The sequence below is a fragment of the Porphyromonas sp. genome (assembly GCF_030529325.1).
Taxonomy (GTDB): Bacteria; Bacteroidota; Bacteroidia; order Bacteroidales; family Porphyromonadaceae; genus Porphyromonas_A.
This window is the reverse complement of record NZ_JAUMXC010000010.1, coordinates 1-52,201: the sequence shown is the minus strand read 5'-3', so window position 1 is coordinate 52,201 and position 52,201 is coordinate 1. Positions and strand designations below refer to the sequence as shown.

Sequence of the window (52,201 nt, the reverse complement as noted above, 5' to 3'; positions counted from 1 at the left end):
ATTAAACAAGATATAAAGATGCAAGAATATCTCAGCTTATTTGTCAAGTCCATCTTTGTAGACAACATGGTCTTTGCATACTATCTCGGTATGTGTTCGTACCTTGCTGTCTCCAAGAATGTCAAGACCTCTCTTGGCCTTGGTATAGCAGTTACTTTCGTCCTTGTCTGCACAGTGCCTATCAACTACCTGCTCGAGAACTATGTGCTCAAAGAAGGCGCGCTCTCTTGGTTGGGTGAGGGATACGAAGATATCAATCTCGGCTTCCTCGGTCTTATTATCTTCATTGCTGTCATCGCATCATTTGTTCAGCTTGTAGAGATGATTGTCGAGCGATTCAGCCCGTCACTGTATGCCTCTCTCGGTATCTTCTTGCCACTTATTGCGGTGAACTGTGCGATCCTCGGTGGGTCACTCTTCATGCAACAGCGCAATTTTGAGAACGTCGGTATGGCGACCACTTATGCATTCGGATCGGGTATCGGGTGGTTGCTTGCCATCATCGGTATGGCAGCTATACGTGAAAAGATAGCATACTCCGATGTCCCCAAGCCACTCAGAGGTCTCGGTATCACGTTCATCATCACAGGCTTGGCAGGTATTGCCTTCATGTGTTTCTCCGGACTTACGATCTAAGTCGCTCTGATTTCTCTAACTGATAACACAATACATATCATAATGATTTTTCTAGCAATATCAACCACAACGATCGTGGCGAGTGTACTTGTCTTCCTTGTGATTACGCTCGTATTGGTACTTGCCCTTCTCTTTGCGAAGTCAAAGCTCGTACTTTCAGGAAATGTCAAGTTGACGGTCAACGGAGAGAGAGAGTATGAGACACCTATGGGAGGCACGCTCCTCAATACACTTCAGAGCCAAGGGATCTTCCTTTCTTCAGCATGTGGTGGTTCCGGATCATGCGGACAGTGCCGATGCCGTGTCACCGAAGGTGGAGGAGAGATACTACCTACCGAAAAGCCATTCTTCTCTCGCAAAGAGATGAAAGCACACTGGCGCCTCTCATGCCAGACCAAGGTCAAGAACGACATGCAGGTCGTTGTGCCCGAAGAAGTCTTCGGAGTCAAGGAATGGGAGTGTACCGTCGTTTCCAATAAGAACGTCGCTTCTTTCATCAAGGAGTTTGTCGTTAAGTTGCCCGAGGGCGAAGTCCTCGACTTCAAGGCAGGTAGCTACGCACAGATCTCTATTCCGAAATACGACATCAAGTTCTCAGATATGGATATCGAGGATAGGTTTAAGCCCGAGTGGGACAAATTTAAGCTATGGCCTCTGACCTGTAAGAATACCGAAGAGACCGTACGTGCTTACTCTATGGCGAACTACCCTGCCGAGGGTAACATCATCACCCTCAACGTACGTATCGCCACACCTCCGTTCGACCGCTCGACCGGTACATGGCAGGCAGGTATCAGCCCCGGTATCTCATCATCATACATCTTCAGCCTCAAGCCCGGCGACAAGGTGACGATGTCAGGACCTTATGGAGACTTCCACATCCAAGATACAGACGCAGAGATGTTGTACATCGGTGGTGGAGCAGGTATGGCACCTCTCCGTGCACAGATACTTCACCTCTTCCGTACCCTTGAGACAGGTCGTAAGGTATCTTACTGGTACGGTGCACGTTCGAAGAACGAAATCTTCTATGAAGAAGACTTCCGCGAGCTCGAAGAGAAGTTCCCGAACTTCAAGTTCCACATCGCTCTCTCCGAACCACGCCCAGAGGATAACTGGACAGGCTACACAGGCTTTATCCACGAAGTCATCCGCGACAACTACCTCGCAGCACACGAAGCTCCCGAAGATATCGAATACTATATGTGCGGTCCCGGTCCTATGGCCAACGCCGTCAAGATTATGCTCGACAACCTCGGAGTTCCACGCGAACAGCTATACTTCGACGACTTCGGGTAATCCCCGTCGTCATTCCATAAAAGAACAGGCTCAATATCTGCTGGGTATTGAGCCTGTTCTTTTTGTTTTTGTGATTTTTATTTGGATGTTATCTTTTCTAAAAAATCATCCAATGCTTTTTTGAATTCTTCTGTTTGATATTCTATCTCTTTGGATTTTAATTTGATCAGCCCTTTCTCTGTTCCCATTTTTAGTAGTTTGACATGATCCATTCTTTTACTATGCAGGAGATAGGCTATTTCAAGAATGTGACTATCGCTCATTTTGACACCACAATAGATTGCTTTTATACACTCCGGACTTAGTCGTATGAGTTTGTCACCTCCCAGAGATATGAAAAAGCGAAATTCTTCTTCATGTTTCCAGTCTTTTGATTTTGTGTAGTATTTGTGAATGATGCCTTTCTCGTCTTTGTTGTAAAATAAAAATGGCGTAATATCATCTTTTTTTAAGTTATAATCTACTTTTCTCCATTTAATTCGTTTGATATAAATGTTCTTGATAAAGTTTAACGTCAGTTCGATATAAGAAAGAGATGTAATATATTGATTATTATAATGTTTAGTTTTTTGCGTGAGTTTTTTTTAGGTGCTTACATTGCCCTCAGATGTTTTTTCACTTGTGTCTGAACCCCAAAGACTTAGATGTTGGCTCTTCTTTGCGATTATCCTATTGAAATAGAATATATAAATAGATTGAATTACAGACACTTACTTATTTTACAGCATATTTTCTTAGATCGAACTGGCGTAGTTTAATGTATTCTTCTTGGGTTTACCATTTGAAAAATGGTACTTTCTTTACTTCTCCTATGTCTTTTTCATTGAAGAGGGCTTCTGCTAACCCTTGCTTATTAGAGTCTTCGCACCTTTCACTTGGATGCTTATGATATTTCTTTGTATTATAAAGATGATCTAGTGTGTAATAATCTAATGTTTTGATGAATCCTATTGTCAAATCGTGAATGATAAGCTTCGGATCATATTCAATACAGAATCCTTCAAGTTTGGTATAATAACTCCACATCAGCATATTATCATGTTTCGAGGTCGTACAGAGAATGCCAATTTTCTTTAGTTGCTTATCGTAAACTTCATTCGTTATTTCTTCATCTTCATTGAGAAGTTTATCCGAAACTTCTTTAACCTCTTCCTCTTGATAGCCTAATTCAATAAGTTTATGTTTAAGCCATTTGCCTTTTGAGACCGAATTCTCCTTTTTCTTATCTAATACAGCTCTTGCATTGTTTTTTATCTCTAATTGACAGTCGAACGGATCATTGAACCTTTTTGGACTTGAAAGAAAAACTTGACCAGAAAGACGACTTTCATTATACTTAGGGTCATATTTGTAGTACTTAAACAGGCGCTCGAGGATATCAGATGAGGCTATTTTTCAGTAGAATCTTGTTCCATAGTTTTGAAGGTTTGAAAATTAAAGATTTGTTTGCGTCATTTTGGTTCGAATATAATAAAATCTTACCACCTTTCCCTTTGATACTTGTAAAATATAAACCCTTTTGGCTTATTCAGATTTTGATTTCGATAAATACGTTTCCTATGGAGAATAAGTGGGCAGGCTTTGTATTATTTTCACTTTCATTAAACTTGAGGTGAGTGGGTTTTGAGACGGCGGAGGATGTGGTGGCGCGGTTGGGAGTCATTCAGGGGAAGGACTATAATGCGTTTAAGTGGGCTGTGAGGATTCATCTTAGAGGGTAAGCGGTGCTTTCTCTCATTCAGGGAGCTTTTGATGAGTACACCATATGCTTATAAGGATTGTGGAAAGGTTAATTTCATCACATAGTCGGTTTGGTGCTCTTGTATGATTTCAAAGCCGAGGTCTGTGTAGAGTTTAACGGCGTAGTTGTCTTTTTGCACGCTTAGCGATGCTTGTTTGTAGCCATATTCTTTGAGTAGGGTGATCATCTCTGTCATCAGTCTTTTGCCAATACCCTGACTACGAAACTCCTTGTACAGAGAGATCGAGAATTCGGGTGTTTCTTCATCTATGTTGCCATGACCTTTGATGGGACCGGACAGTATCCTGATCCAAACCGCACCGATAACCTTTCCTTCCATATCGGCAACCAAACAGTGGTCTCCAACTTTACTTCCGAAGTTTTCTATATAAACTTTAACTTCCGGAATCTCAATGATACTTCTCGGAAGTGTAGGGCTTCCCTCGGGGAGGAAAATTGCCTCGTAGAGAAAATCATCGAGGAGATGAATTTCGTCTTTTTTGAGGCTTCGGATGATGATGTTATTCATATATTTTTTTGTTCTGTGTTTGGAGCCGTCAAGCGGATTGCGGTAAAGATAAAGAAATTTCCTGATTGCCTGATGTTTTGAGGATCTGTTAGGGGAGTGCCTTGATCTTCTCAAAAAAAGGTTGTCTAACTTGATGAATCAAGGTAGGCATGTTGTTTCGTCAAGTTAGACACCTTAATTTGTCAAGTTAGACTTCTTAATTTATCGGCTTTGTTTCTGCTCTTTGTGTCTTTAGGTTTTGGCGGGCGAGTATGAGTCTGTAAGAGGCACTTTTTCTACCGGTGAAAAAGTTTTTCTGACAACTCCCTTTGTGGATATGGGAGTTCTTCAATGAGTTGAGCGGAGGGGAGATCGGGTAAACTGATGATTGAATTATCGGTGAGGGGATAAGTGGTTGATGTGTATTGATATATGCGGAATGTGTGTGGTTTTTGGGATGACAAATGGTATTCGATCTACGGATCTTAGGGCTTCTGAAAGTCGTGAGGGGGACGTGGCTTTTTTCGCTCGCTTGGCTTGATTTTGGGGGCTTTTCGTGCTTGATGCCGGGATGTGCATCTATGGGGGGATTTGGATATTACGAATATTATTCATACCTTTGCACTACAATTGAGATCGCGGAGTGGAGCAGTGGTAGCTCGTTGGGCTCATAACCCAAAGGTCGTAAGTTCGAATCTTGCCTCCGCAACTAAGAAGGAAAGGGGAATAACCAATCGGTTGTTCCCCTTTTCTATTTTGATAAGTGTCAGGATCTATACGGGTTTGCGTTTTGATTTCAGTTGAAGTAGAAAAAGAAAAATGCTACTGCAACCCATTCCCTTTTGACTCCTGTCGCTTTGCCGATTTGGGTGTTTTGTCTGTTGCGTACGGTGCCGTCCGATTCGACTTTGCCGATCTGTGAGTTGTTGCGATCATAGACCGTACCGTCGGATCTGATCTTTCCCACTTGCGAACCACTTCTGTCTCTCACTGTCCCGTCGGAGTCGATCTTTCCAATCTGTGAGTTGTTACGGTCACGTATGGTCCCGTCCGAATTGATCTTTCCGATCCGGGCATTGCTGCGGTTGTGTATTGTCCCATCGGTGGCGATTGAGCCGACCTGTTTGCCATCGCTCAGTTTGATCTCTTGAGCATAGAGTGTGGTGGCGCAAAAAAGAGCGCAGATAAGTAACATCAGGTGTCTCATAGTCATCTCAATGTGTTTTGGGTAAGTACAATGAGGGGCATATCCCTCCTCAATGAGACAAATATAATAATAATCGAGGCATATCAAACATTATCAAGGACTTGTTGGTTTTATGCATAAATAAATCAATAAAAGCGTAGATATATACTATAATGAAATTTGTTTCCTGGAACGTCAATGGGTTGAGAGCCTGCTTCGGCAAGGGCTTTCCTGACATTATGAAAGAGATAGATGCGGACTTCTTCTGTCTGCAAGAGACGAAGATGCAAGCCGGACAGCTCGATGCCGAAATAGAGGGCTATAAGTCGTACTGGTGCTATGCCGAGAAAAAAGGTTACTCGGGTACTGCTATTTACAGCAAGCATGAGCCATTGTCTATTGCCTATGGTATAGGTATGGAGGAGCATGATCGTGAGGGTCGTGTGATCACTCTTGAGATGCCGGACTTTTATCTTGTCACCTGCTATACGCCCAATGCTCAGGAGGAGCTCAAGCGTCTCGACTATCGTATGTCGTGGGAGGATGCTTTTCGTGCTTATCTGCTTGATCTTGATAGTTGTAAGCCTGTCATCGTATGCGGTGATCTGAATGTGGCACACAAGGAGATCGATCTCAAAAATCCTAAGACCAATCGTCGTAACCCGGGCTTCACGGACGAAGAGCGTGGGAAGTTCCAAAACCTTTTGGATGCAGGTTTTACCGATACATTCAGGTTTTTCTACCCTGATTTGGAGGGGGCTTATTCGTGGTGGTCTTATCGTTTTAAGTCTCGTGAAAAGAACACAGGCTGGCGGATAGACTACTTCCTCACGTCAGACAGATTGCAGTCTCGTCTGGAATCTGCCAAGATACACTCGGATATCTATGGCTCAGACCATTGTCCGGTGGAACTTATCTTGAAGGCTCAGTGATACAAAGAAAAAAAACAAAAAGAGGGACTCCGATGAGTTCCTCCTTTTTGTTTTTTGATACTACTGATTGTATCTCGCGCTGAGCTGATTGTGTATGAGCCTCTTGTTGTAGTCCATCACGATGGCGGGGAGGTGTCGTGATGTTATCTTTGGGGAGGAAATCGAGTCATTGGCAGGTAAGAGGACAGTTTTGATCGACTCTGCCGTTAGTTTGTTCGATTCGCTCTCAAAAGTATAGATGCTGTCTTTGGTGATCAGGTGATCTTCGCCCCATGAGATCACAGCATACGACATAGAGGTGGGATCAAATATATTGTGTCCATAAGAGATGATCTCATCTTCTACCCCGAGCAGGTAGAGTAGGGAGGGGTAGATGTCGGCTTGTTGGACGATCTTGTGGGTATATATATCCTCTTTGGGCAGGGGCTTGCCGGGGATATACCACAGCTGTGGTATAGCGAAGTTGCCGGGAAGATTGTCGTACACCGGGCTTGCCGACTGAGAGGTGTGATCGGCTGTGATGATGAAGATGGTCTTGTCAAACCAAGGCTCCTTCCGAGAGCGCTCAAAGAAGTCTTTCAGAGCATCATCGGAGTACGCTATCATCGTCTGTAGAGGGACATCACCCTTGGGGTACTTTCCTTCGTCCTCCTTGGGGAGCTTGAATGGTTCGTGGCTCGAAAGGGTGAATATAGTGCCTAACCATGGCTGCGAGAAACGACTGATTTGTTCGGGCAAAAATGGTAAGAACTTTTGGTCCCATATACCCCAAGCGTTGTCGTAGTCATCATCGTTGTTGTACTCTGTCATGCCTATATAGCCCGTATAGCCCATGTGCTTGGAGAAAGCATCAAAGCCCATTGAGCCATTTGGTGCACCGTGCATGAAGTAGGCATCTTTGTAGCCATGGCGACGGAGACAAGTGCCAAGACCGTCAATCTCGTTGCCGGAGTAGTTGCTTGTCACAAAGTTGATCCCGAGTGCCGGTACACTGGCGATGATGGATGGCATGGCATCGATCGACTTGCGACCGTTGGCAAAGGCATACTGCCATGAGACTGTCGCAGGATCGTTGATCAGTGTGTCAAAAAATGGGGTGTAGCCTTTTCCATCTTCCTGCATCGCTCCGATGTGCTCTTTTGCAAAGCTCTCGAGGATGAGTATCATGACGTTGAAGTCTTTGTAAGCCCCAAAGAGGGAGTCTGTTTCGCTCAGAGGTTGGGCTTTATAGTGTGCAGAGAAGAGGCGTTCGGCTTCTTCTTTTGGGATGTATTCGATCTCTTTGAGGACTTTTTTGTCCGCTGTTCGGATCATGCAGAACGGAGTGTTGAGCACAAGATCTCTATCTTTTACCTGCTCTACATAGGCTTGGGCATTGAATGGGGATAGCGGACGGATGCTGTGGATGAGTCCTCCGCGGATGCTTACGACAGTGGTGAAGACAGTAATCAACAGGATTATAATCGATGAAATCACCCTCCAAGCGACCGGCAATTTTTTTCTCGATGTATATTTGATGCGTGGATAAGCCCATATCAATGTTATGACCATGGCTATGGCGATGATGGTAAGCACAGGGTTCGTCCATGCCAAGCGGAGGACAAGGAGCACGGGATTATCTTCTCCAAACTCTTGAAAGACCGTGGAGGTCATCCTCTTGCGTACAAAGGGGAAATAGCCGGAGTCTCCGACATTGAGGATGATACCAGCAATATTGGGGATGAGAAATACCCACTTCATCGCCGGATAGGAGGCTCTGTGGGTACGGACTTTGACGGAAAAGAATCCAAGCACGACAAACAGCAACATATATATGCTGTTGAGATAGCCCATCGCTGCAAGATCAAATCTCTGTCCTCCGAGCCAGGCCGTCCAGAGCTCACCTGCCGACAGATGTTTGTAATATACATGGTTGTGGACGAAAAAGACCAACCTTCCGATGTTGAACATCAACCACGATAAAAATAGATGGTAGAAGAATACCAAGTATCTGTACCTCGTCTCTAATGCTTTCATATTTATAAAACTGCACAATAAACCTTAACAGTGTACAAAGGTAATGATTTTGGTATATATCTAATCGAGCGGACTTTAGATGTCATTACTATATCATCTTTGAAAAGAAGAACTGTCGGGATATGGGATTTTTCGATAACTTTGGGTCATCTAACCAATATCAAAAAGTTATGCGACAATTCTCATACACATATAACAATATAAAGACATGGGCTTTTGCTCTTGTGTTTATCTCGTTTTTTGCAGGGTGTTCGTCGGTGCCTTTGACGGGACGTAATCGAATCAATCTCGTGTCAGACAATGTTGTCTTGGAGACCAGTTTCAGACAGTACAACGATTTTATGCGCAAAGCCCCTATCTCTGACAATGCTCGCCAAACAGATAGAGTGAGGAGGATCGGCGTCAATATCGCTCGTGCTACGGAGTCTTACCTGAGATCCATAGGCATGGCAAGCGAAGTCGATAAGTTCAAGTGGGAGTTCAACCTTGTGAAATCCAACGAGGTCAATGCTTTCTGTATGCCTGGTGGGAAGATCGTTGTCTATGAGGGGTTGTTGAAGTATGCTGCAACCGATGATGAGCTGGCAACCGTAATGTCTCACGAGGTGGCGCATGCCCTCGCAAAGCACGCCAATGAGCGTATGAGCCAACAGATGATGAAGATGTATGGCGCTCAGGTTCTCAGCGTTGCTCTCTATGACAAGTCGTATGCTACCCGTCAGATAGCTTCTCTCGTGTATGGTCTTGGTAGCGATATCCTTGTAATGTTGCCTTATAGTCGTACCCATGAGTACGAAGCGGATCGGATAGGATTGTATCTCATGACTATTGCAGGATATGATCCTGCCAGCGCTGTGACCTTCTGGCAAAAGATGTCTGCAGGCAAAGGAGGAGACAAGGGGACGGATATGTTCAGTACTCACCCTTCGGATGCCGCGCGTATCAAGGCTATAAAAGAAGAGCTCCCAAAGATCAATGCAGCTCTCCAAGGGCAGCGTAGCGAGGTGTTCCCCCAACCCAAAGCTGCCAAGCGTCTTGAGACTCAGGAGACAAAGGCCAAAGGTGCTTCTCGAGGAAAGATCAAGACACACTACTGATAAGGTCCTTAGCCTGTTATTTGATTGATCAGGGGCTATAGGCTATACATAAGGGAATAGGATATATGACATCTTGAATGTGAGTCACGATATCGGATTTGGTCCGATGTTATGACTCATATTTATTTCTTTGTGGTGTTAGTGAAGTTTAAGGGATATCTCCTGACTTTACATTTTATGATATATTATATTTGTCTCATGATCTCACAATATATGACACTATGGTACTTTACGAATCTGTAAGAGAACTTCTCATTGTGATGCAATCCGGCACGGTCCGATCTGTAGCTGTTCAGGGAGTAAACCTTGGGGCGATCAGTGACAGTGTCCTCGCTGTGAAGTGGCAAGACTGTCTTTTTCTTGGGTGTGAAATGCCCGGAGAACTGGTTTGTTATTTGCAGGCAGACAATTATATTTTCCCTCGTTTGGACATGCCGTTCAGAACCTATCCCAACACTTTGTATTCGGGAGAGAGTCTCTATGATGGGTATGTCTGCGGTGATCCGGATTCGTATGATGCTTGCTATGACAAGCGTGTTTATGAGTATTATGTGCAGTCTCTGAAGACTTTGTCGATAAAGGACTCTTTGGCTCAGGCTCTTCATGATCACTCGATCACGGAAAATCTCAATGATTTCCTCAGTCCTTATCCCGTCCATAGACTTGTTGCAATCATGGGCGGGCACGGCCTCGGCCGGACAGACGCAATGTATCGACAAGTTGTATTGCTGTCCAAATCCCTCACCGAGCTTGGGTATCTCATGCTTTCCGGAGGAGGTCCCGGAGCTATGGAAGCCACACACCTCGGAGCATGGCTTGCAGGGAGGGCGGAGTCTGATGTTGACAAGGCTCTCGATGTCCTCAAGGCTGCACCTTTGTTCAAGGATGCCGGATGGCTTGATACAGCCTTGGAGGTCATACGCCGTTTGCCATGCGCAGATTATCGTAGCCTCGGTATCCCTACTTGGCATTACGGGCACGAATTGGCAACTCCTTTTGCGACAGATATTGCCAAATATTTTGCCAACAGTATCCGAGAGGAAGGTCTGCTTGCCTTGGCAAAGGGTGGTGTCATCTTTTCGCCGGGCAGTGCGGGCACGATGCAGGAGATCTTTCAGGATCTGGCTCAAAACCACTATGTGAGTTATGAGATGTCAAGTCCGATGATATTTTTGGGCAAACGCTATTGGAGCGAGGAGCGTCCTATTTATCCCCTTCTTGTCGATATGGTCGAAGCCGGCAAACTCAATCATATCATCTTATCCATCACAGATGACAATGCCGATGTCATCTCCTCCATTCGGGAATTTACAAAGGGGCAAGAATAACCACCCATCATCAGTCTTTCTTTCGACGGTTATAACTTCACCTCCGCGATTATTTTGGTGGAGGCGATTTTATATGACTTGAGTGAACTTTCCGGTTCCGAGCTTTACATTCCCTGTATCTATCCAACCCAATTGAATGGAAAAAGGTTAGAAAATCTTTTTCGTCAAGTTGTACACCTCGACTTTGAGATGTGGATATTTCCCTCTGTGTTTCTATGAGGGAGGCATGATTTATGGGAGTTTTTTCTGTTGGATTATTTGATTTTTATGTTTTGTAAATGATTTTTATGTGTGCTCATTGAGTTATCTTAATGAATATTTTATATTTCTAAAGGATTTAAAAAATATTTGTAAGATTAGATGTATTTGCTACTTTTGCGCCGTATAAATAATAGTTTTTTACCGTTAGGTGCGCACTATTATAGTAAATAGAAACCTTTGAGGGGAGGGAGCATACTCTGACGGGGTTGTTTGTGTGATTTAATCAATAATTAATATTAAGAATATAAAGTTGTGGTGGAGACAACTTAAGTATTGTATTCTACCCATCGTAAACAATAAGATTGAATTAGGCTTCACAATATTATCTAATAAGGTAAAATATTATGTCCGGGCATAGTGTTTTATGTGGGGAGATATCTGTTCGGGGGCAATCAATAGTTTCGGCGGGGAGGGACGGGAGTTTTTTCAGAATTTATTTTAAATAGTTTGTTTATTGCAAATGGTATAGGTCAGTATCTCATTTGTAGTAAACATGTTAGATGATATTTATTTTAAACTTTAATTATTTTACAACTTATGACCAAGAAGACATTTGTTAGTTTTTTGGCATTGTTGCTTGTATGTACTTTGTACTCTTGCAGCAATCTAAATTTTAATCTTCCTCCGGGTCTAAAGGGGGATGATGGTGATTCTACCTACGAAATTTGGAAAAAAGAAGTACAAGCAGGTAACGTCAACTGGCCTAGGAATAAGGTAGCGGTTGAGGATTTTCTCGTATATATCAAGGGTGAGAAAGGTGATCGTGGCGAGACAGGTAAGTCAGCATATGAGCTTTGGAAAGAACTCATCTCAAAAGGTAATGTGCCCAACCCTCACAACCCAAGTGAGATGTGGCCGATAGAGAGAAACAAGGAAACAGACTTCTGGGACTTTATCACCGGTCGTGATGGTCAGAGTCCTCATATCGGAAACAATGACAACTGGTGGATCGGCAACGTCGATACCGGTGTCCGTGCAAGAGGTAAAGATGGCAAGGACGGCAAAGATGGTCTTTCGGCTTATGAAATCTGGAAGACTGAGGTCCTCGAAGGTCGTATCGCTTGGGACAAGGATAGAGTCGAAGTCGAACATTTCTTCCAATTCCTAAAAGGAAAAGATGGTAAGGATGGTAAGGACGGTGTCACTCCTCACATCGGTGAAAATGGTAACTGGTGGATTGGAGACTTCGATACCAAAGTGCCTGCGCGCGGAGAAGATGGTCGAGATGGATATGAAGGTAAATCTGCATATGAACTCTGGAAAGCTGACCTAAAGGAAGGTAAGATCAAAGATCCTACGACCGGAGCACCTTGGCCAAAGGATGAAGATACTCAGGAAGACTTCTGGAGATTCCTCAAGGGTGCTAAGGGTGACAAAGGTAACGACGGTGTCGACGGTAAGTCTGCTTATGAAATATGGGTGGATATGGTCACTGCTCAACAGCTTGATGATCCTAAAAATCCTGGTACAAAGTGGCCTGCGACAGATACTACCAAGGTAGACTTCTATAAGTTCCTCATGGGTAAGGATGGAGCAAACGGTACAAACGGTACAAACGGTAAAGATGGTAAGACTGCTTACGAACTTTGGAAAGAAGACCTTGAAGCAAGCTTCAATACAGATCAGCCTCTAAAAGACCACCGCACCGGTGAGAAGTGGCCAAAGGATAAGAATAAACTTGAGGACTTCTGGGAATTCTTGCGTGGTAAGGATGGTAAGGACGGTGCTGATGGTAAGCCAGGCGAACCTGGTAAGCCCGGTGCAAAAGTTGAAATCATCCACGGTGTCCCCAACGTTATTGCTCAATATTCACAAGCTGAATATGGTGAGTATGTTCAAACAACCACAGGTGGTGTAACCTATCTTGTTTATGATGAGGCTGGAAATCTTGCTCCTGGAGCTACGGTGAAGGGCTTACCCGGACTTCCAAATCAGGAAACGGTGTACACTGCAAATGAAAAGGGCGAAGTCTTTGTCCCTAAGGCCGATCTTCCATGGATACATGACCTTCAGTCTCGTTGGGGATCTACTAAGGAGGTTGTTATTCCCGGTAAACCTGCTAAGGCTTCAGCATCAAATACTTATGTGCCTAATAAAATCAACTTGCGTCTTATTGTTGTAGGTCCAAATGATGCAACCAAGGACGAAGATAAGCCATACTTGACAGGAAATCATGTCCTCACATTCCGTATCCAAAGACAAATTGGACCTAATGATCCTTGGACAGATCTTCCAAGCTACCTCCCTGCTGTTACAGAGATTGATTTTGGTGCATATCCTACTACAAGCGAAGATCCTACCACTATCCAAACAACGCCAGAGCTAGTCTCTGCAAAGCGTGCAACAGATCATTTTAAGATCGAGCCTAAGCGTTACGTGATGGAAAATAAGTACCAGTTTATGAATGGTTATAACGCTTATTGGAACAAACAAACGAATTATTTTACTGTAAAGCAAAAGACTAAGTATTATGATGAGCTTGTACAGTGGAATGGTGTCTGTGAGATGGCTCCCTATCAAGCTTCTCCAATGATTAAGTGTCTTACATTACGTACGAAGCAAGAGACGCTCAATCAAGACGCAATTTTCTTTGTTAGGGCTACAGGACAGTTTGATTATGCTGATATTAATTACGATAAGATCTACAACAAGGAGCTCGCTGAAAGAAAACAAGGCGAAGTTGTGATTCTTGCTCCTGTACTCATGACTCAAGAGGCTGCAAAACAGTTGTTGCCCACATACATTAAGTTCGCTCGTCAGACAGCCGGAGGTACTCAGTTGGCGGAGAGCAATCTTAAGCCATCAGGCCCTGTTGGAAATACAGGTTATGAAGTGAATACGGTATACTTGGATTCTGAAGTTACTGTAAGATCTCTTTTGGTACACGTGTTCCCAGATAATATGGTCTATGGTCGAGTTAAAGCGAAAGCTGGTGACGCTAATTCATATCAGATAGAAAGAAGCAAGAACACTCTACGTGATCCTCAAGTTGCTTATCAAGATAAATAAATATAAAGTATAGAATATGATATACAATATTTCTAAATATATCCTCGGGATATCATTGGCCTTCTGTACGTCTCAAGCCCTGGCTCAGACAAACTATACGGAAGAGTCTCAGCAAGAAGAAAACAAGACTTACAAGAGAGCTTGGGAAATCGGTATCGGAGGCTCAGGTCTTCATATGACACGAGTGAGTGTCCTTGACTTCAAGAACAACACTGTCGATGGCGGTTATGGTATTGATGTCAATAAGAGAGATCTACTCTTTGGCGGTAATCTTTACATTGCGCGTCAGTTGGGTCGCTACTTCTATCTCGATCTTCAAGGTACAGTGGGTTATGCTCAGGATCCTATCAGAGGTGGTAAGGAAGATAGATTTGTCTATATGGGAGGTCTTGGTCTTCAATGGCGTCTCGGTGAGTACTTCAAGTCTAAGTACATCGATCCATTCTTCCGCGTCGGAGGTAACTACATGTACAAGACATTCAACCAGTTTTATAACGGTGTAGAACACTTCGACAAGACTACAATGAAGTGGCACTACGACCTTGATCACAACAAGAGTGGAGATGACTTGAAGCAGTTGTTCCCTGTTGCATTCGGTACAGGTGTGAACATGTGGATGTCTGACAGGGTAGGTCTCGGCCTTCAGGCAGACTTCCTCTATATGCCTCACAAAAATGTTGCGAATATCTGGCAAGGTACAGCAAGACTCATCTTTCGTTTGGGCGGAGAGTCCAAGAGACCAAAACCAATCTATCGTACAGTGGAAAAGGAAAAGGTGATCGAAAGAGAGAGAATCATCGAAAAGGTAGTTCCTGCTCCTATCGTAGAGTCTCCTGCAAATCTTTGTGAACTTTTCAACTATGTATTCTTCGAGTTTGACAAGTCCGATATTACCCCTGAATCGTTCCCTGTTGTGGATCAGATCGCGGATATCTTGAAGCAAGATATGACTCGTAAATACCTTATCATCGGTTATACCGACTCAAGAGGTTCGGAGACCTACAACATCGGTCTTTCTGAACGTCGTGCTAAGGCTCTTGTAGATGCTCTCCTTGAAAGAGGTATTCCACGTGATATGCTCAAGTCAAGAGGTGTCGGAAAGAAGATCTCTTATGTCGCTCCTGCTGCTCCTGACAATACACGTCGAGGAGACCGTAAGGTGACTATCGAGAGAGTTATCAATATGGACTACTGGGAGTATCTTAAGTAAATCTCCCCTTACATCCGGTGGCGAAAGCCACCGGATATATGAACTAATCGAAAATATTAATAATTGATGCTTATGACAAAAAGAGCACTATCATATATTTGGGTGCTGCTTGTTCTGTTGGCTTCGTCATGTGGAAACATGAATTTTGAACTGCCGTATGGTCCTAAGGGCCCTAAAGGCCGGTCTGCATACGAAGTATGGAAGAAGCAGGTCATGGACGGAGAAGTCACGTGGCCCAAAGATAAAGTCGAGATCAGTGACTATCTCATCTACATCAAGGGTCCAAAGGGAGATAAGGGTGAAGATGGTCTGTCGGCTTATGAACAGTGGAAGCTTATCATCTCGGACGGAAAGGCTCCAAACCCACACAACCCTTCAGAGATGTGGCCTCCAAGTAGAAATACAGAAGCTGACTTCTGGGACTATGTCACCGGTCGTGATGGAAAGACTCCTCGAATAGGTGAAAATGGTAACTGGTGGATCGGTAAGATCGACACCGGTGTCAATGCCCATGGTGTTGATGGCAAGGATGGCAAAAACGGAAGATCTTCTTACGAAGTTTGGAAGCAGAATGTCATCGATGGCAAGATACAGTGGGACAAGGATAGAGTTGAAGTTGAGCATTATTTCCAATACCTTAAGGGTAAGGATGGAAAGAATGGTAAAGATGGCTTGACTCCATTTATCGGTAAAAACGGCAACTGGTGGATCGGTACTATCGATACTGGTATCAAGGCTCAGGGTCCTGACGGAGATAATGGTAATTCCGGTCTGACAGCTTATGAGGTTTGGTATAGAGATCTTAAGGCTGGTAAGATCAAAATCTCTGCTGATGGTACCCCTTGGCCTAAAGATAAGGATACCATAGAGGATTTCTGGAGATATCTCAGAGGTCTCAAGGGTGACCAGGGTGTTGATGGTATCAATGGTAAGTCTGCTTATGAGATATGGAAAGAGCTCGTGGAGAATGGATTGGAGAATCCTAAAAATCCCGGCAATGAATGGCCTAAGGATAAGGTCAGCGAAGTGCATTTCTTTGAATACCTTACCGGTAAGGATGGTTCTAATGGTTCTAATGGCACTAATGGCACCAATGGTGTTGACGGTAAGTCTGCTTATCAGCTTTGGGCAGAAGAACTTGAGAGACGTGCAGACACTGATAATCCGCTGGTTGATCACAAGACTAATAAACCTTGGGATAAGAATAGGAACTCTATTGCAGACTTCTGGGAATATCTCAGAGGGGCTGATGGGGGTGATGGTACCGATGGTAAGCCTGGTGAGCCCGGCAAGCCCGGAGCAACCGTAATAGTCATAAAAGGTATACCGAACGTTATTGCAGAGTACTCTCAGAAAGAGTTTGGAGAGTATGTAAGTACTGTCGATGGTAGTGTGACCTATACTGTTTATGATGAGAAAGGCAATAAGGCGCCTGCAGGCTCCAGTGTGAAAGGTTTGCCGGGTCTGCCAGATACAGATGAATATACTTTTGTTACCAACGATAAGGGGCAATTCACTATACCACGTGAGAAGCTTCCGCTCATCAGAGAGGTTGAAAAGCGTTGGGGATATGTGAAGGAAGTCACCATCAACAATGTTACAAAGCAGTCTGCATCGAATACCTATGTGCCAAATCAGGTCAAGACTCGCATTGTCCTCCATACACCGACGACTCCTCAAGGTCCGGATGCTCACAGACTTACAGGATATCACGCTCTCTTCTTCAGGATAGAGAGACAACTTGATCCTGATGGTCCATGGCGAGATCTGCCAAACTATCTGCCCAATGTGGCTCAGATACCTGTTTCCGGATATCGTGTAGCTGATCATCTCGATCCAATCGGTACTATCAACATGGGTCGTAAGTTGTATAACTACAACGAAAAATCAGCATCTGAAAAACAAGACCGTCGTTTTGAACGTGTCTTCAGAGTCAAGATTGGTCGTTACATGATTGAAAATCTAATTGGAGCGAAGAGTGGATTTGAGAACTTCTGGGATGGACAAGTAAACTATGCTACAGTTGCTCAGGATGATACTTACTATGGTGTCCGCGCAATGTGGAAAGGTGTCTGCCAGATGGCTCCATTCCAACTCGGCCCTTATTTGAAGTGTATCACTTTGCACAAGTTCAACCCTGTGACCGGAATATTCTTGGCTGTAGAGGGTGAGTTGGATTACAGACATTTCAGACTCGATGAGATGTACCGGCAATGGATGACCACTCAGACTTATACTGGTAAGGATAATGAGGAAATGGTGCGTGTTTACTCAGAAAAGCTCACTGAAGCTGAAGCTCGAGCAAAGGTATACGGATATGTGAGTGCACACAAGGATACTCCTCAGGGCAACCAGCAGTCTTCAAGTAACGGAAAACTTTCCGGACCAACTCAGACACACTACTTCATCAATACCGTTTATCTTGATGGATATTTACGCTCTCGTACCAATCACTGGACATACCAGGGTGAATACTCTATTTGCTACATAAGGCGTAAGAACGGAACGGATGTTGCCTCAAATCAATTTGAAGCTGTTAAGACTTCTTCTTCACAAGGTCATCCTGATATCCTCGTGAAGTATGTCCCCTAAGTGATGTCGTAAAGATTATTTTCAGAACATAATCAATGTTTGATTTTTAAAGGCGAGACACAGACTAAAGGTCTGTGTCTCGCCTTTCTTTTTGTGCCTCTTATGCCGATATTTGATGAGATTTTATTTGATTAACAGACTCGGAATTAAGTTGGACAAATGCTAGCATAACCCCTATGGCACTATAAAATGAATGTGTTTATCCAGTTATATGGATATGTCTACCTTTGCGCATGGAGGGTTACACCTTTTGGTAGCTTTGGTGTCCGTGATCTTTTTTGAATATCCCGTTTGAGCATCAAATGTCCATAGACGAGTGAAGTAATCTGGTCTTGCTTTGCCTGGAGGCAGCTTGGGGCAGGTGTTTTTCAGTTGCGAGGAAGTGGGCATGAACATACATTCACGCCGACAGATACTTAGTGATAAGAGGACCGGTAGGTTTTAGACTTGTACTATTTGATGCGAGTCATCAGAAGAGGGAGAGTATAAGGTCTACGGCTTTGACCCAAACGAGGTAGCGGAAGAGCTTGCCTGCAAGCATAAAGGCTGCGACAGCCCATACATTGGCACGGAGAAGACCAAGAGCTACGGCAAAGAAGTCTCCTATACCGGGAAGGAAGACAAAGAACGCCATCCATGTTCCCTTTTTCTGTAGCCAGCTGGTGACTTTGTCAAGTTTTTCCTCCTTTAGTTTGAGGTACTTGATGATCCACTCTTTTTTGCCTAAAAGTCCAAGCCAGTAGCAGGTCATCCCACCCAACCAATTGCCAAGGGTGGCTGCAGCGATGCAAAGAGGGTAGCTTGCTCCGGTGAGGAGGACTCCCGAGAGAACGATCTCGGAACTGAAAGGGAGTATTGTTGCGGCAAGAAATGCTGCAATGAAGACTCCGATGTACCCGTATTCGATAAGTATTTCCATAGCTTGAAAGTTAGACTGTGATATAAATCATTGCTCCAAGGGCTGCCAGTGAGATTGCCGTCATCAGTATTTGCCATACTTTGTCTCGGATCGCTCTGTAAAAGACTTGGAGCATCACACATGTGAAGAAGATGGATATGCACATATAGAGACTGCCAAGATCTCCGGAGGTATAGAGTAGCTGGAGTAGAAATGTCAGCCATGCTTGCGTGAGATGTACGGCCGCAAAGAAGCGGTGTCGCTCAAGCGCCCTTGTATTGAAACTGTAATAGAATACGGATATCGCCGTAAGGAGCATCGCATAAGCGATATAAAATGGGAGATATTTGCCTGAGGTCGGCAACCCAAGGGTTACGATTTCGTTGATGCCTGTTCGAATCCACTCGTTGATACCCTCTGCAGTTGGGATCACTGTTAGTGCAAAGGAAAACCAAACGACACTGAAAACTCCTAAGAGTAGAGCTCCGAAGTGACGGAGATCCATGAGGCCCATTTGATTGAGCCTGAGGATATAAAATGATAAGAGTAGGAGAAATCCTATGTGATCGAGAGCAAGAATTGTGAGTAAAAAGCCGATATCGAAGACTTGGAAATAGCGACGTCTGTGGGTGTAGTTGTTGAGAAAGGTTTCGGTCAGAAAGATCCCGAGAATCAGTAAAAAGAAAGTACTCCCCATCCCTCCATTACTGAGTAGCAAGGGTGGGATAGAGAGTACTGCATACAGGGCTATGCCTGCAAATCCTGTGAGTTTGGAACCATAATAAAGTAATCCGTGGCGTCGGAGCAGAACAAGAAGCAGGATGAGCAACACGCCCGCAACAAATGGAGAACCGTCGATAAACGATACAACACCGTCCATGAAGGGGGATATCCTATCCAATAGAGAGACGGCTTGGCGGTTCATCCTGATACGGTGGTTTTGCTATGGTCAGAGCATATCCTGCCCGATATCTCTACGGTAGTAGATACCTTCGTATTTGATAGCGGATAGTCGTGCATAACTTTTGGCAAGTGCTTCTTCGAGGGTCTTCCCTATTGCTGAAGATGCAACCACACGCCCCCCGGATGTGTACTGTTTGCCTGCCTCATCACTCTTGGTTCCGGCGTGGAAGACGACAGAGTCCTCTGTATCCGCTCCTAAGCCCATGATTTCAAAGCCTTTCTGAAAGTCTTCGGGATACCCTCCGGACACGGCAACCACTGTTGCCACGTGGTTGTCCTTTTCACAAAGTTGTTGGGACTTTAGGTTGCCGTCTTTGAGGCTGAGCAGGGCCGGGACGAGGTCGCCCTTGATACGGAGCATGACTGCTTCGGTCTCAGGATCTCCCATGCGACAGTTGTACTCGATCACATAAGGATCACCTTGGCAATTGATGAGCCCGATAAAGACAAATCCCTTGTAGTCTATCCCCTCGCTTTCAATACCTTTGATAGTGGGGCGGACTATCCTTTCTTCGACTTTTGCCACAAAAGCTTCGTCGGCAAAAGGCACCGGAGACACAGCTCCCATACCACCGGTGTTCAATCCTGTGTCTCCTTCTCCGATACGCTTGTAATCCTTTGCCATCGGGAGAAGCTTGTAGTCATGTCCATCGGTAAGGACAAATAGCGAACATTCTATGCCTGATAGGAAAGTCTCTACCACGACGCGGTTGCCTGCGTTGCCAAACTTGCCACCGAGCATATCCTCCATAGCGGCACAGGCTTCCTCGTAGTTGTCGATGATAAGTACTCCCTTGCCTGCAGCGAGACCATCGGCTTTGAGCACGTATGGTGCTCTTTCTTCGTCTCTGAGATAAGACTTTGCCTTCTCAAGAGTTGCAGATGTGAACGTACGGTGCTTGGCTGTCGGGATCTTGTGTCGCATCATGAAGTCCTTGGCAAAGTCTTTGCTCCCTTCGAGCATTGCACCTGCTTTTGAAGGGCCAATGATGTGTAGTTGTTCAAACCCTTTTTGCTCCGATAGGTAGTCTGTGATCCCTTCTACAAGAGGTACTTCAGGACCGATGACAACCATATCGATGGTATGGTTGCGTATGACTTCTACCACAGCCGGAAAGTCGGATAGGGACACTTCTATATTTTCACATCCCGGAAGTCTGCCGGCATTGCCTGGTGCGATGTATGTCTTTGTTACAAGGGGGCTTTGGGAGATCTTCCATGCAAGAGCTTGTTCGCGCCCACCACTGCCGAGGATAAGTACATTCATATCTGTATGTCTATATTGGGATGAGTATTAAAGATGATCGGTAAAGTATCTTGTGATGGTCTTGTAGAGATGTACTCTCTCACGGCCTCTTACGTTGTGCTCATGACCCGGATAGACCATGTAGTCAGGCATCGAACCCTTGGTCACCGCAGATTTGACAAATAGGAGCGAGTGTTGCCACACCACCACAGGGTCGATGTCTCCGTGGATGAGCAGCAGGCGACCCTTTAGGTCTCCGGCTCTGTTGATAAGGTTTGATGCGGCGTAACCTTCGGGGTTGTTTTGAGGAGTTCCCATATAACGTTCGCCATACATGATCTCATAGAATGACCAATCCATCACAGGTCCCCCTGCGACACCGACTTTGAAGATGTCCGAGTGTGTAAGCATAAGGTTGGTAGTCATAAAGCCTCCGAAGCTCCAACCATGTACACCGATACGATCAGCATCGACATATGGTAGAGACTTGAGGTATTCTACACCCTTCATTTGGTCTTCCATCTCGAACTTGCCAAGATTACGGTGTGTCACAGACTCAAACTCCATGCCTCTGTGTGCCGAGCCTCTACTGTCAACTGTGAAGACGATGTAACCCTCCTGTGCCATATAGTTGTCCCAGTTTTGGTGTAGACCTCTCCAGCTGTCGATGACAAGCTGAGCATGTGGACCGGCATAGACATAGACGATCACGGGATATTTCTTTCCTGCCTCAAGTACACGGGGACGAGTCATCTTGTAGTATAGGTCTGTCTTTCCATCCGCAGCCTTGATGGTGCCGAGTTCCACCGTAGGCAAGTCATATGATGTGATCTCCCCTTTAGCTGTGTCTATCACACGGCTTTGAGGCTTTCCTGTTGTTGAGACAAGACGAAGTTCACCTACGGTATCGATATTTGAGAAGTTATCGAGAACCAAAGACTTGTCAGGCGAAATCATCGTTGAGTGATAACCCTTACCTGATGTCAAGCATTCGCGTTTGCCGTTGTTTATCGCTACTCTCCAAAGGGCCTGACCCATGTGATGCCCCTCGTTGGATACGTAGTAAACATACTTACCCTTTGCATCTGCGCCGATAAGGTCGATCACCTCCCAGTCTCCACCGGTCAGTTGTTTGATTTTTCTGCCCTTGGTATCCAAAAGGTAGATGTGGTTGTATCCGTCCAAGCGGTTGGCACGGACAAATAGTTTTGGATTGTTGGGGACAAATTGCAAAGGTTGTGAAGGCTCTACATACCTTGGGTGTTCCTCTGTCATCAGTACTGCAACCTTTTCTCCACTTGTGGGATCATAAGTTACAAGGCGACCCTTGCTTTGGCTTCTTTCTACTTCATCGATGTAAAACAGTTTTTCGTCCGGAGACCAAGCCCAGTTTGTGAAGTACGCATCTTTGGGGAGGTCGCTTTTGATGACTTGGGTTGTCTTCGTTGCAGTGTCATATATATGTACTGTCACACTTTCGCTCGCACGTCCCGCCATAGGATACTTGTAGTGGACAAGCTTAGCGATAGGAGCATTCATGTCCACGATAGGATATGCTTCTACATTTGTCCTGTCTATACGGTAATAAGCCAGATATCGTCCTGAAGGAGACCAAAGCGTACCTCTTTTTGTCCCAAACTCATTGCGGTGAGCTGCTGTACCATAGACAATGTCATCAGTCCCATCGGTGGTGAGGGCAAAGAGGTTACCTTCTGCATCAAGGATAGATATGTTTTTCCCATCGATGAGAGCTACACGCTTACCCGCTACGGATAGGTTTGTATCTCCGAACTTTTGGACGTCAAAAGCGTACTTCTGCACAGGTTTGCCGGTGCGAGTGTCGAGGATGTATAGCACCTTGTCGCTCATTGCTGTGAGTGCACCATTGTCTGCATTCATGCTGAGGTGTGGGAGTTTATCTGCCTCTTGACCGACATAAGACTTCCACTGTTCGAGAGTCAGGTAATCACGCTCTTTCCCTTGCTTATCTATCAAGAGATATACATCATCCTTTTTGTAGATGACTCCTAAATCTGTCACCGCCGATGCACTCAGCATCTTTGGCATCTTCTCAGCAAAACCTTTGCCTCCCGGGATGAAATCATCAAGGGTGAGGGCTTTCTTTTGCTGGGCAAATACTGATGTCAGTCCCATAGCACACATGAGTGCCATGGCTGTGAGGATACGTTTGGGCTTAAAGTTCATAATACAAATTCAGGTATATGTTGTTATGTTTGATTTATTGCTTGTTAGACAAATCCGGATTTTACTCCTCCGGTAGACGCTCTTTGTTGGAGCGAGGGATGAAGAGTACTGCTTTGTTGCTTTCCCGATTAGGTTTTCTATCGCCAAACCTGCGCTCTCCGAACTTCCGGTCACCGAAGTTGCGTTCACCAAATTTGCGTTCTCCGAAGTTCCTGCCGCCAAATTTACGCTCGCCAAATTTGTTAGCTCCTGCAGGTTTACGGTCTCCGAACTTACGTTCGCCAAAGCTGCGGTCATTCCCTCTTCTCTCATCTTTTGGGCGTTCACCGAACTTCCGTCTCTCTCCTTCGGCACGCTTAGGGCGTTCTTTACGGTTGCGATCATCACGACGATGCTCATGTTTGCGCTCTTTCCACTCGCCGGCACGTGCATAGTCTTCATTTTTCTCCACACGTTCTCGTACGAAGTCATTACGCTTTCCCTCAAAGAGTTCGTACCCTCTGAGTTCACATTCTATACTACCGTTGTAGAGTTGTTCTCTGAAAAAGTGTTTCAAGCCTATGGTATCAAAGCCCTCGATGTTGGAAGTGATCACCCAAGCCTTGTAGCCCGCAAACGCATGCTTGAGCATGGAGCCTATCGAACTGTATAGCTTCTCGAGTTCCGCAGGGCGCAGACGCTCTCCATAGGGAGGGTTGGTCATGAATAGTCCTGTCGGAGCAGGCTTGGTCTCTGCCGTATAGTCTTCGAGAGGCTTTACTGAGAGCTGGACATGCTTCTGTACTCCTGCGCGAGTGATGTTGGCACGAGCTATGGATATGGCTTTTGCGGATATATCGCTACCATAGATGGTGTGTTCAAAAGGCTTTTCCTCCCACTCATCCAATATGTTGCTGAGGAGCTCTGCATCGAAGTCATTCCATTTCTCAAAAGCATAAGACTCTCTGAATATCCCCGGTGGGATGTTGAGTGCTATGAGGGCAGCTTCGGTCAGTAGTGTGCCGCTACCGCACATGGGATCTACAAAGTCGCAAGAACCATTCCAACCCGTACGGAGCAACATCCCTGCTGCCAGGACTTCGCTGATAGGAGCATCGTTTTGTCCTACACGGTAACCCCTCTTGTGGAGGCTTTCTCCGCTCGAGTCTAGCGCAAGGGTGACTGTGGTATTGGCGATATGGATATGAAACCTCACATCAGGATCGGTCACCGATACGTTGGGACGACGCATCTCTCTATCTTGAAAATAGTCGGAGATGGCATCCTTGGCACGGTAAGCCACGAACTTACTGTGGGTAAACTTTTCAGAATAAACGACAGTGTCAAAGGCAAATGTCGTACGTGGTGTAAGATACTTGTCCCAAGCTATGTTGTCGTACAGATATTGGTATATTTCATCGGCGTTTGTCGCCTCAAATGTATCCATCGGCACCAACACCCTAAGGGCTGTGCGGAGGTGGATATTTGCCTTGTATAGCGTGCTCTTGTCTCCGACAAAGGCGACCATCCGTCGCCCGGGCTCTATATCTGTAGCCCCTATCGACTCCAACTCACTCTTCAGGATCTCCTCAAGACCATGCATGGTCTTGGCGATCATCTTAAACTTGGGATTCTCTTCCATTCAATATATCTAACCGAGTTTTGGTATGTGTGCTACAGTCAAAGCCACTCGTAGATCTTTGGCTGCAGTCATACAAATTTACAAAATTCCGATGATTGCCCAATCTTGTTTACTTTTTGTACATTTGTTTCAACTTGTCCTTCTTGCAAGGGTGGAGGGCGAAGAAAATATTAATAATTACCGGTATGAATATTATGAAAAATATTGTGGGAGGACTGCTTGCCATCGTTTGCCTGATGAATGGGTATGGCTGCAGTGGTACGAAAAAATCAGGATCAACACAGCAAGAAGAGAGTGATACCGTGAAGTATACCACCTTCAAGGTACGCTATGATGAGGAGACAGGAGGAAACACCGGAAATAGACACTCTCCGATCTTCAGGACAAAGAATAAGCACATCACCTGGAATCTTGAGGACTATGATCGAGATATGACTTGTGATCTCAATGGTGATGGACGTGAGGATGAGACGTTGTCTTTTGAGATCGATCCTGAGACCGGCTCTCTACCTGTCGGTTTGCTCTATCGACGAGGAGAGGTCATGCAGGACTTCCTGCCTGATGTCAAAGATAGGATTTCTGACTGGTGGGAAGAGCTTTCGGCCGAGTATGTCAATTTTGAGATGACTTATTATGACTTTGACAAGGACGGTGTGCCCGAACTCATTATCTCTCTCTGTGACTATGGGGGAGCATCCATGAAGGCGTTTGTCTATCGATGGACAAACAAAGATCCACGTAGACCTTGGGAGTTTCTTGCCGATGTGGCGGGACAATCACAAATGTACTTGGACGAGAGAGGTGATGTCGTCGCACCTTTTGGTTCGCAAGGCCTGTATTATTGTTACCGATTTGACGGCAAAGAATTTGTAGAGGTGGATAGCAGTTTCAGCGAGAGTGAGTAACCTCCTCCGATAGGTGAAAAATAAAGAGACGGTATCACATATCCCAATTATGGGGTAAGTGGTACCGTCTCTTTATTGTCTTTACTTTCTTATACTTATCTGCCGGATAGGGTCGGGATATGAGGAGTGTTTGTATCGTCTCCGACTTTTGGCCACAGCTTGAATCAAGTTAGCCACATTGATTTGTCAAGTTAGTCACGTTGATCTTGAGGATCGTATATTTTTTGCTGTCAGGCTCCACTACTTGGTGGATCAGCCTGCATCTCCGCAGTCTCTCTCTTTTTTCTTTTCGTACATCTCTTCCATATATCCGGCAGTGATGATCCCCGAGGGTAGGGCTATGATGGCTATACCAAGGATAGCCGAGACCATACTGAAGAGCCTCCCCAAGTTTGATATGGGATAGATGTCTCCATAACCTACCGTTGTGAGGGTGCAGGTGGCCCAATAGACGGCATCAAAATAGGTCTCAAAGAAGTATGCTCCGGTAGAGGGGTTGACGGGTTGTTCGATGTTGAACATCACCAACGCTGTCGTGAGGATATAAAAGATTGCAAATCCCACTATCGTCATGAGTACTTCTGCTTTTTTCCTGAGGACGGATATCATGACTTGTAAAGGCTCATAGTATCTGAAGACCCTTGCCACTCTGAATATCTTCATCAGACGCCACATCCTAAGGACTTTTAGGGATGAGTTGAAATACCCTATCATCGGCAGGATAGAGAGCAGATCGAGTATCGCCCCGATGGTGAACGGGTAGAGTAGGTAGGCTTTCCATCCGGATTGCTTCATCCTATAATCCGCTGTCACCCAACGTAAAATATAGTCAATGATGAAGAGTGTCGTTGTGGTGATGTCTATCCAGTACAGTACGGGCGAATTGCTGCGAGTGACCAGAGGTATCAGGCTCACTACGATGGCTATGAGCATCACCTTGTCATAAGCCTTGTACAGTGCCGGAGAGTCATCCCCATGCCGAGTGATGAGCAGGAGGTCTTTTCTATTCATGCTGTATTCGGGGTTATTCGTAGTACTCTATTGTCCGTCTGATGGTGTTTGAAGATGACTCCTTCCCCCCCTCAAACATGAAGTAGGAAGTTGTGGTTTTGCTGATCCAGTTACCGTTCTTATCGTAGGCATAAGTAGACGATGATGAGTATATCTCTTCACCTTCTCCGGAATAGGTCACCATCTTGATGAGATTTCCTTTGTCGTCGTAGTCGTAGCTGCTACGGTTGCTGATGGTGAGTTCGCCATCTCTCGACATCTCATAGGAGATGATTTCTTTTTCTCGATCGGAGTCATCATAGATGTAGACATTCTTTGCATGTAGAGAGCCATTTCTATGTTCTTCGACGATAGTCGGGAGCTCCTGCTTATTGTAGGTCGTTTTGAGTCTGTGGCTTTCTCCTCCTTCAGAGGTGTAAAATGTGTCTGTCGTCTCTATTTTTTTGCCTTCAGAGTCATAAGAAATAAACTCTATCCTCTTGAGCTCTCTTTCTGTCCCATACACCGTGGTGCTTGACGTATTGCCTTTGTCATCGTACTCGGTTTTGTAGCTGAAAATCGGAGAAGCCTCTTCGTTAAGGTAGCTCTGTTCCTCTATGCAACGCCCTTTATCATCGTACTTGAGTATCAGATGATGATTTGTCGCGCCGGTCCTTTCGACAGATTTGATTTCTGTGAGGAGGCCTCTCTCATCATAGCTGTACGAGTCCTCGCTTGTCCTGTTGTCGGAACTGAAAAGGCTTTTAGAGCCGATCAATCTGGAAGTCTCGTCGTAGAAGTACGTCGTCGTGCGCTGTGTGATGTTGATATAAGATACCGATGATAGATATCCTTGGGTGTTGAAGTAGGATACAGTGGTATCCCTCTGAGTCCCAAGATTTGCGTAGTCCTCATACTCATCGATTGTGCGGCACATCTTGACATTCCCCTTCAGATCATGATTCTCGATCTTGATATCCGGTAGCCAATTTCGATTGGCTGTCTTTACAACTTGTTGGTGACATCCCAATAACGAGAGTAGTGTGATCAGTAAAACTACAACGCGTTTCATTAGTTTTGAAAATTTTCTTAAGCCTAATTTGGGATCAAATATAATTACTTCTCGCAATATGACCAAGCATCTCTTGTTTGATATATTGCTTGCTTAGACGGGCCGAGGGGGTGTGGGAGCTTTCTTTTTGAAAGACTGTGTGTTATTGGAGGGGCTTTAGGACTCCAAGTTGGCAATCAGTGAATTTTTGCTATATTTGTATTATAATTACCGTAATGGTGCCTGTTAATAAGAGAGATGTGAAAGCACAATGCTCCGTTTTTTCTATAGCTCGGAGTATTAATATATATATTACCCTTCAATGTAGAAAAAATATGATAATGACAAAGACTAAGAAATTACTTTCGACAAAAGGTCTGCTTTTATGTGGATTTTTGTTGCTTTGCGATCTCGTGTCTACCACGATGTCCGCTCAAGAGTCGAATGAGGGCTCTTGTCCAAGACTCCATGCTAAACACCAAGGAAGTTATTGGTACACAGGCGCAGAACTATTCTCTCCATACTACTTTGGTGATCTATACTCGATATCCGACAAGAAGTTCTGCTTCGGTGTCGGAGGCCAACTGAAGCTCGGACATCAGTTTTCTCCCATCTTTGCCATCGAACTCAACGCAGGCTATGGACAAAACTCGGCCTTGGCTTCGGGCTATCAGCAGACCTATGTGTTGGGTATGCATGATGCTTATGTGTACTATCCTTACACGATGATAGATGGCATAGTGTACACTCCTGTCAAGGATATATTCGGCGAACAGGGAATCAATAGCAATGAGATAAGTCTCAAGGGTATAGGTCTCGATAAGATCAGAAGCGATGTACGTATGATACAGACTTCGATCAATGCTGTCCTCAACCTCAACGGACTATTTTCTCTCTCTGCTGCTCGTTATGATCAACCTGTCGTGCTGTTACTCAAACCCGGCTTGTATCTGAGCCATTTCTCCTCGACTATAGTCGATGCTTCAACCGACAAGAAGGTTGCACCAAAAGTCAATCAGGATCTCACTTTTGGTCTTGGTGGAGATCTCTCGTTACGCTTCAACTTGTCGTCGAAGTGGGGGCTGGAGCTTACAAACAGACTTGTCTGGGAACGGGATCGAGCTATCGACGGAGTCCTCTCTGCCAAGAGGGCTTATGATGACTTTACCTGGCAACCTGCCGTAGGCCTGGTGTACAAGTTTGGGAAAACCGTGAAACCGAGATATTCCACTCGTCAGGTCGCACCGGTTCCGAAGGTGATCCCAAAGCCTGAATATATGATCATCTATCCTGAAGCAACGGCTGAGATTGTCCCAAAGCAGAGAGCACACTCTGCCACAATCTCGCTGAGTTACCCACTCAACAAGACTAATATAGAGCCGGGCTTGGCCAACAACAAGGCAGAGCTTGCTCGTATAGAGGGTGAACTACAACGCCTCCAAGATGATTCGGATTTGACGATACGCGGTATAATGATCGATGGGTATGCTTCTCCGGAGGGAGACTTGAATCACAATCTCAGACTTGCAGAAGGACGTGCGCAGTCATTGATAGAGTATGTCATGCAGCGTTCTGAACTCTCCCGATCGCTTTTTAGACTGGGGACAACAGGTGAAAACTGGGAAGGTCTGAAAGAGACCGTCTCTGCGAGTTCGCTCCCCAATAAGAGTGCGATCCTGGTGATCCTCTCCGGTGCAGATGTCAATGTGCGCAAGGCCGAGATGAAGAGAGTTGCGGGCTATGCCGAACTCCTCAGGGATGTGTATCCCTCTCTTCGTCTGAGTAAATACACTGTCTCTTACGACATCAGAGGCTTTCATCCGAACGAAGCCAAGGAGCGCATCAAGACAGATCCTACAAGTCTGAGCCCCGAAGAGATCTACACTGTCGCGCAGCTGTACCCCAAGGGCTCTCCTCAGCGTGTGGAAGCACTGGAGGTGTTGGATAAGCTCTATGGTGACAGCGACCTTGCCCGTACTCTTCGCGGACTTAACAGACTTGAGTCCGGTATGTACGATCAGGCTATACGAAACCTCACACAAGTCAAGCAGAAGACTACAGTTGTGATCAATGCTCTTGGCATCGCTCATGCCGAGAGGGGAGACAATGAGTCGGCACGACGATATTTTGACTCTATCAGCGATAAGAGTGACATCGCAAAAAGTAACCTTTCGCAGTTAAACAAATACATCCAAGCACAAAGATAAAGCTATGAGACTAAAACATATATCTATCATAACTGTCCTGTCCATCTTCCTGTCTCTGCTGGTGACAGGTTGTTACAAGGAGGATGTAAATGCTCTGTATAGCCGTCAGTATATGCTGGCAGGGAGCATCAAGGACCTGAATCAGAAGGTCGATAAGATCAACGGAAGTCTTGCTGATTTGAGACTACTCATCCAAGCTCTTGAGCAGAAAGAGCCCGTTTCTTCGCTTGAGTACGACATCATCACCAACAGTGATCACACCAAGGACACGATAGGTGCGAGGGTGACGATCGGCTCCAAGGTGATCTATATTCCTTTCGGACGTGATGGAAAAGACGGCAAGGACGGTAAAGACGGAGAGACTCCTCTCATCGAAATCGGCTTCAATGGCAATTGGTTTGTCAATGGTAAGGATACCGGCGTACCTGCTACCGGAGAGAATGGTAAGACGCCCAAGATCGGAGCGATGCAGGATCCCGACAATCCAAGCGATGAAAACCTCTACTGGACGATCTCTTATGGAGACGGAAAACCTCCTGTATTTATCTTGGATGCCGATGGCAAAAAGATCAAGGCCAATGGTGGCAAAGGAGACAAAGGTGATAAGGGTGATAAGGGAGATAAAGGAGACAAAGGCGATAAGGGTGACAAGGGTGCCGACGGTGTCAATAGTCCTATCACCGGTATTACGATAGAACCTGATGGTACGGTGGTCATCCATACTACGCTTCCGATAGGGGATGTGAGGCTACCGGGCAAGGAGCAGACATTATTCAAGATCATGCCTGAAAATTCGCTCCTCAATGGTACCGATGCCTCTGCACGCTTTGATGAGCCTACCTATTCTTTGCTCTTTGAAGAAATAGCCGAGGAGATTGAGTTCCCATTTGAGAAGTCAGACAAGCTCACCACTGTCTATGCTGCCCTGCCAAGAGGTTGGGAGTACAGGATAGATCAGGCGGGCAAGAAGATCTATGTCACATCGCCCAAGATGGGTTGGGGACCCGATACTCCACATACGGCAGAAGCCATCTTCTTTGCACGAGATAAAGATGGCAAGACTTACTCTCGCAACCTTAATCTCAAGTTGAAGACAAAGATATTCCTCAACTACTTCTTCAACGATAATCCCAAGGTGCCTATCTACAAGTCCAATACTCCTTACAATACCCTTGACTTCTCTGCCAACAAAAAGACTGCACATGTCACAAGATGGCACGAACTGGATGCCAATGGCAATTTCAAAGAGCCTACACCTGCTCCGGCATCCTATATCGATACCAATAGTGATAACGCAACGCTCCTTAATAAGTTCAGACAAGATGTGTATAGAGGATTTGACAAACCTACGACAATGGACAATACGAACTTCGCAGTGGTAGATTTCCTCTTCGATCCTGATTACATCGCATATGCTTCGTTCCAGCCTGAGACAGAACCCAACAACGCAATTCTTGTCAATAAGCATATAGACGAAGCGAATCCTAATCCTCACGGTATCATCTATCAGAAACCCGTGCCATGGGATACATATGCTTCTCACTCCACATTCTTCTCCGGTAATAATTCCGACCGATTCACAATTCGTCTCAAGAGAGCTACCCAGAAGGTCAGGCTGAGATGTAAGGATCCCAAAACGCTTTTTGGCCTTGCAGCAGGTGAAGAGATAGATGTCAGTAAACTTGTGATTAAGATCCCAACCACAACAGCTATGCAGAATGGCTTGGGAAGACATCATCTTGGTAAGTTTTCTGTCACCAAGGTGGATAAAAATGTTGTAGACAAAGATGGCAATGCTTTGATCAAGTATGATGCAGCTACGCAGGTCCTCACAGCAGAGTTTGCCACGTTCCTTTCCGCTCAGACAATGCACTACGCGATGGTGCTCGAATACACCAAGACAGATAACACGGTCTTCAAGATGGCATTGGTAAGGCATGGGGCTTATCCTTTTGCTCTACCTGCGGGAGGTAATGTGTTGACATTCAACTATAACTATCCTGTGCCTGAACATACCGGCATCCATACATTCCAACTCATGACGCCGGGAGCGGGCACCACTACTACGGGTATGCTTCCACAAATTCCAAGTGGTGCAGTAGCTGAATGGTAAAGAGGTAGAAGGCACAAAATCAACGAGCCTACCTTGTGATATGAAGTTGTCTAACTTGTTTCATCAAGTTAGACAACTTTTTTATGAGACATGATATCGGAGCGACCCGGGAAATATTTTTCAAAGAAATACAGGCAAATAAAAAAGCGTCACTACAAGGGCAGACCTTGCGTGACGCTTTTATTTTGTTGCTTCTTCTCAGAGAAAGCAGATGCGGTGTCGTGCTTTACTTGATGACGCCAAGTTCCTTACCTACCTTGATGAAGGCTTCAATAGCCTTATCGAGGTGCTTGCAGTCGTGAGCAGCAGATAGCTGTACACGGATACGAGCTTCGCCCTTGGGCACCACAGGGTAGTAGAAGCCTGTCACGTAGATACCCTCGTCGAGGAGACGAGCTGCATACTTCTGTGACAGTGGAGCATCGTAGAGCATCACAGCACAGATAGCTGACTGTGTAGGCTTGATGTCGAACCCTGCAGCAGTCATCTTGTCGCGAAAATAAGTGACATTTTCCATCAACTTGGTGTGGAGGTCGTTGCTTTCTTCAAGCATCTTGAACATCTCGATACCTGCACCTACGACTGCGGGTGGGATGGAGTTGGAGAAGAGGTATGGGCGTGAACGCTGACGAAGCATCTCGATGATCTCCTTGCGTCCTGTGGTAAATCCACCTACCGCACCACCAAAGGCTTTGCCGAGCGTGCCGGTGTGGATGTCTACACGACCGTACACATTGTATTGCTCAGCCACACCACGGCCTGTCTTGCCGACAACACCTGCAGAGTGACACTCATCGACCATCACAAGAGCATCGTACTTCTCTGCGAGGTCACAGATCTTGTCCATAGGAGCTACGTTACCGTCCATGGAGAATACACCGTCTGTGACGATGATGCGGAATCTCTGTGCTTGAGCTTCTTGGAGACACTTTTCGAGCTCTTCCATATTAGCGTTCGCATAGCGGTATCTCTTTGCCTTACACAGACGCACACCGTCGATGATGGATGCGTGGTTGAGACTGTCTGAGATGATGGCATCTTCTTCTGTGAATAGTGGCTCGAATACACCGCCGTTAGCATCGAAACATGCTGCGTAGAGGATGGTGTCTTCGGTCTTGAAGTAGTTGGAGATCGCCTTTTCGAGTTGCTTGTGGATGTCTTGTGTACCGCAGATGAAGCGTACTGATGACATACCGAAGCCGTGAGTGTCCATGGCCTTTTTCGCTGCATCGATCAGACGTGGATTGTCTGAGAGGCCGAGGTAGTTGTTGGCACAGAAGTTGAGAACTTCTTTTTCCTTACCGCCGTCATTAACTTTGATTTCGGCAGTTTGAGCACTGATGATGATGCGCTCTTCTTTGTAGAGACCGGCGTTGCGGATCTCTTTGATCTCATTTTGGAGATGTTCTTGGATCTTTCCGTACATAGTGATAAGGAATATGTTTGGTTAGTATTTTTCCGGCCATAAAGGTACAGAATATTTGTCTTATTTGGGTGGCTTCGCTACCTAAAATAAAAAAGAGGGCATCCACGATATTTGCCCGTGGCATGCCCTCTGTTCTTGTGTTATGTAAGGAACTTGAAAAGGTTGTAGATTACTTCTTTTCGCACTCTTTACCCTTGCTGCATTCTTTCTTGTCGCCCTCTTTCTTGTCGCAACCCTTCTTGTCCTTGCAACATTCTTTCTTTTCACCGGCCTTCTTGTCGCACTCCTTCTTATCGCAATTCTTTTTTCCCTTGCATTCTTTCTTGGTTTCTTCCTTCTTTACAGGAGTTTGAGCATATACGTTGCCCGCTGCGATAAAGCCGAATGTCAGTACAAGGCTAAATAGTAGTTTTTTTACCATCTGATTAAAATTTTATTGTATTTATAACTCATAACGACCACTATGGTCGTAGGCAAAAGTATAATAAAATCTGTTTGCTTCCAAATCTTCCCCGACGGATTTAGGGCTGTCTCTTCTGTGTTAAGAATTTTTGAGCCTGAGGTTTTTGTAAACTCAAAGAGCCTTGATCTTTCTTTAAGAGAGTAAAAACGAAAGGCTCCCAAAACTTCTCTAAGAAGTTTTGGGAGCCTTCGTGTACTGTATGTGATTTATTGGTTTGCTGTGCTGTCTGCAGGTGTGGCTTCAGGAGCTGTTGTCTCTGGTGCTACGTCTGCAAATGGTTGTGTCTCCGGAGCGACAGGAACTTGAGCCTTGTTGACAAACTCCTCGATAGAAGAGTTAGATCTTGCATCTTCGTGACGTGGTGCATACCTTGCTGCAAGGATACACAAAACAACCATGGTACCTGTAAGACCCCATGTCAACTTTTCAAGGATATCGGTAGTCTTACGCACACCCATGATCTGGTTCGAAGACGAAAATCCTGAAGCAAGACCTCCTCCCTTGGAGTTTTGGATCGTAACGATGAATGTTAAAAGGACTGCAAGCAACGCAATCACAATTGATAGAAAAATATACATATGTCTAAGTTAGTTTGTTGAATCAACTGTTAAGTATCAACTTTTCTAAAAAATCAATTTGCTCCGCAAAGTAACTGCTTTTTTTTGGATTATTCAAATTTAATGATTTAATAATTCTCAGAGCATTATCGTACTTACCTTGTTTTATATATATGCGTGCGAGGGTCTCTGTAAGTAGTTCTTCTTCCGGAGGAGATTCGACACCTTGCTTTGGGGATTGTTTCGACAAGGGCGTCTCAGGTTGTTGCTCAAGGGACTTCAGTTGTTCGGCTTCTTTTCCTTTGTTGAGAAAGTTCGAGATGAGGGTCATTGTGTCCTCTTTCTCTGTGGTTTGAGTAGTAGGGACATGATCCTCTATCCATGTAAAATAATCTTCTGAAAGAGAGAGCGAGTCATTTTCTTGGGGCGAGAAGAGTTGTTCAACATCTGATGAGGAGTCATCGGGATGCTCGGAAAGGAAGGTATCGATAATGTCAAAGGCGTTGGAGCTTTGTATTTCTTCGCTTTGAGCGTGAGGTTGAAGCATTGCATGGTCATCTCCTTTGAGGACGAAAAAGAGCTTTGCAAGATCGGGTATGTAGAGGGATCTGCGTTGGAGTTCGGAGGCAAAGCGCAGGTCTTGTGTTTTGTATAGCCCCAAAAGTATGATCGTGTGCAAAGATGCTGAGTAGGGATACCGCGTACTCAAGGCGATGAGATCACTCAGTTGTGTCTCATCTATTGTCGCTTTTCCTCGGATGATGTTGTGTAGCTCGTCGACCCTCATGACCTTACCAGTTTTCGACGGTGGCGTTGAAAATCTGTTGAATGATGTCTTCTGTCAGCTCTTTACACAGCCCGTCTTGGACATCAGTAAATAGGATATTACTGTCAAATGTCGTAAAAGAGGAGAACTCTCGTTCAAAGTCTTCATCAGGATTGATCCTATTTGTATACCGAACTTTGATGCGAAGTGTAAATCTTGTCTTTGCTGAGTAGGCATCCTCCTGCACCGCTTCAGCCGCAAGGTCATAGCCTACGATCTCCCCTTCGATGTTCAGATCTCCCCCGGCAGGTTGCATGTTGAGTCGGGTGCGTCTTTGGAAGTTCTCTCTGAGATCCTCGGTAAACTTCTGAGCCAATGGGGGATAGACCAACGGAGCAAGGTTGGAGAAGTCGCGTATAGTCACGGTCTTGATCCTATTGTAGTCTATGCTGGCTCCGTTGAGTTTGTAGGAGACGATACAGCTCGTTACTGAGAGAACCAAGAAGATCGCTATGGATATGATGTTGATGCGTTTAATCCAGGTCATGTTCTTTAAGTTTTCTATAGAGTGTGCGTTCGGATATCTTGAGGTCATCGGCAGTCTTTTTGCGTACTCCGTTGTTGCGACGAAGGACCATACGGATATACTCTTGTTCCATCTCTTCGAGTGAGAGTGTCCTATCGGGATTTAGTATCTCCTCGTATTCTGATGTGATGAGGTCTCCGCTGATGCTGTGCTGTATCTGGTGCGTGCTTACATCTCTTGGGATTGCTTCTACAAAGGATGTCCTATCGCTGACAGGTGTTACTATCGTCTGAGGTAGAGGACGTGCTGCCGACTCCACATATGGCGCAGGTGTACTATTGATATCATGTCTTGAGGGATGGTTGTCCATCGCTCTGTGGAGATTCCTTGACAGTTCGGATACCTCATTTTTGAGATCGTAGATCATCTTGTACAGTATCTCCAGTGAGCCCGTTGGGATCTCTTTCGATGAGGACTCATAGTCTCGGAAGCCTCCCTCTTTCTGCGGAGTTCTTATAATAGCCGGATGACGTACTTCTGCATTGGCGGGAAGATTTTCGCGTAGAATATCAATCGAAATCTCTCTGTCTTCGGCAATGACACTAAGACGCTCTACAACATTACGTAATTGACGGATATTCCCCGGCCAATTATACGTAGAAATAAGCATCTGTGCCTCATCACTGAGTCGCACCGGAGGCATGCGATATTTGTCTGCAAAGTCTGCAGCAAACTTCCTGAACAACAGCCTTATGTCCTCCCCCCTGTCTCTCAAGGGTGGAAGTTCGATGGTAACAGTGTTGAGACGGTAGTACAGGTCTTCTCTGAACTTTTTACGTCTGATCGCATCTTGTAAGTCGACATTGGTTGCTGCAACGACACGGATATTGGTTCTCTGTACTTGAGACGAACCTACCTTCATAAATTCCCCCGATTCGAGTACTCTGAGGAGTCTTGCTTGGGTCGGCAATGGAAGTTCTCCTACCTCATCAAGAAATATTGTCCCTCCATCGGCGACCTCAAAATATCCTTTCCGCTCGCTTACGGCATCGGTAAAAGATCCCTTTTTGTGTCCGAATAGTTCAGAGTCTATGGTGCCTTCAGGGATTGCTCCACAGTTTACCGTGATATAGGGACCATGTTTGCGGATGCTGTTGCTGTGTATGATCTGAGGGAAGCTCTCTTTCCCTACACCACTCTCTCCTGTGATAAGGGCAGAGACATCTGTAGGGGCAATGAGGAGAGCTACCTCGATGGCCCTATTCAAGCTCGGAGCATTCCCGATTATGCCGAATCGTTGCTTTGCTTTTATTATCTCGTTGCTTACATTCATCTTTACAAAGGTGAGTTATGGTATGATAAGCTTCTGCCCCGGGTGTATTTTGTTATTTTTTAGTCCGTTGGCTTTCTTCAACTTTGCGACGGTCACCCCCTTGTATTTTTTTGCGATGAGGTTGAGGGATTGCCCTTTGGTGACCGTATGATAGCGTGCAGAAGTTTTTTTTGTGGCTTTCTTCTCTGCAACTTTTTTTACAGGCTCAGGGGCTTTCTCTACTGTTTGACCTGCCACCAATTGTGCTTGTGCAAGATCATTTCGATCCGTTGCTACGGGCATTGCCTCTAGCTCTTCCTGTTCTGTGATTATCCTTATGGCGAGTCGTTGTCCGGCTCTAACCGTGTTGCGGCGAAGTTTGTTCCAGCTCTTGATATCCTCGATGTCCACTCCGTACTTCTTAGCGATGGATCCCAAAGATTCACGCTTACCGACCTTATGGTATATAGTTGATTCCTTTGTTTGGATTTGAGCTACCGGCAAAGCCTCTTTTTGCGCTGCAAAAGTATTGGCATTCGCAAGAGGTAGGATGACCGTCTGGTTTTCACCATGACCGGGGACGATACCTTTCCTGTATTTCGGATTGAGGAGCATAAGGGTCTCTTCACTGACACCGGAGATCTTACTGATTTGAGAGAATGAATATTTTCTGTCTACTCTGACGGTATCTGTGGCGAGAGGCAACTGTATAGTTCCCGGACTGAGATCATAGTCGTTGTAGTACTCCATGGCATAGTACACAGCGATGAAGTATGGGACATATGATCTTGTCTCACGTGGAAGATGCTGATAAATCTTCCAGAAGTCTTTGGCTCCTCCGGCTTTGCGGATGGCTTTGTTTACACTCCCCGGCCCACAGTTGTACGAAGCAAGGGCAAGTAACCAATCCCCATACAGGGCATAGAGATCTTTGAAGAGTGAGCATACCGCCTGTGTCGATCTCTTGGGATCTCGACGTTCGTCCACCAGGCTGTCTATCAGTAGCCCATATACTTTGCCTGTCGATAGCATGATTTGCCATATTCCCGTTGCCCCTCTTGGTGAGACGGCGGTCGGAGTAAGTGCCGATTCTACGATGGCGAGGTACTTCAGCTCGAGAGGCAGGTTGTGCTTATCCAACTCCTCTTCTATCATCGGGAAGTAGTAGGTACTCTTGGAAAGTACTTGTTCAAATAGGCGACTACGTTTGTTTACAAATTCATCGATACACTCATGTACAATAGAATTGTAAGTCAATGGAATGATGCTGTTGAGGGCATTCAGTCTTTTTTGGTACTCATCATTGGATAAGTGTTTTGTGCGCGCTGTAGAAGGTATGGAACGATCAAAGTAAGTTTTATACTTGTCTTCGATCATGCTTGTCAATTTGCCATCAAGGGCTTCGGGAACCATCTCTCCGGAGGGGAGACACAGCGAGTCTGCTACACCGTCTGTGGCGACAGTCTCCTGCGCTTGAGTGTGATAAGACACTCCCAAGAGCAGGCAGCAAGCTAAGGCGCAGTACCGTATGTAGCTTTTTGTTTGCATAGAGTTTTTTGTCTTTAGCTCACGATTTTATTTGCCTCAAAACTTCAAAGCCACTTGTACTCCATATGAGGTTTGTGGCATTGTCGGTGTAGGCATCGATACGTGAGGCCGGTATGTCAAAGAAACATTAGGCGAGATGTCGAATGAGTAAAGTTCAGCGTCGACATAAGCATCCACCATAATGAGTATGTAGGTCGCCACAGAGAGGATGATGCTTAAGTCCCTATTGCGGCGATAAAAGTCACGTCCACGTCTCAGACGTTCGTGAAAAGTTGTATTGTTGATATAGTCTTCCGGCTTGGCATTGGATGGGATGAAGTCTATCCAAGACTTGTTTTCCAAAGGGGCGTCACTCTTGATGTCCCTATATGCATTGGCATACTCTGTCAAGTTGGTGTGATTCCACGTGATAGCATAGTAAAACCCTGTGTATGCTGTCGCAATGAGTGGTATTTTCCAAAACTTGCGGTTGTACACCTGTCCGCCACCGGGTATGATAGACCATAGCAGAGCCATTTTAGGTTTGGGAACAAACCTGTTTTTTTGTTTTTGAGGTTTCAACTCGAAAGTTTTTCCCTTCTTTTCTACAATCTGAGGTGTTTCGACGATTTTTTTTGCTATTTCATTCATTTCAGACACTTTTGCCGAATCTGTTGAGGGTAGCAGTGTGTCAGCTTTGAGTATGGCTTTATCTGCCAAGACTTGAAGACTGTCTCGTTGAGGAATACTGTCGGAGACCCCCGCGCGAGCCACGTATGAGCAAAGTGGGCAGATGATCAGCAGACCGATTAGACGTCGAAAACCTGTGAGCTGTATCATAACTTGTCGAGCGTGCTAAGGATGGCCTCAAGTTCCTGTTCAGAACCAAACGGTATCGTGATCTTCCCCTTGCCACTCTCACTACAAGTCATAGAGACCTTTGTCTTGAAGATGTTGGAGAAGTGTTGTGCAAGCAGAGCAAACTCCTCAGGTGTTTTCACACTGCCTTTTTTCTTAGCCTTAGGTGCGGGGCTACCACCTTCGTTGTAGCTCCTCACTATCTCTTCCACTTGTCTTACTGACAGTCTTTCTTTGACAGCCTGCTCATAGACTGCAAGCAGTAGTTCCGTATCGTTGAGAGATAATAGAGCACGTGCATGCCCCATGTCTATTTTGGAGTCCTTCAACCCCATTTGCACCTCTGCAGGCAGTTTCAGTAGACGCAGATAGTTGGATATCGTTGCACGCTTTTTACCCACTCTTGTGCTGAGGTCATCCTGAGTGAGTTTGTATGTGTCTATCAGCTTTTTGAAAGCCAATGATATCTCTATGGCATTGAGGTCTTCGCGCTGGATATTTTCGATCAGTGCCATTTCCATGACCTGTTCGTCCTCCGCGGTGCGGACATAAGCGGGGATTGCCTCCAAGCCCGCCAGCTTTGCCGCTCTATATCGGCGTTCACCGGATATGATGCGATATTTCCCCGGTTCATCGGGGATGCCATACACCGTGATAGGCTGTACGATACCTATGTGGCGGATGGAGTCAGCCAGTTCGCCGAGAGCTTCCTCTTCAAAGAACGTACGAGGCTGTTCCTCATTGGGTATGATGTCTGACAATGCTATCTCATTGATAGAGGATGAGCCTTGAGTCTCTATCGAAAGGTAGTCGGTAGAGATGAGGGCATCCAAGCCTCTCCCAAGTGATGATCTTTCTTTTTTACTCATTGTCCGGGGTATTGTATGGGATTATGGAGAAGAGGTTATTTTTGATTTTTTGCCAACAGCTCCTGAGCAAGTTGCAGATAATTCTGACTTCCGCGACTGTCGAGGTCAAAGTCGAGTACCGATTTGCCGTGACTGGGGGCTTCGCTCAGACGTATGTTGCGATGTATGACACTTGAGAAGACAAGCGACTTGAAGTGTTTCTTGACCTCCTCATAGATTTGATTGGAATGACGAGTCCGAGCATCGTACATGGTCATCAGGAAACCCTCTATATCGATATGTGGATTGAGTTTGCGCTTGATGATCTGGAGAGTGTTGAGCAGTTTGCTGATACCTTCCAGTGCGAAGTATTCACATTGTACAGGGATGATCACAGAGTCTGCTGCTGTCAGAGCTGCGACGGTGATCAGCCCGAGGGATGGAGAGCAGTCTATGAAGATGAAGTCGTAGTCATCCTTGAGAGAGTCGGTGATCTTTTTCATCACAAACTCACGGCGCTCCACCTTGATGAGCTCTATCTCTGCACCGGCCAAGTCGGTATGCGACGGTAGTATCACTAGCCCCTCGACAGAAGTCTCCGAGATGCATTTTTTAGGATCTGCCTCTCCCAAGAGACAGTTGTAGATCGTCTGATCCGTGGACGTAGGCTTGACACCGAGCCCCGAGGTTGCATTGGCCTGAGGGTCGGCATCTATGATAAGCACTTTTTTTTCAAGTGCCACGAGAGATGCAGCGAGGTTGATTGTTGTCGTGGTTTTACCGACACCACCTTTTTGGTTAGATATTGCTATTACTTTTCCCATTAGAATGCTTCGTAATCAATACACAAACATACCGTTTTTTATCCAAACGGTGAAATGATTTAAGGCCTTTTGACTATTACAGTCCGCGTACTTTATCCGGGTTTTTCCGTACAAAATCCGCCCAACTTCCTGACTTCTGACGTTGAAGAGGAGAGGTCGATTGTACGAAGTGACAAAAGGCTACAGCCAGGCCGTCGGTGGCATCGAGTTCGATCTGCATGGACTCCTCCGGGATGTGTAGCATCTTTTGGAGTAGTGTCGCGACTTGCTCTTTTGATGCTCGTCCTGTGCCTGTTATCGCACGCTTGATCTCCATAGGAGCATACTCATGTACAAGTGTATCGGATGCAAGAGCTGCGGCGATAGCGACGCCTTGCGCACGCCCCAATTTGAGCATCGACTGTACGTTTTTACCGTAAAATGGAGCCTCTATGGCAAGATCATCAGGATTGTAGCGTCGGATGAGCGCAGATACACCATCGTATATTTTTTTCAGCCTCTCGTATGGTGAAGCTGTTTTGTCCATTTTGAGTACCCCCATGGCGATCATCTCTGCGCTTTTTCCTGTCACGCAGAGTATGCCGTAGCCCATGATGACACTGCCGGGGTCTATACCTATGATGATCTTCTGATCTCTACCTTTTTTCATTGTGATGCTTTATAGTTTGCCCTCTTGTCGAGCTGCTTCAATGACTCTTCTGAACCCCTCCTCCAATTGTACTTTTGGCATAAATCCCAATGCTCTTATGGGGGAGTCGTCACAAGCCCATGAGCGTTGAGCAAAGATGCGATATTTATCACTGTTTAGCGGGGTTACTTTTCCCGTTATTTTGCCGACGATATCTCCCACCAAGCATGCCACGCGGACTATCGGCAGTGGCATCCTCAGGTTGATGATACGCTTTTTTTCGAGAAGTTTTTGGACGATCCGACCAAAATCATGGTCTTTGTATATATTGCCGTCTGTGAGCATAAAACGTCCTCCTATTGCATCAGGGTGTGTCAGGACGTGAAAAGTCGCTTCTGCCACATCGCTTGCATACACAAACGTTATTTCTTGAGGTGAACAACCGGCTTGTATGTTCAAGCCTCGGGCTATCTCTCTCACTGCCATCAGGTAGTCTGCATCCCCGGGGCCATAGACACCTGTCAGCAGCATGATAGAGTAGGGAAGCCCCGAACGCAAGAGTGCTTTTTCTCCCTCCAACTTTGATTTGCCATAATCGGTGTTGGGCCGTTGAGGGTCATCTGCCCTCATCGGTCTGTCTCCGGATATAGGTGGCCCATAAGTGCTCAGGCTGCTCATGAGTACGACGCTCTCAGGAGTTTTTGGGGCAGCTGCCAACGCTTTGAAAAGATTGTCGGTATATGTGCCGTTGACTCTGTAAAAGTCTTTTCTTTTGATTGTTTTTGTTAATCCTGCATTGTGGATGACATAGTGCCATGTCGGCTCTCCAGCATGGCTGATCTCGTTTATTTGAGCCGATAGCCTCTCTACCGAAGTGTAGTCGAGATCTATGAATTTGATGCGCTTGTCTGACAGGTGTCGGAGTGAACTGCTTTCACGTACACCTGCCCATACCTCGTAGCCCTGGTGTAAGGCTTCATCTACGAGATATCTGCCTATAAATCCGGAAGCCCCCGTTATGAGTATTCTTTTTTGTGTCGTTGTCTCCATGTTTTCTTTTAGGTTTCTGCCGGATACGACAAAAAGCCCAAAGGACTCAAGCTATCTTGAGTCTCTTCAGGCTTACGATGTCATATGATTTTGCGCACTAAGGGCTTACAGCAAGCGTGTCAGTACCTCATGCACCACGTGTCGTTGCTTGCTCGTAAGGTCGTCTTCTCTCCCTTTGACCAGGGAAAAATTACTTCTTGCTGAAGTAGTCCTTCACTGCATCATTTGGAACCATCTCTTCGACAAATACGTATGCGCCTGTCTTTGGAGACTTTTCCATCTTGATCACTTTAGAGAATGTACGTCCTTCACCCTTCTGTAGGTTTGCGACTGCTTTCTTTGCCATGGTCTGCTGTATTCTTTTTATTACTTAATTTCCTTGTGTACGGTCATGCGCTTCAAGATAGGATTGTACTTCTTGAGCTCCATACGTTGCGGTGTATTCTTTCTATTCTTTGTGGTAACGTATCTTGAAGTACCCGGCATACCGCTTTCCTTGTGCTCTGTGCACTCAAGGATCACCTGTATTCTATTACCTTTTGCTTTCTTTGACATTGTCTTACTCCTTTACTTTAGGATTAAAGTATAGTACATTTTCTGAGAGTGCCTGTTTCGAGACCTCTTTTGATCGCTGCGTCAAGGCCGATCTTGTTGATGAGTCTGAGACCTGCTGCTGATACCTTGATCTTGATCCAGCATCCTTCTTCTACCCAGTAGAATTTTCTCTCGAACAGATTGATCTCAAACGTGCGTTTTGTGCGACGCTTAGAGTGCGACACGTTGTTACCGACCATCGCCTTCTTTCCGGTGATTTGACAAATTCTTGACATCTTCTTTGTATTATATTGTTTTGTATTACTTTACTTTAGTCGTATCAAGGGTGCAAAGTAACAACTTTTTTGCGGAATATCCAAACACGTTTTGGAGTTTCCCTACCACATTGTCCCTATATAATGAGTGATACGGGTTACAAAGTTACTAAAAAATAGTGATATAAAATCGTTGTGTATGAGTAAATTGATTACATGCATACTTCGGTGTCAAGTCACCTGAATCGTTTTGTTGCCTCTCAAGACTTTTATTTGATAAAGAAGAGCGGATAGGGGAGGAGAAATATGTGGCGAAAAAATATGCCCCCTTGTTCTGAATGTGAGCAAGGGGGGATATTGACTTATAGATTTGTTACTGTCTTTGAGGCAGACTTAAAAGCGAAGACTGAGTCCTGCACGGCCTTGAAGGCTGATTAAGTTGAAGGGTAGGATGTGATTCACTCCGAAGTGAAATTGCAATTGGTTACCCAGCACAAGCCCCCATCCCATAGTGACAGGTGCCCCGTGGAGGGTGCTCACGCTCACTGCCGTGCCAAGCAGATCCCATGGTTGCCAGTAGGTGGAGAGTGCCACATCGGGACGCCAACGCCCGAGGATCCGACTGCTACCGACAAGCCCGCTGATGGTCACCTTTTCGATGGGGCTGTAGGTCACGCCCGCGTGGAAGTTGGCATTCAGTCTTGAACTGATGTCCCTATCATCTTGGTAAGTGAAGTTGTCCGAAAATGCATTTTTCATTGTCTCGATGACATCGGATTTAGTCTTCTTACCATGTGTCGAGGTGAGCTCATTGGAGATGTCTATGCCCTTGAAAGATATGGCTTTGTCGCCTGTGAGATCTTCTGCCAATACATTAGTGCCTCCCCAGTGTATGAAGCCGAGATCTCTCATCGAGAGGGATACACTCCATTGGTCATTGAACTTGTAGCTTGCGCCGAGATCGACACCAAACCCGTAACTCGATGGGACTCGGGGTTTCACTGAAGATGGAATATCTGCAGTGCTCCAGTCTATCATGTTTTTGGCATTGGTACTTGGACGACTTTTGGCATTGATATAACCTGTCTGATACACTTCGAAGCGTAATTCATCTCCCGAAGCCGAAGTATAGAGGCCGAAGTCACTATCTACAAGCTCTGCGTAAAGTTGTCCGCCGAGGAGTTTGAGACGCGCACCTACTTGCAGACGAGCATCTTCGAGGATCTTGTCTGTGGCGTAGCCGATGGCAAGTTCGTTGTAGACCTGTGCGCTCATAGACCCCATACGACCGCGCTTCCACTCTCCAAGGGTGTTCATGTTGCCTTCCGAAAGGAGTTCGCCAAAGGTCTTATCTATAGATGCGAAAGCCGACCCTTTGAGTCCGAAAGAGAAGGTGAAGAAGCCTATATCCGTACGGAATCCAAACTGCAACAGATTGACCTGTGCATCGAGACCTAAATTATTTCCCGACAGACTTTTGATAAGGCGATCGTAGTAGATCCGCAAGAGCTGCTTGTCCTCCGAAGGTTTGGCCACATCAGAGAGCGTAAAAGGCACGTGTGCAGATGCTCCGATATCGGAGAGGAGAGGGATGCCGATGATGAGGTTCGCATCTTTGGGGATGTACGAGGGATTGAGCTGCATGCGCACGAAGTCGGCTCTTGAGCTCATCAAGGGAATCTCGGAGCTTTGAGCCCACAGTCTGTGTCCCGTGAGTGTAAGTACACTGAGGAGTAGGAGGGTGCGAAAGATGCTTTTGTTTATGCTTGACATAGATATGGCTTATTTACTGTTGATCAAAATGATGATGCGAAACTGTATGTCTTGCTCGGGGCGAAACTCGACCCAACTGTCCGAAGATTTGACTTCGCCCGAGAAGCGGATGCGGTGAGCTTGCTCCAAGCGTCTCACCTGATCAAGGCTGAGACCCAAAATGAGCTTACTCTCCTCTGCTTTTATGCCGTCAGGGCTGTTTTTAAGGTCAAAGGCTATAGGTATCCTGCCTTGCTCGATTTCTTTGCCGAATCTGTCCAACATCGTCAGTTCGTTTATTCTGAAGCCTATGGGTAGTCTGCTGCTCACATCGATACCCATGGCAAAGTTGCGGAGCAAGCCCTCGTGCTCTTCATCAATGTGCTCGTTGAGGGGTATCTTCGGACCGGTGAACTCAAACTTGATCGGCAGACGATCAAACTTCATCCTCAACGGGATGTTCAAGATCAAAGAGAGGTCGATGAAACTCTCCTTGTCCAGCACGATCTGAGAGCGGGAAAAGTCAAGTGAAAAGGCATTTATGGATATCCCACTCTTCGACAAGCCCGAGAGTATGTCGTCTAAAACTCCTGCTTCAAAGGGTATCTTCTGTGAACCCTTGCCGTCCAAGGCATTGAGGGTGATGAGAGGGAGAGTCGGCTTGACGCGCAGGCTCTTTCCTTTTTTGTTGGTTAGACTGATGTCCGCTTTGGTGCTGAAACCCATTTTTCCTTTATATTTCACATCAAGCTCGAGGCTACTACCCTGAATAGCAAGATTTTCAAGATCATCCCATTCGCCGTAATCAAAGGATATCGGCTTTGGGGGCTTGATCTCCAAGGTGTTGCTCAGTTGGCCTTCAAACTTCAGTATATCCACTTCCGATAGAGACAAGTCCACTGTGATCCGGTTCGGCATACCCTCTCCGGGGCGTTTGGTGCCGAGTTTTCGGGCTGATACACGGTACTTCAATGAGAGTGCGCTGCCCTTTTTCTTTTCGATGCTGAGTTGGGGGAAGGTCTTATCAAGTGCGCTCGATTTTTGGTCTGTGCGCCACTCTATCTTCAGAGGCTGATTGTTGTCGTCCCTGATCTCGGGGAACTCCACCACATAACCCATATGCACAGGCAGATCAGAGGTAGACATCTTCACACGGCAAGCCCATGTCAGACGGGCTATGGAAGCAACTTTCTCCGGGAGGTTGAGGATAATCTCTCCTTCCTGCATGGGGAGCTCCACCTCGGCCGACTGTCCCGTTTGAGGCAGTTGCCAGACGAACTGCCTGCGGTATTCCTTTTGCTTGGGGACTACGAGGTCAAGGAGATTAGCTCTATACACCGATTCAAAATGTTTGTGGAGCCTGAGCACTCCTTTTTCATCTACCCGGAGGACGGATGCACGCTCCTCATCAGACTTGATGAGGATATCCCTAAGATTGGCGGAAGCATATACCGCAGGAGCGACCAGAGAAGGTGGGTTTTCGGCCACGAGTCTCACCTCGCCATTCAGAGAATCTCTATCAATACAGCCCGAAATCGAGAGTATAATCGTCAGGAGTATTGCAATTTTATTATGCATAACAACTTAGTTTATTTGATGTTAGTGCAAATATACTTCAAAATCAGCTATCTATGACTCTGTCAGCCTGCTGTTTGAGATTTTTTTTGATTTGTGTCGTGGAAGAAAAAGGTTGTGGCAGAAATCTTTCTGATACAACCTTTTTTATGAGTATTCGGAGATTATATGTGGAAATTTACAGATCCTATAGGTGAGCATTAAGCATTTGGTAATTGTTGATGCTGCTACTTATACAAAAACCGGTGATATTTATTCTCCATTACATAATGTTATTCTCGTTATTTTGTGGATGCCGTAAAAATAATAAGCTACTTCCTTTAGAGAATGTGATAATTCTGTCAATAACTCTTTTTGCTGCTCGTATGCCTTTACAATTTCATCGTTTTCATTTTTAAGGGCAAAAATAATTTGTTCACCTTTTTCTTTTCTTTTCAAAGAGCCTCCGGATTCAAACAGATTTGATAAATCCCTGATATCCATTTCTCTCATTGTGAATTTTTCCAAATCTAATTGGGGGGGGCTGTTACAGGGTATCTAAAGAAAGAACTTTTTCTGTCATATTGTGATATAATGGAAATGGCTCTTGTTATATTCTTGTATTCTTTCCACTCTCCTTCATTTGCAAGAGCTTCGAGTCTTGCTATATTCTTTAATAGCAACTCGTCTTTCCAATATTGATATAACTCATCAATCCAATGACAGCTATAAAGAGGACGCCATTTCTCCTGACTTAGTATTTTGGGTTTTGTACTTTCACAAGAATCGTTTTCATATGGGATAGATAATTTCTTGTGAAAAATAATAATCAATGATTTTAGGGCTAATTCAATGGAATGTCTGTATAAGAAATTAATAGGCATTTGCTCGAAATAAAAGTGGTCCCCATATGGCTCCTAATGGAAAGATCAGGCCTAAAAGAGAGGAGAACGCCATTTTTGCTTTTGTATTTTCCATAAGATTATTACATTTTGTAGATTACTTCATTATTTGCGTAAGGTAATCAAAAAAGGTTTCAGGTAAGGTTGCCCATTACCGGTATCTGATTTATGACAAGGCAAATCTATAAATAATGAAACAATAATGCAAAAAAGAATAGCAATATTAAGCAAGGTATAGAAGGTCTCAAAAAAGGTTGTCTAACTTGATTCATCAAGGTAGGCATCTTGATTTATCAAGTTAGACAACCTTTTTTGAGACCTTCTGGGAGGATGAGCGGACTGAGGTCCGGGCCCGGAGTTTTCAGTGGGCAGTGGGCGCTGAAAGTTATTTTTTTTCTGGGGGAAGGTAGAGAGTCGGTTCGGGCTAAAGGCTGAGTAATACTTGGGAACAGACTTGTGTCCGTTTTGTCGTGCACGAAGAGATGTGTCTTGTAGAGCTACTTTGAGATGTAGTTGGTGGGACTATCTGTGTGAATTTGTTTAAATTATTTCTAACTCCTTTCTAAATCAAGTATCTTTGCACAAATATTCAGCTTCGTACCTAAAGAATAATCATATAGTATCAGGATTTTGAGATTTTTTTCTCCCATGACCGGGTGATTGTCTCGCCTTGACTCGGCAATGATATGCTCGTTGTTGGGAGGGCTTATCTGCCCTAAGCAGATGATTATTCCCATAGATTGAAAGATTGTATTTGTTTTTTACTTTTGAGGTACGCAGCCATCAATCCATAAACTGCAACAAAAACGCATGAATATACATTTTGAAAGAGTAACACTCGCTCACAAGGATCGGATATTGGCTTTTACTGCGGAGTCTCCGTATCGGAACTGCGACTATTCGTTTGCCAATCTATACAACTGGGGAGGATACTATGATACCAGAGTCGCCTTTCACAAGGGGATGATGATCGTCCGATTTCTCTCGTCCGAGGGACGTCCGGCTTGTCTGATGCCGATAGGTGATGGAGACTTTGAGGGTGTCCTTGCCGACCTCAATGCGGACTTCAAGGAAATGGGATATATGCTTACGTTCATGGCTGTGACCAATGAGGGTGTGGAGGCTTTGCACGAGTCTTATTGTGGCAACATCCATGTCCTTGCGAATGAAAGCTATACCGACTATATCTACGAGCGTGAGAAACTTGTGACGCTCTCGGGGAAGAAGCTACAGAGTAAACGCAATCATATCAACCGATTCAAGGCGACTTATCCCGACTATAAGTATGAGGCCATATCTGCTGCCAATGTAGATGATTGTATCGCGTTGGAGGAGCGTTGGTATTGCAACAGTGAGCGCACCGATGATATAAAGGCGGAGCGTGACATGGTGGTGAAAGCTCTCCGTGAGCATGCTGAGATCGGGATGTTGGGTGGCTGTATCCGTGTGGATGGGAAAGTGATTGCTTTTTCGATGGGTATGCCTATCAACAAGGATACTTTCGGTGTGCACATCGAAAAAGCCGATACGGCCTATGATGGGGCTTTTACGATCATCAATCAGGAGTTTGCCTCTCGCATCCCGGAGCAATATACTTATGTCAATAGGGAAGAGGATCTCGGGCTGGAGGGACTCAGGCAGGCAAAGCTGTCTTATCGTCCTGCAATCTTGCTTGAGAAGCAGATCGTCCTCTTGAGATGTGAGCAGGGACAGTAATACATCGGTCATGGATAGGGATTTCGATTTTGTACCATATAATCCTGCGGATAGGGAGCAGGAAAAGGCTCTGCTGGAGTTACTGGTGGAGGCTTTTGGCCCTTATGAACCTTATTACTCTGCCCAACTTCGGATTGTGGCGAGTCGTGAGGCAACTCTCCTTTATTGTGAAAAGGGTGGGCTACTTGTGGCTCATATACAGATCGTCCCTTATGAGGGGATGACGGTCTCCGGACGAAGGCTCAAAGTGGCTTACCTCTACGCGATATGCACTGCAAAAAGTCATCAGGGTAAGGGCATCATGACTGCCATGTTGAGAGAAACACTGGATATGCTGCCTTCTCTTGGCTATGACTCTGCGGCTCTCGTACCGGCAGAGGAATCTCTCATAGGTTATTATGAACCTTTTGGCTTCCGGATGATGTCGGGGAAAACACCGCTCTCCGTACCTGCGGGGATATTGCCTGTTGTGAGAGCAGGTAAGGAGGCCAAGGCATTCAACCGTCAATCTTACGAATTGGATATTCAGCTATATGGCTCTTCCGACCCCAAGCCTCTTATAGGTTGGATGCTACATCCGCTTATGGCTGAGGAATTGCCTCTTCCTCTTGATACCCCTTTCGAAGCTCCCATGGTATAGCACATCAGGATAGAAAACATAAAACAGCCCCCGAAAAGCCAGATCAAAAACTTTTCGGGGGCTGTTGCTTATGTGTATCCTTATAAACCTATTACGTTATAAAGTTCAAAGGATTTTGAGAAGCTGTCGGATGGACCAATCTCTTTTTCTTCCAACTTTTCGACCAGTTTTTCCATGCCATAGAGATTGATCATATGGCTGACTTTGGAGGCCTTATCCTCTTTGGATGCATAAAAAATCAACACATCTGTAGATGAGTGCTTCGTGTAAATAGCATATCTCCTCAGATCCGGTGCAAATGCCTTGTGGATGGTCATTATTTTTCTATCCTTATCAAGGAGACGGAACTCATAAAAGAATGTTTCTTCTGAGGGGACATTGAGTTTGTCTGTCGCATTTATCTTGATCTCAATAGTAAAGACTTTGGAAAGTGTCTGCTTTAATGCTTCTGCAGCCTTTCTGAATCCCTCTTCGGTTTTGTATTCGCCGAGCACCCTGCGGGCAAAAGGATCTATCGGGTCAAGCCGTTCTGTAAGTAGTATCCGATCGCCATTTCTCGTGTACAGGCATGCGCCTACATCATAAAAGTCCTTGTCGGGAGACACTTTGATGCGCACAATCTCTATGAACGGCTTGGTTTCCTCTTTGGGGGCATTAGCGAAGTTCTCAGGAACGAGGTGATCCTTGAAGTTCTTTTCCATCAGTATCTCTGATATTTCAGACAAATGTCTTTTGGGGAGCAGTACCGCGTACTCTCCTGTAGATTCGATCTTTTCGACAAACTCTTTCATCTTCAAAGTCTCTGTCTCCGGATCAAAGACAGAAGCAGGATTGACACTCCCTGTTCCGCCTATCAGATTGAGGTGATAGTACAGGAGGTCGCCGTTTTTGTTCAAGTACTTCTTCATATTGGCTTTGTCCAAAGCGGCATAGAGTTTTCCAAGGGCTTTTTTTACTCCCGGATCTTTGTCGTCTTGGAGAGCTTTGGGGATAATGCACCTGCAGTAGTCCGTCATAAAGCCCCTATAAAAATTGTCTATCAAGTATGGACCGTAGCCTTGCATCGAAGTCCCAAGAGCCGAAGAGTAGAGATCTTCCTCAAATTCTTTTAACAAGGGGTAGGCTGAGAACGGCAACAGCGAAATCCTGTCTTTTAAGTAACTTGCTTCGTATGTAACAAGGCCGATTTTATGTTCTCCGACCATTACTTCTGTTTGATGTGAATCCATTTCTGAGGAAAGTACCCTCATGCGCTGAATCCGGTCTTCGAAGTCAGGATCGGATAGTAGCTTTTCGATATCCAATGTCGGTTTTCTCAAATCCTTTTTCAGTAGCAGTGTGTTCTCGTTTGAGGGGACTGTCACTCCAAGAGTTTTGAAAACATTGTTGCCGGAGAGTACAAACGAGTTGGCATCAGTGGCTGTGCTTTCTTTGAGAGATTTGTACCATTTGACAAAGACCTCGCTTTCTGTCGGATCTGCTACTGTTGAGGAGCCTTCCGATTCTTCTTCATTTTCTTTGTCCTCTGTCTTTTCGTTCTTATTGCCCGGATCTACCGGAGGATTGTTATTCCCTTTACAACTCGTAAGGACGAGCATACCTACGCATAAAAAGGTGGAAATGACAGTGTGGAATTTTGCTTTCATGAGATTGGGTATCTGATTGAAGTTTACAAAACTGCTCCAAATGTATAAAAAAAACAGCACAGCCAAAAATGGCTGTGCTGTCCTCTCTTGTTGTTGGTTATATTATCTGAATGTCCACTTGAGTGCAAGTGATGGACGTACCCAGAACTTATCAGGATTGATGAAGTTGTAAGCAAGACGCACCTCTGTACCGATGCTTAGGTTGAAGTCGTCGGATACACCTACAAACTGGTTGAGGTTGATCCACGCTTGTGGCTCAGCCAAGAATGTAACGTTGCCCTTGTCTCCGAGGTTTGTAGTCCAAAGGTCTGCGAAGCCATTGAGTGTAAATACTCTGTTCCATGATGTCCAAGACCACACACCTGTCAACTGCATGTTGTGAG

The 52,201-nt window shown here is 45.5% G+C and carries 43 protein-coding genes and 1 tRNA gene; 14 read left to right on the top strand and 30 right to left on the bottom strand.

Going from position 1 to position 52,201, the window contains the following annotated elements; translation table 11 throughout:
- The first annotated feature begins 18 nt into the window (after positions 1 to 18).
- A complete protein-coding gene (gene nqrE / locus Q4A14_RS02980) occupies positions 19 to 636 on the top strand; it encodes an NADH:ubiquinone reductase (Na(+)-transporting) subunit E (RefSeq protein WP_303169827.1) in 618 nt (205 codons plus the stop codon).
- Positions 637 to 678: 42 nt separating this feature from the next.
- Complete coding sequence (nqrF, locus tag Q4A14_RS02975; RefSeq protein ID WP_303169826.1) at positions 679 to 1,935, top strand: NADH:ubiquinone reductase (Na(+)-transporting) subunit F; 1,257 nt, start codon at positions 679 to 681, stop codon at positions 1,933 to 1,935.
- A 1,769-nt stretch (positions 1,936 to 3,704) separates the two neighbouring features.
- Here nqrF and Q4A14_RS02970 read toward each other — a convergent pair.
- A complete protein-coding gene (locus Q4A14_RS02970) occupies positions 3,705 to 4,205 on the bottom strand; it encodes a GNAT family N-acetyltransferase (protein ID WP_303169825.1) in 501 nt (166 codons plus the stop codon).
- 616 nt (positions 4,206 to 4,821) lie between these two features.
- On the opposite strand from Q4A14_RS02970, the gene Q4A14_RS02965 reads away from it, so the two are divergent.
- Positions 4,822 to 4,893: transfer RNA gene (locus Q4A14_RS02965), tRNA-Met, on the top strand.
- Between the two features lie 87 nt (positions 4,894 to 4,980).
- On the opposite strand, the gene Q4A14_RS02960 is transcribed toward Q4A14_RS02965, so the two are convergent.
- Positions 4,981 to 5,391: a 5-fold beta-flower protein gene (locus Q4A14_RS02960; protein WP_303169824.1), complete on the bottom strand. Its 411-nt coding sequence runs from the start codon at positions 5,389 to 5,391 to the stop codon at positions 4,981 to 4,983.
- 152 nt (positions 5,392 to 5,543) lie between these two features.
- Here Q4A14_RS02960 and Q4A14_RS02955 point away from each other — a divergent pair, with 152 nt between their 5' ends.
- Positions 5,544 to 6,302 carry an exodeoxyribonuclease III gene (locus Q4A14_RS02955; protein ID WP_303169822.1) on the top strand — a complete coding sequence of 253 codons (759 nt, stop codon included), beginning with the start codon at positions 5,544 to 5,546 and terminating at the stop codon, positions 6,300 to 6,302.
- A 60-nt stretch (positions 6,303 to 6,362) separates the two neighbouring features.
- Here the strand turns inward: Q4A14_RS02955 and Q4A14_RS02950 are convergent, their stop codons facing one another.
- Entirely contained in the window at positions 6,363 to 8,318 is a 1,956-nt protein-coding gene (locus Q4A14_RS02950) for an LTA synthase family protein (protein ID WP_303169820.1), read from the bottom strand.
- Between the two features lie 170 nt (positions 8,319 to 8,488).
- Between Q4A14_RS02950 and Q4A14_RS02945 the strand changes: the two genes are divergently transcribed.
- From Q4A14_RS02945 to Q4A14_RS02925, 5 genes are all read left to right on the top strand, one after another.
- On the top strand, positions 8,489 to 9,415 hold the full coding sequence (locus Q4A14_RS02945) for a M48 family metallopeptidase (protein ID WP_303169819.1): 927 nt from the start codon (positions 8,489 to 8,491) through the stop codon (positions 9,413 to 9,415).
- Positions 9,416 to 9,636: 221 nt separating this feature from the next.
- Complete coding sequence (locus Q4A14_RS02940) at positions 9,637 to 10,743, top strand: LOG family protein (protein ID WP_303169818.1); 1,107 nt, start codon at positions 9,637 to 9,639, stop codon at positions 10,741 to 10,743.
- Between the two features lie 798 nt (positions 10,744 to 11,541).
- Positions 11,542 to 14,013 (top strand): hypothetical protein, encoded by a 2,472-nt coding sequence (locus Q4A14_RS02935; RefSeq protein ID WP_303169817.1) that lies wholly within the window; start codon positions 11,542 to 11,544, stop codon positions 14,011 to 14,013.
- Between the two features lie 16 nt (positions 14,014 to 14,029).
- Positions 14,030 to 15,223 (top strand): OmpA family protein, encoded by a 1,194-nt coding sequence (locus tag Q4A14_RS02930; RefSeq protein WP_303169816.1) that lies wholly within the window; start codon positions 14,030 to 14,032, stop codon positions 15,221 to 15,223.
- A 138-nt stretch (positions 15,224 to 15,361) separates the two neighbouring features.
- Complete coding sequence (locus Q4A14_RS02925; RefSeq protein ID WP_303169815.1) at positions 15,362 to 17,815, top strand: hypothetical protein; 2,454 nt, start codon at positions 15,362 to 15,364, stop codon at positions 17,813 to 17,815.
- Between the two features lie 469 nt (positions 17,816 to 18,284).
- On the opposite strand, the gene Q4A14_RS02920 is transcribed toward Q4A14_RS02925, so the two are convergent.
- From Q4A14_RS02920 to Q4A14_RS02900, 5 genes are all read right to left on the bottom strand, one after another.
- Entirely contained in the window at positions 18,285 to 18,734 is a 450-nt protein-coding gene (locus Q4A14_RS02920; protein ID WP_303169814.1) for a YqaA family protein, read from the bottom strand.
- Positions 18,735 to 18,744: 10 nt separating this feature from the next.
- On the bottom strand, positions 18,745 to 19,638 hold the full coding sequence (locus tag Q4A14_RS02915; protein ID WP_303169812.1) for a hypothetical protein: 894 nt from the start codon (positions 19,636 to 19,638) through the stop codon (positions 18,745 to 18,747).
- 24 nt (positions 19,639 to 19,662) lie between these two features.
- Positions 19,663 to 20,943: a phosphoribosylamine--glycine ligase gene (gene purD, locus Q4A14_RS02910; RefSeq protein ID WP_303169811.1), complete on the bottom strand. Its 1,281-nt coding sequence runs from the start codon at positions 20,941 to 20,943 to the stop codon at positions 19,663 to 19,665.
- A 27-nt stretch (positions 20,944 to 20,970) separates the two neighbouring features.
- A complete protein-coding gene (locus Q4A14_RS02905; protein WP_303169809.1) occupies positions 20,971 to 23,127 on the bottom strand; it encodes a S9 family peptidase in 2,157 nt (718 codons plus the stop codon).
- A gap of 61 nt (positions 23,128 to 23,188) precedes the next feature.
- A complete protein-coding gene (locus tag Q4A14_RS02900; RefSeq protein WP_303169808.1) occupies positions 23,189 to 24,748 on the bottom strand; it encodes a THUMP domain-containing protein in 1,560 nt (519 codons plus the stop codon).
- Positions 24,749 to 24,942: 194 nt separating this feature from the next.
- On the opposite strand from Q4A14_RS02900, the gene Q4A14_RS02895 reads away from it, so the two are divergent.
- Entirely contained in the window at positions 24,943 to 25,653 is a 711-nt protein-coding gene (locus Q4A14_RS02895; protein WP_303169807.1) for a hypothetical protein, read from the top strand.
- 252 nt (positions 25,654 to 25,905) lie between these two features.
- On the opposite strand, the gene Q4A14_RS02890 is transcribed toward Q4A14_RS02895, so the two are convergent.
- Positions 25,906 to 26,664 carry an ion transporter gene (locus Q4A14_RS02890; RefSeq protein WP_303169804.1) on the bottom strand — a complete coding sequence of 253 codons (759 nt, stop codon included), beginning with the start codon at positions 26,662 to 26,664 and terminating at the stop codon, positions 25,906 to 25,908.
- Positions 26,665 to 26,677: 13 nt separating this feature from the next.
- Entirely contained in the window at positions 26,678 to 27,715 is a 1,038-nt protein-coding gene (locus Q4A14_RS02885; RefSeq protein WP_303169802.1) for a hypothetical protein, read from the bottom strand.
- Between the two features lie 320 nt (positions 27,716 to 28,035).
- On the opposite strand from Q4A14_RS02885, the gene Q4A14_RS02880 reads away from it, so the two are divergent.
- Together Q4A14_RS02880 and Q4A14_RS02875 are read left to right on the top strand one after the other, a co-directional pair.
- Positions 28,036 to 29,901: a hypothetical protein gene (locus Q4A14_RS02880; RefSeq protein ID WP_303169801.1), complete on the top strand. Its 1,866-nt coding sequence runs from the start codon at positions 28,036 to 28,038 to the stop codon at positions 29,899 to 29,901.
- Between the two features lie 4 nt (positions 29,902 to 29,905).
- Positions 29,906 to 32,014: a PL29 family lyase N-terminal domain-containing protein gene (locus tag Q4A14_RS02875; protein ID WP_303169799.1), complete on the top strand. Its 2,109-nt coding sequence runs from the start codon at positions 29,906 to 29,908 to the stop codon at positions 32,012 to 32,014.
- Between the two features lie 226 nt (positions 32,015 to 32,240).
- Here Q4A14_RS02875 and kbl read toward each other — a convergent pair whose 3' ends face one another.
- The 18 genes from kbl to Q4A14_RS02785 form a co-directional block, all read right to left on the bottom strand.
- Positions 32,241 to 33,440 carry a glycine C-acetyltransferase gene (gene kbl, locus Q4A14_RS02870; protein ID WP_303169798.1) on the bottom strand — a complete coding sequence of 400 codons (1,200 nt, stop codon included), beginning with the start codon at positions 33,438 to 33,440 and terminating at the stop codon, positions 32,241 to 32,243.
- Between the two features lie 169 nt (positions 33,441 to 33,609).
- Positions 33,610 to 33,861, bottom strand: coding sequence for a hypothetical protein (locus Q4A14_RS02865; protein ID WP_303169797.1), 252 nt, complete (start codon positions 33,859 to 33,861; stop codon positions 33,610 to 33,612).
- 248 nt (positions 33,862 to 34,109) lie between these two features.
- Complete coding sequence (gene secG, locus Q4A14_RS02860) at positions 34,110 to 34,481, bottom strand: preprotein translocase subunit SecG (protein WP_303169795.1); 372 nt, start codon at positions 34,479 to 34,481, stop codon at positions 34,110 to 34,112.
- A gap of 22 nt (positions 34,482 to 34,503) precedes the next feature.
- Positions 34,504 to 35,247: a hypothetical protein gene (locus Q4A14_RS02855; RefSeq protein ID WP_303169794.1), complete on the bottom strand. Its 744-nt coding sequence runs from the start codon at positions 35,245 to 35,247 to the stop codon at positions 34,504 to 34,506.
- A 4-nt stretch (positions 35,248 to 35,251) separates the two neighbouring features.
- Entirely contained in the window at positions 35,252 to 35,773 is a 522-nt protein-coding gene (locus tag Q4A14_RS02850; RefSeq protein ID WP_303169793.1) for an LptE family protein, read from the bottom strand.
- Positions 35,760 to 37,085, bottom strand: a complete 1,326-nt coding sequence (locus Q4A14_RS02845) for a sigma-54-dependent Fis family transcriptional regulator (protein ID WP_303169791.1) — start codon at positions 37,083 to 37,085, stop codon at positions 35,760 to 35,762. The genes Q4A14_RS02850 and Q4A14_RS02845 overlap by 14 nt, the downstream gene beginning before the upstream one ends.
- Before the next feature lie 15 nt (positions 37,086 to 37,100).
- Positions 37,101 to 38,612 (bottom strand): lytic transglycosylase domain-containing protein, encoded by a 1,512-nt coding sequence (locus tag Q4A14_RS02840; protein ID WP_303169790.1) that lies wholly within the window; start codon positions 38,610 to 38,612, stop codon positions 37,101 to 37,103.
- Between the two features lie 36 nt (positions 38,613 to 38,648).
- Positions 38,649 to 39,431 (bottom strand): DUF5683 domain-containing protein, encoded by a 783-nt coding sequence (locus Q4A14_RS02835; protein ID WP_303169789.1) that lies wholly within the window; start codon positions 39,429 to 39,431, stop codon positions 38,649 to 38,651.
- Positions 39,428 to 40,318, bottom strand: coding sequence for a ParB/RepB/Spo0J family partition protein (locus Q4A14_RS02830; RefSeq protein WP_303169788.1), 891 nt, complete (start codon positions 40,316 to 40,318; stop codon positions 39,428 to 39,430). The genes Q4A14_RS02835 and Q4A14_RS02830 overlap by 4 nt, the downstream gene beginning before the upstream one ends.
- Positions 40,319 to 40,353: 35 nt before the next feature.
- Positions 40,354 to 41,121, bottom strand: a complete 768-nt coding sequence (locus tag Q4A14_RS02825; RefSeq protein ID WP_303169787.1) for a ParA family protein — start codon at positions 41,119 to 41,121, stop codon at positions 40,354 to 40,356.
- Between the two features lie 76 nt (positions 41,122 to 41,197).
- Positions 41,198 to 41,770 (bottom strand): crossover junction endodeoxyribonuclease RuvC, encoded by a 573-nt coding sequence (gene ruvC, locus Q4A14_RS02820; RefSeq protein WP_303169786.1) that lies wholly within the window; start codon positions 41,768 to 41,770, stop codon positions 41,198 to 41,200.
- Between the two features lie 9 nt (positions 41,771 to 41,779).
- Positions 41,780 to 42,799: an NAD(P)-dependent oxidoreductase gene (locus tag Q4A14_RS02815; RefSeq protein ID WP_303169784.1), complete on the bottom strand. Its 1,020-nt coding sequence runs from the start codon at positions 42,797 to 42,799 to the stop codon at positions 41,780 to 41,782.
- Positions 42,800 to 42,989: 190 nt separating this feature from the next.
- Positions 42,990 to 43,145, bottom strand: a complete 156-nt coding sequence (locus tag Q4A14_RS02810; RefSeq protein ID WP_078735560.1) for a DUF4295 domain-containing protein — start codon at positions 43,143 to 43,145, stop codon at positions 42,990 to 42,992.
- 20 nt (positions 43,146 to 43,165) lie between these two features.
- Complete coding sequence (gene rpmG, locus Q4A14_RS02805) at positions 43,166 to 43,354, bottom strand: 50S ribosomal protein L33 (protein WP_303169782.1); 189 nt, start codon at positions 43,352 to 43,354, stop codon at positions 43,166 to 43,168.
- Positions 43,355 to 43,377: 23 nt separating this feature from the next.
- Positions 43,378 to 43,629, bottom strand: coding sequence for a 50S ribosomal protein L28 (rpmB, locus tag Q4A14_RS02800; RefSeq protein ID WP_303169780.1), 252 nt, complete (start codon positions 43,627 to 43,629; stop codon positions 43,378 to 43,380).
- A gap of 372 nt (positions 43,630 to 44,001) precedes the next feature.
- Positions 44,002 to 45,381 (bottom strand): DUF5723 family protein, encoded by a 1,380-nt coding sequence (locus Q4A14_RS02795; RefSeq protein WP_303169779.1) that lies wholly within the window; start codon positions 45,379 to 45,381, stop codon positions 44,002 to 44,004.
- 9 nt (positions 45,382 to 45,390) lie between these two features.
- A complete protein-coding gene (locus Q4A14_RS02790; RefSeq protein ID WP_303169778.1) occupies positions 45,391 to 46,938 on the bottom strand; it encodes a hypothetical protein in 1,548 nt (515 codons plus the stop codon).
- Between the two features lie 249 nt (positions 46,939 to 47,187).
- Positions 47,188 to 47,442, bottom strand: coding sequence for a hypothetical protein (locus Q4A14_RS02785; RefSeq protein WP_303169777.1), 255 nt, complete (start codon positions 47,440 to 47,442; stop codon positions 47,188 to 47,190).
- A gap of 1,184 nt (positions 47,443 to 48,626) precedes the next feature.
- Between Q4A14_RS02785 and Q4A14_RS02780 the strand changes: the two genes are divergently transcribed.
- Both Q4A14_RS02780 and Q4A14_RS02775 read left to right on the top strand, forming a co-directional pair.
- Positions 48,627 to 49,532, top strand: a complete 906-nt coding sequence (locus Q4A14_RS02780; RefSeq protein WP_303169776.1) for a DUF2156 domain-containing protein — start codon at positions 48,627 to 48,629, stop codon at positions 49,530 to 49,532.
- Positions 49,533 to 49,542: 10 nt separating this feature from the next.
- Positions 49,543 to 50,172 carry a GNAT family N-acetyltransferase gene (locus Q4A14_RS02775; RefSeq protein WP_303169775.1) on the top strand — a complete coding sequence of 210 codons (630 nt, stop codon included), beginning with the start codon at positions 49,543 to 49,545 and terminating at the stop codon, positions 50,170 to 50,172.
- Positions 50,173 to 50,252: 80 nt separating this feature from the next.
- Here the strand turns inward: Q4A14_RS02775 and Q4A14_RS02770 are convergent, their stop codons facing one another.
- The gene (locus Q4A14_RS02770; protein ID WP_303169773.1) at positions 50,253 to 51,818 is read right to left on the bottom strand and encodes a hypothetical protein; all 1,566 of its coding nucleotides are present in this window, start codon (positions 51,816 to 51,818) and stop codon (positions 50,253 to 50,255) included.
- A 102-nt stretch (positions 51,819 to 51,920) separates the two neighbouring features.
- A partial coding sequence (locus tag Q4A14_RS02765) for a DUF5020 family protein (protein WP_303169771.1) occupies positions 51,921 to 52,201 on the bottom strand: 281 nt, incomplete at its 5' end.

Coding starts and splice junctions, on each gene's coding strand:
- Q4A14_RS02780 (WP_303169776.1), top strand. CDS start 48,627: ATGAATATACATTTTGAAAGAGTAACACTCGCTCACAAGGATCGGATA.
- Q4A14_RS02915 (WP_303169812.1), bottom strand. CDS start 19,638: ATGAACCGCCAAGCCGTCTCTCTATTGGATAGGATATCCCCCTTCATG.
- Q4A14_RS02970 (WP_303169825.1), bottom strand. CDS start 4,205: ATGAATAACATCATCATCCGAAGCCTCAAAAAAGACGAAATTCATCTC.
- Q4A14_RS02930 (WP_303169816.1), top strand. CDS start 14,030: ATGATATACAATATTTCTAAATATATCCTCGGGATATCATTGGCCTTC.
- Q4A14_RS02810 (WP_078735560.1), bottom strand. CDS start 43,145: ATGGCAAAGAAAGCAGTCGCAAACCTACAGAAGGGTGAAGGACGTACA.
- Q4A14_RS02840 (WP_303169790.1), bottom strand. CDS start 38,612: ATGCAAACAAAAAGCTACATACGGTACTGCGCCTTAGCTTGCTGCCTG.
- Q4A14_RS02950 (WP_303169820.1), bottom strand. CDS start 8,318: ATGAAAGCATTAGAGACGAGGTACAGATACTTGGTATTCTTCTACCAT.
- rpmB (WP_303169780.1), bottom strand. CDS start 43,629: ATGTCAAGAATTTGTCAAATCACCGGAAAGAAGGCGATGGTCGGTAAC.
- Q4A14_RS02795 (WP_303169779.1), bottom strand. CDS start 45,381: ATGTCAAGCATAAACAAAAGCATCTTTCGCACCCTCCTACTCCTCAGT.
- Q4A14_RS02945 (WP_303169819.1), top strand. CDS start 8,489: ATGCGACAATTCTCATACACATATAACAATATAAAGACATGGGCTTTT.
- Q4A14_RS02925 (WP_303169815.1), top strand. CDS start 15,362: ATGAATTTTGAACTGCCGTATGGTCCTAAGGGCCCTAAAGGCCGGTCT.
- Q4A14_RS02890 (WP_303169804.1), bottom strand. CDS start 26,664: ATGAATAGAAAAGACCTCCTGCTCATCACTCGGCATGGGGATGACTCT.
- Q4A14_RS02905 (WP_303169809.1), bottom strand. CDS start 23,127: ATGAACTTTAAGCCCAAACGTATCCTCACAGCCATGGCACTCATGTGT.
- nqrF (WP_303169826.1), top strand. CDS start 679: ATGATTTTTCTAGCAATATCAACCACAACGATCGTGGCGAGTGTACTT.
- Q4A14_RS02865 (WP_303169797.1), bottom strand. CDS start 33,861: ATGGTAAAAAAACTACTATTTAGCCTTGTACTGACATTCGGCTTTATC.
- Q4A14_RS02770 (WP_303169773.1), bottom strand. CDS start 51,818: ATGAAAGCAAAATTCCACACTGTCATTTCCACCTTTTTATGCGTAGGT.
- nqrE (WP_303169827.1), top strand. CDS start 19: ATGCAAGAATATCTCAGCTTATTTGTCAAGTCCATCTTTGTAGACAAC.
- Q4A14_RS02790 (WP_303169778.1), bottom strand. CDS start 46,938: ATGCATAATAAAATTGCAATACTCCTGACGATTATACTCTCGATTTCG.
- Q4A14_RS02880 (WP_303169801.1), top strand. CDS start 28,036: ATGACAAAGACTAAGAAATTACTTTCGACAAAAGGTCTGCTTTTATGT.
- ruvC (WP_303169786.1), bottom strand. CDS start 41,770: ATGAAAAAAGGTAGAGATCAGAAGATCATCATAGGTATAGACCCCGGC.
- Q4A14_RS02960 (WP_303169824.1), bottom strand. CDS start 5,391: ATGAGACACCTGATGTTACTTATCTGCGCTCTTTTTTGCGCCACCACA.
- Q4A14_RS02940 (WP_303169818.1), top strand. CDS start 9,637: ATGGTACTTTACGAATCTGTAAGAGAACTTCTCATTGTGATGCAATCC.
- Q4A14_RS02815 (WP_303169784.1), bottom strand. CDS start 42,799: ATGGAGACAACGACACAAAAAAGAATACTCATAACGGGGGCTTCCGGA.
- Q4A14_RS02835 (WP_303169789.1), bottom strand. CDS start 39,431: ATGATACAGCTCACAGGTTTTCGACGTCTAATCGGTCTGCTGATCATC.
- Q4A14_RS02830 (WP_303169788.1), bottom strand. CDS start 40,318: ATGAGTAAAAAAGAAAGATCATCACTTGGGAGAGGCTTGGATGCCCTC.
- rpmG (WP_303169782.1), bottom strand. CDS start 43,354: ATGTCAAAGAAAGCAAAAGGTAATAGAATACAGGTGATCCTTGAGTGC.
- Q4A14_RS02900 (WP_303169808.1), bottom strand. CDS start 24,748: ATGGAAGAGAATCCCAAGTTTAAGATGATCGCCAAGACCATGCATGGT.
- secG (WP_303169795.1), bottom strand. CDS start 34,481: ATGTATATTTTTCTATCAATTGTGATTGCGTTGCTTGCAGTCCTTTTA.
- Q4A14_RS02885 (WP_303169802.1), bottom strand. CDS start 27,715: ATGAAACGCGTTGTAGTTTTACTGATCACACTACTCTCGTTATTGGGA.
- Q4A14_RS02855 (WP_303169794.1), bottom strand. CDS start 35,247: ATGAGGGTCGACGAGCTACACAACATCATCCGAGGAAAAGCGACAATA.
- Q4A14_RS02825 (WP_303169787.1), bottom strand. CDS start 41,121: ATGGGAAAAGTAATAGCAATATCTAACCAAAAAGGTGGTGTCGGTAAA.
- Q4A14_RS02845 (WP_303169791.1), bottom strand. CDS start 37,085: ATGAATGTAAGCAACGAGATAATAAAAGCAAAGCAACGATTCGGCATA.
- purD (WP_303169811.1), bottom strand. CDS start 20,943: ATGAATGTACTTATCCTCGGCAGTGGTGGGCGCGAACAAGCTCTTGCA.
- Q4A14_RS02955 (WP_303169822.1), top strand. CDS start 5,544: ATGAAATTTGTTTCCTGGAACGTCAATGGGTTGAGAGCCTGCTTCGGC.
- Q4A14_RS02850 (WP_303169793.1), bottom strand. CDS start 35,773: ATGACCTGGATTAAACGCATCAACATCATATCCATAGCGATCTTCTTG.
- Q4A14_RS02775 (WP_303169775.1), top strand. CDS start 49,543: ATGGATAGGGATTTCGATTTTGTACCATATAATCCTGCGGATAGGGAG.
- Q4A14_RS02935 (WP_303169817.1), top strand. CDS start 11,542: ATGACCAAGAAGACATTTGTTAGTTTTTTGGCATTGTTGCTTGTATGT.
- Q4A14_RS02875 (WP_303169799.1), top strand. CDS start 29,906: ATGAGACTAAAACATATATCTATCATAACTGTCCTGTCCATCTTCCTG.
- Q4A14_RS02895 (WP_303169807.1), top strand. CDS start 24,943: ATGAAAAATATTGTGGGAGGACTGCTTGCCATCGTTTGCCTGATGAAT.
- kbl (WP_303169798.1), bottom strand. CDS start 33,440: ATGTACGGAAAGATCCAAGAACATCTCCAAAATGAGATCAAAGAGATC.
- Q4A14_RS02920 (WP_303169814.1), bottom strand. CDS start 18,734: ATGGAAATACTTATCGAATACGGGTACATCGGAGTCTTCATTGCAGCA.